Source organism: Raoultibacter phocaeensis, from assembly GCF_901411515.1.
GTDB lineage: Bacteria > Actinomycetota > Coriobacteriia > Coriobacteriales > Eggerthellaceae > Raoultibacter > Raoultibacter phocaeensis.
Map to the genome: position 1 here is coordinate 346,029 of NZ_CABDUX010000002.1, position 57,671 is coordinate 403,699.

At 55.8% G+C, this 57,671-nt stretch carries 45 protein-coding genes (2 of these 45 cut by a window edge); 29 read left to right on the forward strand and 16 right to left on the reverse strand.

Annotation, left to right across the window (positions count from 1 at the left end; genetic code table 11):
• Positions 1-1,219: the 3' portion of an MFS transporter gene (locus tag FJE54_RS09290; RefSeq protein ID WP_139652514.1), read on the forward strand. The gene continues 17 nt to the left of window position 1, outside the view; only the last 1,219 of its 1,236 coding nucleotides appear in the window; its start codon lies beyond the left edge, outside the window; it ends in the stop codon at positions 1,217-1,219.
• A 332-nt stretch (positions 1,220-1,551) separates the two neighbouring features.
• Here the strand turns inward: FJE54_RS09290 and FJE54_RS09295 are convergent, their stop codons facing one another.
• On the reverse strand, positions 1,552-1,887 hold the full coding sequence (locus FJE54_RS09295) for a 4Fe-4S dicluster domain-containing protein (RefSeq protein ID WP_139652515.1): 336 nt from the start codon (positions 1,885-1,887) through the stop codon (positions 1,552-1,554).
• 10 nt (positions 1,888-1,897) lie between these two features.
• Positions 1,898-4,186 carry a molybdopterin-containing oxidoreductase family protein gene (locus FJE54_RS09300; RefSeq protein ID WP_139652516.1) on the reverse strand — a complete coding sequence of 763 codons (2,289 nt, stop codon included), beginning with the start codon at positions 4,184-4,186 and terminating at the stop codon, positions 1,898-1,900.
• Positions 4,187-4,589: 403 nt separating this feature from the next.
• Here FJE54_RS09300 and FJE54_RS09305 point away from each other — a divergent pair, with 403 nt between their 5' ends.
• The 9 genes from FJE54_RS09305 (at position 4,590) to FJE54_RS09345 (ending at position 12,888) form a co-directional block, all read left to right on the forward strand.
• Positions 4,590-6,998, forward strand: a complete 2,409-nt coding sequence (locus tag FJE54_RS09305) for a molybdopterin-dependent oxidoreductase (protein ID WP_139652517.1) — start codon at positions 4,590-4,592, stop codon at positions 6,996-6,998.
• A complete protein-coding gene (locus tag FJE54_RS09310; protein ID WP_139652518.1) occupies positions 6,999-7,358 on the forward strand; it encodes a 4Fe-4S dicluster domain-containing protein in 360 nt (119 codons plus the stop codon).
• Positions 7,359-7,496: 138 nt separating this feature from the next.
• Positions 7,497-7,928, forward strand: a complete 432-nt coding sequence (locus FJE54_RS09315; protein WP_139652519.1) for an FKBP-type peptidyl-prolyl cis-trans isomerase — start codon at positions 7,497-7,499, stop codon at positions 7,926-7,928.
• Positions 7,929-7,968: 40 nt separating this feature from the next.
• Positions 7,969-8,565, forward strand: a complete 597-nt coding sequence (locus FJE54_RS09320) for a GTP-binding protein (protein WP_139652520.1) — start codon at positions 7,969-7,971, stop codon at positions 8,563-8,565.
• Positions 8,562-9,017 (forward strand): hypothetical protein, encoded by a 456-nt coding sequence (locus tag FJE54_RS09325; RefSeq protein ID WP_139652521.1) that lies wholly within the window; start codon positions 8,562-8,564, stop codon positions 9,015-9,017. The genes FJE54_RS09320 and FJE54_RS09325 overlap by 4 nt, the downstream gene beginning before the upstream one ends.
• A 123-nt stretch (positions 9,018-9,140) precedes the next feature.
• Positions 9,141-10,118, forward strand: coding sequence for a uroporphyrinogen decarboxylase family protein (locus FJE54_RS09330; protein ID WP_139652522.1), 978 nt, complete (start codon positions 9,141-9,143; stop codon positions 10,116-10,118).
• Between the two features lie 38 nt (positions 10,119-10,156).
• The gene (locus FJE54_RS09335; protein ID WP_139652523.1) at positions 10,157-11,125 is read left to right on the forward strand and encodes a uroporphyrinogen decarboxylase family protein; all 969 of its coding nucleotides are present in this window, start codon (positions 10,157-10,159) and stop codon (positions 11,123-11,125) included.
• Positions 11,126-11,190: 65 nt separating this feature from the next.
• A complete protein-coding gene (locus FJE54_RS09340; RefSeq protein ID WP_139652524.1) occupies positions 11,191-11,829 on the forward strand; it encodes a corrinoid protein in 639 nt (212 codons plus the stop codon).
• Between the two features lie 51 nt (positions 11,830-11,880).
• A complete protein-coding gene (locus FJE54_RS09345; protein ID WP_139652525.1) occupies positions 11,881-12,888 on the forward strand; it encodes a uroporphyrinogen decarboxylase family protein in 1,008 nt (335 codons plus the stop codon).
• Between the two features lie 47 nt (positions 12,889-12,935).
• On the opposite strand, the gene FJE54_RS09350 is transcribed toward FJE54_RS09345, so the two are convergent.
• The 7 genes from FJE54_RS09350 to FJE54_RS09380 all read right to left on the reverse strand — a co-directional run bounded on the left by FJE54_RS09350 (position 12,936) and on the right by FJE54_RS09380 (position 21,375).
• Positions 12,936-14,525: a PucR family transcriptional regulator gene (locus FJE54_RS09350; RefSeq protein WP_139652526.1), complete on the reverse strand. Its 1,590-nt coding sequence runs from the start codon at positions 14,523-14,525 to the stop codon at positions 12,936-12,938.
• Positions 14,526-14,700: 175 nt separating this feature from the next.
• Positions 14,701-16,338: an FAD-dependent oxidoreductase gene (locus tag FJE54_RS09355; protein WP_139652527.1), complete on the reverse strand. Its 1,638-nt coding sequence runs from the start codon at positions 16,336-16,338 to the stop codon at positions 14,701-14,703.
• 171 nt (positions 16,339-16,509) lie between these two features.
• Positions 16,510-17,712, reverse strand: a complete 1,203-nt coding sequence (locus tag FJE54_RS09360) for a PucR family transcriptional regulator (protein WP_139652528.1) — start codon at positions 17,710-17,712, stop codon at positions 16,510-16,512.
• 208 nt (positions 17,713-17,920) lie between these two features.
• Positions 17,921-18,220 carry a hypothetical protein gene (locus FJE54_RS09365; RefSeq protein WP_139652529.1) on the reverse strand — a complete coding sequence of 100 codons (300 nt, stop codon included), beginning with the start codon at positions 18,218-18,220 and terminating at the stop codon, positions 17,921-17,923.
• A 130-nt stretch (positions 18,221-18,350) separates the two neighbouring features.
• Positions 18,351-18,593 (reverse strand): hypothetical protein, encoded by a 243-nt coding sequence (locus FJE54_RS09370; protein ID WP_139652530.1) that lies wholly within the window; start codon positions 18,591-18,593, stop codon positions 18,351-18,353.
• Positions 18,594-18,679: 86 nt separating this feature from the next.
• Positions 18,680-19,042 carry an oxidoreductase gene (locus FJE54_RS09375; RefSeq protein WP_139652531.1) on the reverse strand — a complete coding sequence of 121 codons (363 nt, stop codon included), beginning with the start codon at positions 19,040-19,042 and terminating at the stop codon, positions 18,680-18,682.
• Between the two features lie 20 nt (positions 19,043-19,062).
• Entirely contained in the window at positions 19,063-21,375 is a 2,313-nt protein-coding gene (locus FJE54_RS09380; RefSeq protein WP_139652532.1) for a molybdopterin-dependent oxidoreductase, read from the reverse strand.
• Between the two features lie 388 nt (positions 21,376-21,763).
• On the opposite strand from FJE54_RS09380, the gene FJE54_RS09385 reads away from it, so the two are divergent.
• Together FJE54_RS09385 and FJE54_RS09390 are read left to right on the forward strand one after the other, a co-directional pair.
• Positions 21,764-22,318 carry a TetR-like C-terminal domain-containing protein gene (locus tag FJE54_RS09385; RefSeq protein WP_139652533.1) on the forward strand — a complete coding sequence of 185 codons (555 nt, stop codon included), beginning with the start codon at positions 21,764-21,766 and terminating at the stop codon, positions 22,316-22,318.
• Between the two features lie 14 nt (positions 22,319-22,332).
• A complete protein-coding gene (locus FJE54_RS09390; protein WP_139652534.1) occupies positions 22,333-22,890 on the forward strand; it encodes a hypothetical protein in 558 nt (185 codons plus the stop codon).
• 877 nt (positions 22,891-23,767) lie between these two features.
• Here the strand turns inward: FJE54_RS09390 and FJE54_RS09400 are convergent.
• Entirely contained in the window at positions 23,768-25,495 is a 1,728-nt protein-coding gene (locus FJE54_RS09400; RefSeq protein WP_139652536.1) for a LuxR C-terminal-related transcriptional regulator, read from the reverse strand.
• 517 nt (positions 25,496-26,012) lie between these two features.
• On the opposite strand from FJE54_RS09400, the gene FJE54_RS09405 reads away from it, so the two are divergent.
• Together FJE54_RS09405 and FJE54_RS09410 are read left to right on the forward strand one after the other, a co-directional pair.
• Positions 26,013-27,299 carry an MFS transporter gene (locus FJE54_RS09405; protein ID WP_180326681.1) on the forward strand — a complete coding sequence of 429 codons (1,287 nt, stop codon included), beginning with the start codon at positions 26,013-26,015 and terminating at the stop codon, positions 27,297-27,299.
• An 86-nt stretch (positions 27,300-27,385) separates the two neighbouring features.
• A complete protein-coding gene (locus tag FJE54_RS09410) occupies positions 27,386-27,955 on the forward strand; it encodes a hypothetical protein (RefSeq protein WP_139652538.1) in 570 nt (189 codons plus the stop codon).
• A 209-nt stretch (positions 27,956-28,164) separates the two neighbouring features.
• Here the strand turns inward: FJE54_RS09410 and FJE54_RS09415 are convergent, their stop codons facing one another.
• Positions 28,165-29,568 carry an MFS transporter gene (locus FJE54_RS09415; protein WP_139652539.1) on the reverse strand — a complete coding sequence of 468 codons (1,404 nt, stop codon included), beginning with the start codon at positions 29,566-29,568 and terminating at the stop codon, positions 28,165-28,167.
• A gap of 1,012 nt (positions 29,569-30,580) precedes the next feature.
• A complete protein-coding gene (locus FJE54_RS09425; RefSeq protein WP_180326682.1) occupies positions 30,581-31,804 on the reverse strand; it encodes an MFS transporter in 1,224 nt (407 codons plus the stop codon).
• A 488-nt stretch (positions 31,805-32,292) separates the two neighbouring features.
• On the opposite strand from FJE54_RS09425, the gene FJE54_RS09430 reads away from it, so the two are divergent.
• From FJE54_RS09430 to FJE54_RS09440, 3 genes are all read left to right on the forward strand, one after another.
• Positions 32,293-34,686, forward strand: coding sequence for a molybdopterin-dependent oxidoreductase (locus FJE54_RS09430; RefSeq protein ID WP_139652541.1), 2,394 nt, complete (start codon positions 32,293-32,295; stop codon positions 34,684-34,686).
• 12 nt (positions 34,687-34,698) lie between these two features.
• Positions 34,699-35,046 (forward strand): 4Fe-4S dicluster domain-containing protein, encoded by a 348-nt coding sequence (locus tag FJE54_RS09435; RefSeq protein WP_139652542.1) that lies wholly within the window; start codon positions 34,699-34,701, stop codon positions 35,044-35,046.
• Between the two features lie 250 nt (positions 35,047-35,296).
• Complete coding sequence (locus FJE54_RS09440; RefSeq protein ID WP_180326683.1) at positions 35,297-36,568, forward strand: MFS transporter; 1,272 nt, start codon at positions 35,297-35,299, stop codon at positions 36,566-36,568.
• A gap of 502 nt (positions 36,569-37,070) precedes the next feature.
• On the opposite strand, the gene FJE54_RS16050 is transcribed toward FJE54_RS09440, so the two are convergent.
• Complete coding sequence (locus FJE54_RS16050; protein ID WP_180326684.1) at positions 37,071-38,015, reverse strand: PucR family transcriptional regulator; 945 nt, start codon at positions 38,013-38,015, stop codon at positions 37,071-37,073.
• A 288-nt stretch (positions 38,016-38,303) separates the two neighbouring features.
• On the opposite strand from FJE54_RS16050, the gene FJE54_RS16055 reads away from it, so the two are divergent.
• Positions 38,304-38,600, forward strand: a complete 297-nt coding sequence (locus FJE54_RS16055; protein WP_180326685.1) for a hypothetical protein — start codon at positions 38,304-38,306, stop codon at positions 38,598-38,600.
• A gap of 378 nt (positions 38,601-38,978) precedes the next feature.
• On the opposite strand, the gene FJE54_RS09450 is transcribed toward FJE54_RS16055, so the two are convergent.
• The 3 genes from FJE54_RS09450 to FJE54_RS09460 all read right to left on the reverse strand — a co-directional run bounded on the left by FJE54_RS09450 (position 38,979) and on the right by FJE54_RS09460 (position 42,050).
• A complete protein-coding gene (locus FJE54_RS09450; protein ID WP_139652545.1) occupies positions 38,979-39,341 on the reverse strand; it encodes a 4Fe-4S dicluster domain-containing protein in 363 nt (120 codons plus the stop codon).
• Positions 39,316-41,697: a molybdopterin-dependent oxidoreductase gene (locus tag FJE54_RS09455; protein WP_139652546.1), complete on the reverse strand. Its 2,382-nt coding sequence runs from the start codon at positions 41,695-41,697 to the stop codon at positions 39,316-39,318. Before FJE54_RS09455 ends, FJE54_RS09450 begins: the two co-directional genes overlap by 26 nt.
• 98 nt (positions 41,698-41,795) lie before the next feature.
• Positions 41,796-42,050, reverse strand: a complete 255-nt coding sequence (locus FJE54_RS09460) for a zinc-ribbon domain-containing protein (protein ID WP_139652547.1) — start codon at positions 42,048-42,050, stop codon at positions 41,796-41,798.
• A gap of 463 nt (positions 42,051-42,513) precedes the next feature.
• On the opposite strand from FJE54_RS09460, the gene FJE54_RS09465 reads away from it, so the two are divergent.
• The 11 genes from FJE54_RS09465 to FJE54_RS09515 form a co-directional block, all read left to right on the forward strand.
• Positions 42,514-43,737 carry an MFS transporter gene (locus FJE54_RS09465; protein WP_139652548.1) on the forward strand — a complete coding sequence of 408 codons (1,224 nt, stop codon included), beginning with the start codon at positions 42,514-42,516 and terminating at the stop codon, positions 43,735-43,737.
• A gap of 57 nt (positions 43,738-43,794) precedes the next feature.
• Positions 43,795-45,018 (forward strand): MFS transporter, encoded by a 1,224-nt coding sequence (locus FJE54_RS09470; RefSeq protein WP_139652549.1) that lies wholly within the window; start codon positions 43,795-43,797, stop codon positions 45,016-45,018.
• 88 nt (positions 45,019-45,106) lie between these two features.
• Positions 45,107-47,410, forward strand: coding sequence for a molybdopterin-dependent oxidoreductase (locus FJE54_RS09475; protein ID WP_255467335.1), 2,304 nt, complete (start codon positions 45,107-45,109; stop codon positions 47,408-47,410).
• Positions 47,403-47,738, forward strand: coding sequence for a 4Fe-4S dicluster domain-containing protein (locus FJE54_RS09480; RefSeq protein ID WP_139652550.1), 336 nt, complete (start codon positions 47,403-47,405; stop codon positions 47,736-47,738). Before FJE54_RS09475 ends, FJE54_RS09480 begins: the two co-directional genes overlap by 8 nt.
• Before the next feature lie 83 nt (positions 47,739-47,821).
• The gene (locus FJE54_RS09485) at positions 47,822-48,031 is read left to right on the forward strand and encodes a hypothetical protein (RefSeq protein ID WP_139652551.1); all 210 of its coding nucleotides are present in this window, start codon (positions 47,822-47,824) and stop codon (positions 48,029-48,031) included.
• 214 nt (positions 48,032-48,245) lie between these two features.
• Positions 48,246-50,549 carry a molybdopterin-dependent oxidoreductase gene (locus FJE54_RS09490; protein WP_139652552.1) on the forward strand — a complete coding sequence of 768 codons (2,304 nt, stop codon included), beginning with the start codon at positions 48,246-48,248 and terminating at the stop codon, positions 50,547-50,549.
• 11 nt (positions 50,550-50,560) lie between these two features.
• Positions 50,561-50,893, forward strand: coding sequence for an oxidoreductase (locus tag FJE54_RS09495; RefSeq protein ID WP_139652553.1), 333 nt, complete (start codon positions 50,561-50,563; stop codon positions 50,891-50,893).
• A 192-nt stretch (positions 50,894-51,085) separates the two neighbouring features.
• The gene (locus tag FJE54_RS09500) at positions 51,086-52,651 is read left to right on the forward strand and encodes a helix-turn-helix transcriptional regulator (protein WP_139652554.1); all 1,566 of its coding nucleotides are present in this window, start codon (positions 51,086-51,088) and stop codon (positions 52,649-52,651) included.
• Between the two features lie 42 nt (positions 52,652-52,693).
• The gene (locus FJE54_RS09505; protein ID WP_255467474.1) at positions 52,694-54,205 is read left to right on the forward strand and encodes a helix-turn-helix transcriptional regulator; all 1,512 of its coding nucleotides are present in this window, start codon (positions 52,694-52,696) and stop codon (positions 54,203-54,205) included.
• A 172-nt stretch (positions 54,206-54,377) separates the two neighbouring features.
• Entirely contained in the window at positions 54,378-56,963 is a 2,586-nt protein-coding gene (locus FJE54_RS09510) for a molybdopterin-dependent oxidoreductase (RefSeq protein WP_255467336.1), read from the forward strand.
• An 11-nt stretch (positions 56,964-56,974) separates the two neighbouring features.
• Positions 56,975-57,671 carry the 5' portion of a 4Fe-4S dicluster domain-containing protein gene (locus FJE54_RS09515; RefSeq protein ID WP_139652557.1) on the forward strand. 278 nt of this gene lie beyond the right edge of the window, so only the first 697 of its 975 coding nucleotides appear in the window; the start codon lies at positions 56,975-56,977; the stop codon falls past the right edge of the window.

The window sequence follows — 57,671 nt, forward strand, 5'->3', positions numbered from 1 at the left end:
GATATCTGCCGGTCAAATCGGCGTCTTCGCCGCGCTGATGTGCATGTATTTCATTGCACCGACGCATAGTGCCGTTAACGTGGCTTCGACCGGCCTTATGAGCACGTACGGAGTCGATGCAAACGCCATTTCCTATATGGTTTCCATCACGAATCTGCTCGAGATCCCCGCCGCGTTCGTCATCGGCCTCGTTGCAGGCCGTAAGCTGAGCTATCGGGTATGCGCTCTGCTTGCCACAGCGCTCGTATTCATCGGAGGTTTGCCGACGTTTCTGGGCGCTACGCTTCCGTGGGAGGGCATCCTCGTTACGCGTGCGATCCTCGGCCTTGGCCTTGGCTGCTTCATGCCCGTCGTGCTCGGCGTTATCACGCTCATGTTCCAAAGGGAATCCGTGCGCGCTACTATGATGAGCGTTGCCTCGGTCATCTTCAACATCGGCATGATCGTGACCACCAACGTAGCCGGTATCCTCGGTGCCATATCGTGGAACCTCGCGTGGGGCATCTACCTGTTCTCGCTCGTTCCGTTCGTGCTCTGCATCTTCCTGCTTACTCCCAAAAACGTTCCTGCGGTTCCCGAAACCGATGAGAAGGGCGAGAAGGTCAAGATCAAGCTTCCGGTTTCCGGGTGGCTCCTTCTCGTTCTGTTCCTCGGCGGCATCATTATGAGTCAGTCGCTCTTCAACCTCGGCGGCGCAACCATCGGTGCTGTGGTGGATAACCCGGCCGTTATCGGTACCATCTTCTCGCTGTTCTCCGTCGGAGCCATCGCTGCAGCGCTTCTGTTCGGTCCCGCTTATAAGTTTCTCAACGCAAGCGTGATCCCTGCGTTCTGGATCGTCGGTATCATCGGGTATGTCCTGTGGTACGTTGCCCATGTTACGGGCAATATCCCGCTGTTCTACGTCGCCATCATCCTTGCCGGTTTCGGCACAAACACGATGACCGTCGGCGTGCCTATGTTGCTCTCGACGTTCGTCGCTCCCGCCATCGTCGGTGCGGTCATGGGCTTCAGCTACGTGTTCCAAAACGGCGGCGGTTTCCTGGCTTCTCCGATCGATCAGCTGGTTTCCACCGTCGCCGGTGCCGATGCCATCATGAGCTCGGTGTGGATATTCAACATAGTCATCGGCGTCATCGTGCTCATCGGCTTGTTCTATGTGGCCAAGAAAGCCAAAGCCATGAGCGCTGAGAAGGCTGCTGAAACTACGGAGGCGTAAAGCAACCGCTCGATACGCGCGTTACAGGTGGCGGCCGGTTTTCCGGCCGCCTTTGCTATGGGCGGGGTTTGTCTCTCGCTCAGAAGGTCTGACGCTTAACCGGGATCGGAAGCGTTAACGGGCGCGGGTACGCGCCCATGCGAGACTGTCCGATCGTGCTTGTTCTACGGCAGGGTCAATTCCAGGTGCAAAACGGCTTGCAACTCGGGTGCGTTGGGATGGCTCCAGAAACGAGGAAGCCCCCAACTCGTTTTGAGCTGGAGGCTTCCTGTCGGTAACTCGCTCGCATCCAATACAGCAATGATGCATCGGATGGCCGTTGAGCAGGGGTCTTACGGTAAAAAGATCGCCGCTTTGCCACCGAGCTCGTCGAGTTTTTTCGAGAGCTCCTCAACCGGGCCCCATTCGATGACGTTTGCGAGGCAGTGCAGCGCGCAGGTGGGAGTGCCGCCCGCGTTCACGCGGTCTTCGCACATATCGCAATAGCTCGTCGGGAAGGGAAGGTAGTTCCATTCGAGCTTTCCCTCTTCCATTTCGAAGGGGCCGAACTCGACTACCTTGATACCCCATTTGTCCAGGGGAAAGCCGTGCTCGTTTTTGCACGCGAGCTCGCAGCTTTGGCAGCCGGTGCAGTACTGATAGTCAATCAGCAGTCCGTTTTTACTCATGGTCGCCTCCTTAGCTGAGCACGCGTTCTTCGTTCGGGGTCCTGTACACCTTTACCGGAACCTGCTTGTAGGGGGCTCCGAATCCCATCTTTCCGAGCACGCGGTGCGGGATGAGGCTGTTGACGTTAGATTTCCAGACGCCGTACAGATTCGGTTCCTCACCGTCTTGCTCCGGATACCACCAGCCATGCGCCGCAGCCACCACATCTTTGCGGACGACGGGTGTCACTTTGGCGATCTCATGCGCGCTGCCCCAGGGGTTCTCGATCGTCACCTCGTCACCGTCTTTGATGCCGAGCTCCTCGGCTGCTTCGGGATGTATTTCGAGATAGGGATCGGGCGTCAGTTGCCTGAGGCTCGGGATCTGCCTGTGCTCGGAGTGGAACGATGCGAAGTAGCGGGCACCTGTCGTGCACATAAAGGGGTATTCCTTTGCCAGATCGGGACGCGCTTCGGCACCGAGCTTCGGCGGGAAGTAATAGGGCAGTGGATCGTCGCCAAGAGATTGGTAGCCGGTCGACCACAGCTCGACGCGGCCGGTGGTCGTTTGGAAACCCGGTTGCCCGTCTGTGCGGATAAGCCCGCGCTCGTGCTTATGGTATCCACCGATATCGTTGGTTGCCACTACTTTCTCGGAAAGCTCTTCCCAGGTGGTATCCATCTTGCCTACATCATCGGTCAGGTATTCTTCGACCGTTTTAAACGGATACTCCTCACCGTAAGCCTTCTCGTAGAACGCGTTTCCGAAATGGATGAGCATTTCAAGGTCGGATTTGCATTCACCGACCTGCAGGCCCTTGTTGATGGCTCCGGCGATGCCCATTTGGCACCCTTGGTTGGTCATGACGATGCCGTCGTGCTCGGCCCAGGTAGCCAAGGGCAGCACCACATCGGCCAGCGCCATGACGGTTGGGGTCATGAACATCTCTTTGGCAACGGTGAACTCCATTTTCATGAGCGCATCGTGCCAGCGTTTGGGTTGCGCAGAACAGGTGGGGGAGAGCAGGTTTGTCGAATCGAGCCATGCCATCTTGAGCTCATAGGGACGACCTGTTTCAAGCGCTTCGAGCGTGATGTCGGGATGCGTTGTGTTCAGAAGCACTTTCACGATGGGATAGGTGTCCCATCCGATGCACTTGTTCTTGAGCTCGTCGCTCATGAAATCGGTGGCACCGGTCATCTCGAACTGCATTTGCACGCCGACAACCGTTCCCCCGGGCACGTCGAGGTTTCCGGTGATGGCGGCCATGGCGATGAGGCATTGCGTCACCTGACAGCCGTTGGGGTTCTGATCGACGGCTACGCCCATGAGCAGGCTCCAGTGATGCTCTCCGTCAAAGCCGAGCTTGCGAGCGCACACGCGAATCTCGTCGGCCGTGATGCCGCATGTTTCGGCGGCGAATTCGGGTGTGTACTCCTGCACGCGCTCGGCGAGCTCGTCGAATCCGTAGCACCACTTGTCGATGAAATCGTGATCGACCATATCCTCGTTGATGAGGACGTTCAGGATAGCGAGGCAGAGGGCGCCGTCAGTGCCGGGGATGATCTGCAGCACTTGATCGGCGCGGGTTGCAAGCCAGTTCACGCGGGGATCGACCATGATGAGCTTGCTGCCGCGCTTCATGATCTCGATGAGGGCATGCCCCCACAGGCCGTCTGGATTGGATTTCAGGGGCTCTTTACCCAGGCAGAATACATAGTCGGGGCGCGTCCATTCCGGATCGTCCCATACCTCGAGAGATCCGCCGTTGAAATCGAGCTCGATGTAGGCGCTGCCGAGCATCATGGTCATTGCGGTTTGGCGCGGGCCCATGCACGACCAACCCGACTGCGCATAGCAGTTGTTAGGTGTTCTGAGCACCTTCGAAGAAAGCGTGAACCCGTAGCGCACAGCCTCGCGGCCCGTTCCCATGTACACGCAGATCGATTCTGATCCGTACTTCGCGCGAATCTCCTCGGTTTTAGATACGATGAGCTCGGTTGCCTCGTCCCAGCTGATCCGCTCCCATGTGTCGAGCCCCCGGTCTTCGCGGGCGCGCTTCATGGGATAGAGGATGCGGTCGGGATGGTACACCGCCTCTTTAAGCGCAAGGCACCGGGGGCACAGACGTCCCTGCGTGAGCTGATGATCGGGATCGCCCTCTACTTTGACGAGTTCGCCGTCTTTGACGAACAGTCGGATGCCGCACCCGACCGCGTGACATCCCGGCGGCGACCAGGCGCAGGTGCGGATGATCTTCGTGCCGTCATCTTGCACCTGCTCTTTCGGCGCGGGATTGTCTTTGAAATGAAAAGCCATTCTGCACTCCTATCTTTGGGTATGCGCACGCATCCTTCGGGCGCACGCATTGGTGTGAAAAGAGAGGTCGTCTGATTGCTTGGCAGCAAAATCCTAGAGCCAAACAAGTAAGTTTCCCAGAGTCTGAAACGAGTGCAGAGGGACTCGGCTTCCTTGCTCGGCATGCGGTTTGGCACCTTAAAAACTTACTTTTTATCGCCTATCTTGTGAGCAGCGCACACGCCGCAGGCCAAACGCCGGGTCGAGGCGGCTATCGTGCCATGCTATGCCGCGCGAGTGCGTACGGGGGTAATGCACGGCAGGAGTTTCAAGCGGTGCGATGGAAGCAGTCTGGTTGCTTGGCAGCCGCAGGACATGCGGTGCAACGATTGCAGGCACGTGAGGGCGACGAGAGGAGAAAGGTATGGTTAAACGCATCGAAATGGAGGTGGAGCAGGGCGGTACGAACGAGGTGCGCCCTGACTTCTTCCGCGAGCCGCCGGTCAAATACACCGGTGGCGACCTGCCATGGCAGTGGGAGGAAGACAACATGATTGCCACGCGCACCGGCGCGTGGGCGGCTCCTGGTTGCCACGATGGTTGCGGTGTCATCGTATACACCGATAAGGAAACGGGAAAGTTCATCAAGGTCGAAGGCGATGAGGATAGCCCCTACTATCAGGGTCGTCTCTGCGCCCGCTGCATCGCACTCAAAGAGGCGGTGTATCATCCCGACCGCGTGCTCTACCCCATGAAGCGCGATCCGAAGGATCGCGGCAAGGCGGATGCGTGGGAGCGCATCTCATGGGATGAGGCATACGCGTTGATCAAAGAAAAGTTCGATGCGATCAAGGCGGAATCGGGCGGAAAAGCCGTGGTGTTCCATCTGGGGACGGGTCGCGGAACGGCTCCCTACATGACGCGTTTGCAGTATGCGTTCGGTTCGGTTCAGTATGCTTACATGTTGTCGGGCAACAGCTGTTACGTACCGCGCGTGGCTGCATGCAACGTGCTCATGGGCACGTATTGCGTTCCCGACTGTTCACAGAACCACTTCGATCGTTACGAACACGAGGGGTGGGTGCCGCCGAAGAACATCTTCGTGTGGGGCAACAACCCGCTCGTATCGAATGCTGACGGCAACCTCGGTCACTGGGTGGTCGACTGCATGAAGCGCGGAAGCAAGCTCGTGGTTATCGATCCGAAGCTGACATGGCTCGCCGCCAAGGCCGATCTGTGGTTGCAGATCCGCTGCGGCACCGATTCGGCGCTGGCGCTCGCCATGGGCAAGTACATCGTTGAGAACGATCTGTACGATCACGAGTTTGTGGAATCTTGGTGCTATGGGTTCGAAGAGTACTATGAGGCTACGCGCGAATGGACGCTCGAGCGTGCGGCTGAAGTGACGTGGATACCCGAGGAGAAAATCGCCCGAGCGGCTCAGATGATGGCAGAAAAGCCCACCTCGGTGCAATGGGGCCTTGCGCTCGATATGACTATGGAGTGCTTGGCGGGATCAGCCGCCGTTGTCGATCTGTGGTCCATTACAGGGCAGATCGACATTCCCGGTGGCATGGTGACGGTGCATCAGCCCTTCAACATCCAAACGTGGAATCCGCCTGATCCTGCAGAATGCCTGACCATCGAAGAGCAGAAGACGCGCATCGGCGGCGATGATTTCCCAGCTCTCAAGTATTCGGGCGTGGTGCTGACGCAAGCGGATATGACCGTCGATCAGATGCTGACGAACCGCCCGTACAAGATCCGTGCGAACTGGATCCAGTCGACCAATCCGCTTTCGTGCACGGCGCAGGAGCCCGATACGCGCATGGAGCAAGCATATAAAAACGCCGAGTTCAACGTGATGGTCGATCCCTTCATGACGCCGACGGCGCAGGCATGCTGCGATGTGTTTTTGCCCGTATGCATGTATCCCGAGCGCAATGGCATTCGTTCGATCTACTACCACGTGCAAACGACGAACAAGGCTTGCCAGGCGCTCGGCGAGAGCAAGTCCGACATGGAGATCTGCTGGGAGCTCGGCCGTCAATGGAACGACACGTTGTGGCCTGGCGAGACGCTCGAGGAGTTCTTCACCTTCACGATGAAGGAAACGGGTATGTCGTTCGAGGAAGCCCGCGCGGAAAACTGGATCTACCCCGAATACCATTACGAGAAATTCCGCACCGGCGAGCAGCGCCCGGACGGCAACCTCGGCTTCAACACGCCGACCGGCCGTATCGAGCTGTATTCGACGTTATTCGGACAGTGGGGCCAGAAGCCGGTGCCGCACTATGCCGAGCCTCCGTACAGCCCGAACCAGGTTCCTGAGCGGTTCGACAAAGAAGAGTACCTCGAGAAGTACCCGCTCATCATGACGACGGGTGCACGCCAGTGGGCGTCGTTCCACTCTGAACACCGCCAAATCCCGCATTTGCGTGCGCTCCATCCTAACCCCGAGTTCGAAATCGCACCCGAAACAGCTGAGAAGTACGGCATCAAGCAAGGCGATTGGTGTTGGATCGAAAACCATCTTGGACGCGTGCAGCTCAAAGCAAACGTGCAGCCCGTTTTAGACCCGTCGACCATCTCGCTCGACCATGCCTGGTGGTTCCCCGAGCGTAACCCCGAAGATGAGGGCACGGGATGTTACGACACGTACGTGTCCAACGCCAACGTCATCATCGAGGCGGGATGCGGCGAGAGCGGATTCGGAAACAACTGTAAGTCGCACATGTGCCGCGTTTACCGGTGCGAACCCGAAGAGATCATCGGCGACACCGACATGGATGAGATCGTCGAGCGCTTTGCGATGAACGAGGAGTTGGTGTAAATGGCAAACGAAAAAGCCTACGGCTTGCTGATCAATTACGAATACTGCACAGGCTGTCATTCCTGCGAAGTCTCCTGTCAGATGGAGCATGACCTGCCGGTTGATCGCTGGGGTATCAAGATCCAGAAGATCGGGCCGTGGCAGATCGGCGAGGACTGCTATCAGTACGATTTCGTGCCGGTTCCTACCGACCAGTGCAACCTTTGTGCAGAGCGGACCGCTCGGGGCAAGAAGCCGCTGTGCGTCAAGCACTGCCAAAGCCTCGTCATGCAGTACGGTCCGGTTGACGAACTCGTAGCGAACTTCGACGGCAAGAGCAAGTACGCCCTCTTCGTTCCGAAAGCGGGAACGGTAGCCTAGAACAAAGGCGCCGCTGCAAGATTGTCTGCACAAGCATGCTGCCCGCACGGCGGGAAGCCGCGTCGCGCGTCGCGTCGATACGGCTTCCCGCGCTTTGCCCGAAACCAGGGTGCAAGATGGCAAACCGAAGGAGTGACAATGGTTCGTTACGGTGAAACAGCAGTCGTCCGATACAGAGGCACGCTTGCCGACGGATCGGTGTTCGACAGTACCGAGGGTATCGACCCTTTAGAATTCGTGGTCGGATCGGGATCGGTTATCCATGGTTTCGACGAGGCCGTTGCATCCATGGAGGTGGGCGAAACGAAGTGCGTAACCGTATCCGCCCGTGAGGCGTACGGCGAATACTGCGACGAGCATATCGAGCGCAGCCCCATGTACGCGATTCCCAATGCCAAGGACATACAGGTAGGAAAACTCTTTTACTTCGTGACCGAGGAAGGCATGCGTTTTCCGGCAACCGTACGAGAGATCAACGAAGGCATTGCTACAATTGATTTCAATCATCCCCTCGCCGGCAAGGACCTCATCTTCGAAATCGAATTGGTTGCGATAAAAAGCGCCGAGTGAAGCGGTCCGAGTGCAGGCAAACGGTGAGGCGGGGACGATCATGAAGGTTCTTATTGTGGGAGGTTTTCTCGGATCGGGGAAAACCACGCTTCTTCTGCACCTTATCGAGCACGAGAAGGTGAGGTCGAATAAAGAAGTCCCCGTTGCGGTACTTGAAAACGAGATAGGCTCTATCGGCATCGACGACCGTGTGATAGGGGGAAAGGGATACGCGGTGACCACGATGCTTTCAGGGTGCGCCTGTTGTACGCTTGCGGGCGATCTCGTGCGGGCGGTTAGCGGAATTCGGGCTGATATCGATCCTGATCTGCTCGTGATCGAGGCGACGGGTCTTGCCGTACCCTGCGACATGAAACGAAATCTCGAGGCACAGCTCGGCGTTGCAGCGCGCATCTGCACCGTCGTCGATGCGTCGCGCTGGCGAAGGATGCTTGTGCCGCTGCAGACGCTGCTCTCCCAGCAACTCAACGATGCCGATCTGATCTGTATCAACAAGATTGACCTCGTTGATACGGAAGAGATTCACTTCATCGAAAGCTCCGTGCGAACATTTAACGAAACCGCTTGCACTCTGACTCTGAGCGTAACAGAGCATGTAAGCGATGACGCGCTTGAGAGAATCGTAGGCGAACGATGAACGATTCGCATGATACATCCGATACGCACATCGGCAAACTGCGCGAGAATAGCCATACTGGCGCTCACGGGCGCAATCTCGAGTTTACGCAAGGCACCGCATCACTAGAGGGTCACACCCATGCAATGGCTTCGGTGGTTTCGCTGAGGGTTTCACTGCATCCGGATACGAGCACCGAGTTCGACGCTCTCGTTTCTTCGCTCGAAGCGCTTGCTCGCGATATCGAGTGCGAGGGGGGCGTGGTCGGGCATATCAAAGCGCTTGCATCATGCGAAGCGGGTTCGGTGCGCATTTCGATCGTCGATGCGTGCCGTCCTGCACTTGTGCGAGGTCCCGCCCCTGCGGCTCTCAATGACGAGGCGTGCTTGGATATAGCTGTGATCGCGCTCGCCATCGACCTTGATCTTCTGATTGGCTTGGTCTGCGAAGCGATGAAATGCACGCTTGGATAAACGCACGCGCATTCCCCGTTCAAAACTTACTTTTTCTTACATACGCTAAACGAATCACTGCTCGTCGGCTTTCGTGTGCATGGTTGGACGCGAATCGGTCGGTTGTATGGTAGGAGTATCGATATGCTGGCAAAAGACAACCTTCTTGCATTCTATCGGCACAAGACGATAGAGATCATGCCGTTGACGGGTGAGGGGGAGGCGCTCGTCTATCCGGTTAACGGATTCGAAGAACGCCCCCCGCATGATCGGGGTGGCATCGACTGGTTCGGATGCGCGTGGGAATACATGGAAGCGGCGGGAGCTCCTGCCCCTGATTGCTCGACCCATGTGCTTGAGGATATCTGCGATTGGCGCGACGTGGTGAAGTTTCCCGATCTTGACGCGTGGGACTGGGAGGCGGCTGTAGAGCGAGACGGCGTCGATGCGCTCGACCGCGACGGGGCTATCGTGGATGTCGTAGTACTGATAGGGCTTTGGGAGCGGCTCCACGTTCTCATGGGATTCGAAGAGGCTCTGTGCGCCTTGATCGAGGAGCCGGAAGCAGTGGGGTCGTTCTTCGATGCGATGGTCGAGCACAAAATCAAGCTCATCGACAAGATCGCCGAGCATTACCGCCCGGATGTCATCACCTTCCACGATGATTGGGGTACGCAAACCGGTCCGTTTTTCTCGCCCGATACTTGGCGCGAACTCATAAAGCCCCGTCAGAAGCGCATCGTCGATGCGGCGCATGCCCGGGGCATAACGTTCATCCAGCATTCATGCGGAAAATACGACGAGATCATCCCCGATTTTCCCGAAATAGGCATCGATGTGCTGCAATGCATGGATATCAACGATATCGGATCTGCGCTCGAAAAGACCGGCGACGCGATGTCGTATCTGGTAAGCGTTCACTCGCAGGATTTCTGTGCAGCCGATGCGGCGGGTATCCTCACGCCGGAAACCGTTCGGGAAACCGTACGCGCCGAGTTCATGAATTGGGGAAGTACGGGACGGTACGCACCTTTCATATTTCCTCCAGCTACCTGGTACGAAGAAATCGTACTTGAAGACTATCGGGTCTGCAGAGAAAGACTCGCGGGCACCTACGCGTAATCGATGAAAGACGAACCGGGATATGGCAAGGGGGAGCGATGCTGACGAAAAAAGAAAACTATTTACTTGCGGCGCGGGGAAAGAAGCCCGAGTGGGTCCCGAGCTTTGTGGAAGACGCAAACGTATTCATGCCTCCCATCTGGGATATCGATCCTGAAACCGGTACTGATTTCTGCAACGTCAAATGGGTGGTCGACGAATACGGCCAGATGCCCGATCCTTCCTGGAGAGCCATGGAGGATATTTCCGAGTGGCGCGATGTTGTTCGGTTTCCGGATTTAGCGCAGCTCGACTGGGAAAAGCTTGCTGCAGAGTTTCATGGAGAAGGCTACGACTCCGACAAAGTCGATATTGCCATGGCCAACACATCGGGCATCTTCCTCATTCCCGTCAACATGCTCGGATGGGTCGACGGACTGTGCGCGATATACGAAGATCCCGAAGAGCTCGAGGCACTCACCTCCGCGCTGACGGATTACCTCTGTGAGCTCATCGGCTATTTCGGAGCCTACCTACAGCCCGACATCATCTTCTCGGGCGATGACATCGCAGCGGCTGATGGCCCTCTCGTATCGAGAGAAACGTGGAATGACCTGTTCAAACCTTATTTCAAAAAAATAGCCGACGCCATCCATGCCCAAGGAGCTCTCGCCGAGTTCCACTGTTGCGGCAACAACGGCTATCTTATCGAAGAGATCCTTGATATCGGCTATGACATTTGCCAACTCCCCGTTCCCAACGACGACCTCGTTGCCGACAAAATGCGGTTCGGCAAACGATTGGTCATTACCGGGGGATGGGAGCGGCATGGAAGCGCCGGGCTTCCCAATGCGAGCGAGGAGTGCGTGCGTGCATCCGTGCGCAAGGCAATCGATACTTTCGGTGCAGAAGGCGGCCTTATCTTCTGGGACGGCGGCATCATCGGAGACAGCGAGGATTCCCGAAACAAGATGGAGTGGCTCACTGACGAGCTTCACGCGTACGGACGCGAGGTGTATCGAGCGTAGGTAAAACGAGTCGACATCGATACGCTCCGGCTTGTCGAAAACACAGATAGCAAGGAGGAAGCGATATGGGTAGATACGAAGACATTTCAAGTGCGGTTCAGCGCGGTAAGAAGAAGGAAGTAAAGCCGCTTGTCCAGCAGGCTATCGATGAGGGGTGTGATCCCGTTGAGATTCTGAACGAAGCCCTCATTCCTGCCATGTCTCTGATCGGAGACAAATTCAGTGCTGGGGAGGTGTTCGTTCCCGAGATGCTCGTGGCCGCACGCGCAATGGCGGCTGGGACCGATGTTTTGAAGCCGTATTTAGCGGAAGCTGGATCAGAGCCTATCGGCAAGGCGGTTATCGGTACAGTGCAGGGCGACATGCATGATATCGGCAAGAACCTTGTGCGTATGATGATCGAATCGAAGGGATTCGAAGTGGTCGATCTCGGTGTGGACGTTGCTCCCGAGCAGTTCGTCGCGTACGTGAAGGAGCATCCCGAGTGCCAGATCGTGTGCCTTTCTGCGTTGCTTACCACCACAATGCCGATGATAGGCGAGACGATCAAAGCTCTTTCCGCGGCGGGCGTACGCGATGGGGTCAAGGTCATGATAGGGGGCGCACCGGTGACGCAGGCTTTTGCCGATGAAGTCGGGGCCGATGCGTACACCGCCGATGCCGGTTCCGCCGCGGTGAAAGCGGCAGAGCTCGTTGCTGCTTAGACGACGATAAAACATGTGGGTATAGGTGCGGCTGCAGCGTAAGGGGTGCATATGAACATGCAGGTATGGATCGAGGAAACGATTGCGGCGGATCGCAAGAAGGCGCTTCCGGTTCTCTCGTTTCCCGCCGTTCAGATGATGGGGATAACGGTACGCGACCTCATCGGCTCGTCTGACTACCAAGCAAAGGCTATGAAGCTTGTTGCCGATCGCGTCGATACTGCTGCAAGCGTGTCGTTCATGGACCTTTCCGTTGAAGCGGAGGCGTTCGGGAGTTCGGTGCGCGTCACCGATGACGAAGTTCCTACGGTGGTTGGGAGCCTCATCGACGAAGACAGCGACCCCCAGGGGATTTTCGTCCCATCGGTGGGCGCGGGCAGGACGGGCTTGTATCTCGAGGCGATCGAGAAAGTGGTTCCGCTTGTGGAGGACCGCCCGGTTCTAGCGGGCATCATAGGGCCGTTTTCCCTCGCCGGTCGCCTTATGGATATCTCGGAGATCATGGTGCTCTGCTACGAGGAGCCCGAACTCGTTCATGCCGTACTCGATTCGTGCGCCCGGTTCCTGAAAGAATACGCAAATGCGTACAAGCAGGTCGGCGCCGACGGCGTTGTTATGGCAGAACCGCTTGCCGGTCTGCTTTCGCCGAGTCTCGTCGACGAGTTCTCTACGCGCTTTGTACGTAGCATCGTCGATGCTGTGCAGGATGAAAGCTTTGCAGTGGTGTATCACAACTGCGGAGGCGGGGTGGTGAAGGCGATCGATGCCGTTCTTGCTACCGGTGCGATGGGCTTTCATTTCGGCAACGCGATCGATATGGCCGAGATCGTGCCCCTTGTTCCTTCCGATCGGCTGGTAATGGGCAATGTCGATCCTGCCGGGGAGCTGCGAAACGGAACGCCTGAAAGCGTACGGTCGAAGACTTTGGCCGTAATGGAGGCATGCTGCTCCTATCCGAACTTCGTCATATCGACGGGGTGCGACATTCCCCCGATGGCTCCGTGGGAAAACATCGAAGCGTTCTTCTCGGCTGTCGAGGAGTTTTATACGGTCCGTTAGCATTGTGCCGATGCGCGCGGAAGGGCTTGCCGCCGCACCCGGTGCGCTTATCGGTCTTGCAGATTTTCGAGGCCGTAGAGTTCGATGAGCTTAAAAGAGATGAGCAGGAGCAAACGGGTGTCGGGATCTTCGAGATCCATATTAAGCAGCCGTTTGATCTTCTCGAGACGATATACGAAGCTGTTGCGTTGCAGTGAGAGCGATTTGCTCGCCATGTTCGAATTGCAGTTCGCCTTGAGGTACGCATCGAGCGATCGGTACAGCTCGGGGTCCGTTCGAGCCAGCAAGACGAGCTCTTTCGGGCAAAAGCGCTCGGGGTTCATCTCGTTTAAGATGTAGCTCATGCCGATTTCGAGCGTATTGTCTTCGAAGCGCACGATGCAGCTCTGTTGTCCGCGACATCCTTTGTTGAGCGCTGCGAGCGCTTGACGGTAACTTCCCGGAAGGCTTTTCATACCGGGGTACAGCGAGCTTGCTCCGATCATGAGCCCATATTCGCAGCCGAATTGCTCGACCGTGTCGAAAAGCGAACTCTCAGCGGTGTCCGATCGGGTGCAGTTGACTACAACGATGATCCGGTTGTCGAGGATAAAAGCCACGCAGTCGAAGCGTTCCTGGATGCTGTTGCATACCGACGCGAGCGGCTTCATGAGAATACCGTCTTCGACGCGCATGTTCGGCACGAAGTCGATGCAGAGACACAGAAACTCGTCGGTTTCGCGGCTCCAGTCGAAAGCTATGGCGCATTGGATGAGATTGGAGTCGGATACGTATTTGCCCTGGATGAACGATCTGATAGTTGCGCGGACGTCGACGTATCGCTCGTTGCTGTCGAGCATTCCATACGAAGAGTACAGGTTTTTGATTGCGGCGGCTAAAACCAGCAAAGGTGCGCAATCGTACAGCCCGACTTCCTGGAAGTTGGAATGAACCGAGAGGATGAGTGCGTATCCGGGAGATACTTTAATGGTCGATCTGAGTACGGAGCAATGAAATGCATGCATTGTCGCAAACGTGGGTTCGAGGGAGGAGAAATCCATGCCGCCCTGTTCGTCTATGAGGCCGTCGAACACCATGTTCTTCGGGAGGTACTTGCCTTCTTCAATCTGATCGGTTTGGTCGCGAAGCAACTGTCCGGTTCGAAACACCCTATGCACGAGAACCCGGCTGAATTGATCGGTGATGCAGATGTCGTTTTTGAATATTCCCAAGCTCGCATTGGCAAGATCGGAAACGCCGCCGCCTCCGTTGACGATATCGTTGAGATTGCGCTCCCACGAGTCGTAGCGCTGAAATACCTTCTGGACAGCATTGAAAACGTGCGTTCTGCTTTGATTCGGGTCAATCCATGCGATATCGCAGTTGGGAATCGCATCGATGTAGCTTGGCGGCGTTCCGACGCAGACGAAGGAAAGCGAGAGATTGGGGTTTCTGCTGAGGTAGCGCTGAACGCGGTCCTTGGCTTCTTCGAGATGCTTGTCGATGGACACGTACAGGATATTGCCGTAATAGTGGTATTCGTTGAGACTGAACAGAACCGGATAGTCGATACTCGGCTTGTTGGGGTCGGATGACAGTATCTTGCCGATAACGATGTCGTTGAGTTCGTGAGCTATGGTGTGCACGTTGAGCTTCAAAGCCTACCCCCAAATAATGTGGATTGCGCGTACTGCCATTTTAATATATGAGGGTGATCGATGCTTGCGCGCAGGCTTGCTTTTGGCGAAGGCGCAGGGTTGCGAAGCGCTGATTCGCTCCAAAAAAAGAGCCGTCGGTTCGCATCGACGGCTCTTGTGTTTTTCAGCGTGTTACTTAACCCAGCATGCTCTTCGCGGCGTAGCGGCCGAAGGTGACGGCGCGTCCGCAGCTTGCGGCGCCGAGCCACAGCGGGTAATCGTTGCCGAAGAAGTTGCCCGACACGTTGCCTGCGGCGTACAGGCCCTCGATCGGCTGCTCTTCAAGGTCAAGCACCTGAAGCTTCTGGTTCACATGGAGCCCTCCGAGGATCGTGAGTACGCCCGGTACGCGCTTGATGGCGTAGAAGGGAGCCTTTTCGACTTTGCTGATCTTGAGATAATCGGGGTTCTTGCCGAAATCCTCGTCTTCGCCTTTGTCGACGAGTGCGTTGTAGCGCTCGACCGTTTTGAGGAAGTCGTCTTTCGGCACATCCATCATCTGGGCGAGCTCTTCGAGAGAATCAGCTTTCATGATGGCACCGCGCTCAAGCGCATCGTCCCATTCTGCTTGGTTGTCACCTGAGACGGTCCAGCGCATGAAATCGCCGCCGAAATCGTTCCAATGCTGGTTGTAATCGGCATCGGTGATCTGGAAGCGTGTGCTTTCGGGCTGCAGGATGCACTGGTTCACGAGATAGGGATAGTCGGTGTCCTCGTTCTGGAAGCGAACGCCGAGCTTGTTGACCGCGAGCCACGGGGTTCCCGAGAGGGGAGCGTCGCCTTCGGGCAGCGGGCTCGGATCGAAATGGATCATCGGCGCGTGGGCCGGCTTGTCGATCGAGGCACCCGCCCACATGGCCATCTTGTGGCCGCCGCCGGTATTGGAGGCGGGGAAGTACGTGTTCGGAAGATCGACGCAGAACGGCGCGTACGCTTTCACCATCTCGGGATCGTTGCCGTAGTCGCCCGTAGCGAGCAGCACGCCTTTGTTCGCGTTGAACTTGACGTAGCCTTTGGGGTCGCCCTTCGTGCGGTTGCCGATGACGCCTGTAACCTTGTCGCCCTCTTTCACGAGTTGCACGCCTTCGGTGTTGTAATACACCTGGGCTCCGCCTTCGACGGCCTTGTTGAGGATTGCTTCGAGCATCGCGTTTTGCTGGCCTACCCACGCATGCGCGAACGGCGGCTCGCCCATCATGCCGGCGAACTCGACGATGCCGTCGGTTTCCTCCATGAGCCAGTCGACCGTCTCGCCGCTGTTCTCCATGAATATCTTGAGCACGCGTTCGTCCGCTTTGCCCCCGTTGAGCTTAGCGTAGTTCGCCTGCACCTCGGCGACGTCGTACTCGATGCCGATCGACGCCTGGTACTTCGAGTTGAGCGCGCCGGTACTCCAGCCGTGGCTGATGAACACGGATTCGTTTTGCAGGATGGCTACGGTTGCGCCTGCTTCGACGGCCGTGAGTGCTGCGGTGATGCCTGCTGTGCCAGCGCCGACGATGACGACATCGGCTTCCACAGTCTCGACAATGTCGGCATCCGCGATGGGCTCGGGCGCGTTTTCGACCGTCCATGTTTTCACCAGCTCGCCGGAGGCGTCGGTGGCTCCTGCCTGTTGCTCGCCAGACGCCGGGGCGGGGTTTTCGCCCTGCGCGCTCGGGGCGCATCCGCCGAGTAGCCCCATGGCGGCGAAACTGGCCACGCCGATGCCTGTACCCTGTAAAAAGCTGCGGCGAGAGATCGATGCGCGTTCGTTGGTTTCCTTGTTCTTCATGATGAGTCCTCCCTTGTTCCCTCGGCCGAACGGTTCGGCCGGTGCATGGGAAGACCTTACGATGCTTTCGTGTGGAGAACTAGTGGAGCACCCACCGATTTTGTTTGTATGATCCTACAAAACAAGCGTTTGACCAGGATTGCAACCGATGGCTCCCTGGCACCTTCGTCGTCATGCGCCCCTCTGCTCGCTGTTCAAGAGATCGTAGAGCTTCACGGTGATGAAGTAGTTCGCCCGCACCGCCTGCTCGGAGAAATCGGAATCGAGCAGTTCGGCTATCTTGTCCATGCGGTAGCGCAGCGTGTTCACGTGGATGAACAGAAGCTTCGAAACGTCAGTCCAGCGAAACGAATGGTCGAGCATGAGTCTGAGCGTGTTCATGAGCGGAGTGCCTTGGGCTGCCTCGAAATCAACGACGGGCTTCAGTGCTTGCCTGCAGTGCTCTTTGAGCGTTTCGCGGTCGGTGTCGAGCAGGATGGCGAAGATCCCGAGGTGCGAATAGCGGATGATATCGTCGTCTTTGCCGAGAAGCCAGCCGAGTTCGAGGGCGTCCTTCGCCTCGCGCAGGCTTTTCCCGAGGTCGTGAAACGGGTAGCTGCGCCCGATGCCGATTGAGGTGACGATGCCGTTGTAGCGATCGTGTACGGCCTTGTGGTAGGCGAGGTCGTAGAAGTGGCGATGGGGCAGTTTGCGGCCCTCGTCATCGACGGCGTAGTCACTCGGGAAAATGTGGAGGAATCCTTCGTCGATACCGATATCGATTACGTCAGCAGCGTGTTGTTCGCGCAGGTATTGCCGAACCGACTCCGAGGTTGCCGCCCAATCGTAGCGCTGGCTGCTTCCACCGATGCGCGTGATCGTGACGAAGTAGGAGCCGCTTTCGTCGACGGGAAGCTTGCGGGCGGCGAGGTAGTCCGAAAGGCCGCGCGCTCCGTCTTCGAAGAGCTTGGCTGAAGCATCGTCTTTCATACTGCGGATCATGCGTTGCGACGAAAGGTAGCCTGCGAGGTGGTACGTGAGCGGCGCGCTTACCTCTTCGAGAATCGAAACGATGGTATCGAGCCTCGCCGTTTCGATGGGCGCGAGCACGATGCGCGCTTCTTTGCGACCGAGCGGGATGAAGTACGCAAGTTGCTTGCGGTCTGCGTCGTACGAATACGGTGCCTCGCCCGCGGCCTGCGGGGGCGTGCGGATTGCCTCGTCTGCGGAGCTGCTTTCGTCGGCTGCAGCGGGATAGAGCAGCTCACCGTCGGGGCCGATGATGAGCACCGTGCATCGGCACGCCTGCTCAAGATAGGCTCCGGCATAGCCGAAGCCCTCTTCGGCCAACCGCTCCATGAATCGAAACGACGAATCGTGCACCCCTTGCGGCATGGTTTCTCCCTCGACTTGCTTTGTTTTGCACGCTTCGCTAAGGGTAGCAGAATGACGGACGCGTGTGGTTGATGAGGGCGATTTGAAACCGAGCTATTGATTCGTCGGCGAACGGAGCCTATCCGACGGGGCGCGCCGGCCAAGTCGATTGCTGTGGCCGAATGAGGAATCTGCTTCGTGCGGCATTGTTTTTGCAGTATCGGGGTTTTCATGATTGGCGGTACGCGTTTTCGTGCACAAGCAGTGCGCAATGGCGAATCCCCTTCATCGTTGCGCACAATGACGCGATTTCTCGTGTTCCGCCGGGATTGATCACCGAATAGTCGATGAACCCCTTTTCGGCCATATCCATTAACATCGTGTTGCTCTCGAGGTCGTGCAGAAGCATGTTCGTCGGTTCCCAACCGTAGTCGTCCTGTCTCATCGCGAGATTGAAGAGAACGTTTTCTTGCTTATCGGTGAGTCTGGGTGTTTCGACATCGGACTGGATATTCTCTTCGTTTGGCATTTTTTCTCCTTCGTTGCGCATCAGGGAGGCGGGTGCGCGGATGTTCCTAACGGGCAGATTCAAAAGGGAACGGATGGCCAACGAAGACCCGTCTGGCCATCCGTTCGAACCCTCAAGAACTGCGGACGACTCAGCCCTTGCCAGGCAAAGTGTCGTCTTTCTCGTTACCGGTAGGCTTTACCGAGGTATAGCCGCCCCATACGCGGGCAAGGTACTTGCCCTTAACCCAGAAGATATTCAAAAACAGCTTATCGGCTTGGGTAAGCTCGAATTCGGCTTCGGCTTCCTCCGGAGTTTTTCCTGCCGCTATACGTTCGTTGAGTAGCTTGGCCGCTTCGGCGGATTCAAGCGCCATGAATTCAGTATGGTTCATTTCCAACCTCCTATCTATCATATCTAAAGATTGCAGCCACCCGCTTGCTCGGCCGATGGCCGCAATCTGCTATCTAGCTCAAAATTCTAAAGTTGGAACAAAACCATCGGACGGTCAAACTCCGCCATCTTGGCTTGCATTGCTTCCAACGTGCCGTAATACATGGAGGCGGACTCGTCGACCTGCACGGCAACTGGACGCTGCCCTGCCTTATCGCCGCCAGTGCCCCAATGCTCGGAAAAGATCGAAGTGGGGCAGGGGATGTAAAACCATTCCCAATCCTCGCCGTTGCTTCCGTTGCCGCCCTTCTTGAAGGGGCCGACCTCAACCTCTTTGATGCCAAATTGCTCGACGGGGAGGCCGAGCTCTTCCTTGCAGGCAATCTCGGCAGCGTGGTTTCCGGAATAGTACGTATAGTCAACGAGCAAAGCGTACTTTTGATCAGCCATATCAGTCACTTCCTCTCACCTTAGTTCGCATCGAGGCCACGGACGTGCTTCATATTGCACATGATGCCCTTGTAGGGCGCGCCGAATCCAAGTTTGCCTACGGCGAAATGCGGCATGAGGCTGTTGAAGTTAGACTTCCAGACGCCGAACAAATTGGGCTCTTCACCCTCTTGCTCGGGGAACCACCAGCCGTGAGCGCAGTTGATGATGCCGGGCTTTATGATCGGAGTCACTTCCACTTTGAAGCGGGCTTCGCCGTACATGTTGTACACCTCGCACCAATCGCCGTCGGTGAGGTCGTATTCCTCGGCGGTTTCGGGATTGATCTGCACCCAAGGCCATGGATCGATCTGGCGCAACGACGGGGTGTGGCGGTTCTCGGAATGAAATGAGCTGTATCGGCGCGAACCGGATGTGGCAAACAGCGGGTATTGGTTGGCGAACTCAGGTTTGCTGATCTGGCTGAAATTCGGCTCCTCATAGTAGGGCAAGGGATCCTCACCCCAAGATTCGTACAGGATCGAATATGCTTCGACCTGTCCGGTGATGGTGTTGAAGCCAGGTTCGCCGTCGAATCGAAGCAGTCCTTTCGCCCATTTTTCGTACTCGAAGCCATGGGCGCCAGGTTGGTAGATGCCGGCTTCGCGGAAGCTTTCCCATGTGTAGCCGAGCTCGCGTAGCTGATCGTCGTAGAAAGCCTCGACGCCTTTCTGCAGTGCTTCGGGATCATACGCATTGCCGTTCTCTGGCTTATACCACGGCCACCACTCAGGGTTCAGAAGATGACCGAACATCAGGTCAATTTCAATGTCGCTATGGGCTTCTCCGACGGTTAGGGCCTTGTTTATCGGAGCCATGAACACGGTATTGCGTCCATAGTGGGGAAGTACGACGCCGTCGGCTTCTGCCCATGTCGCAACAGGCAAGAAGTAATCTCCTACAGCCATGCACGTTGGCGTCATAACGATGTCGAGGAACACGGTGCACTCAAGCTTCTGGAGAGCTTTGTGCCAGCGCTTCGGCTGCGCCGAGCAGGTTGGCGCAAGGAAGTTGGTATGCGAGAACCAACCAAAGCGTAGAGGATACGGCTGATCGGTTTCCATGGTGTCCAGCGTGGCATCGGGTTGCGTGGTGGTCATGCCCGTGGAAAGCCCTGGCCATTCGGCAGCGCCGATCCGTTTTGCCCAGACTTCTTCGGTAAGTGCACCGCGTTGTTCCATGCGCCATTTGCCGAAAAGCGCCGTCGGAGGTCCGAGGGTTAGCCCACCAGGACGATCCAGGGAACCGGATAAGGCAGCGAGGATAATCATGATTTGAGAGACTTGGACGCCGTTTTTGTTTTGGTCGAATGCGAGACCCCACGCCCAACCTATGGGGCGTTCAGTGCCTATTATATGCGCCACGCGCTTGATGTCCTCGGCATCGACATCGCATATTTCGGCTACCTTTTCGACAGGATATTCCGCAGCACGAGCCTTCAGCTCATCTAAACCGAAAATCCAATTCTCAGCAAATTCGCGATCGTACTCGCCATTTTCGAACATCAGGTTCATGATACCCAAGCCGATGGCCGCATCCGTTTGGGGACGAAGCTGCAAAACGATGTTTCCTTTACGTGAACCGATCCATGTTACGCGGGGATCGATTGAGATGATATGGGAACCCCGTTTCATCAAGTCAACGACTGCGTGGCCAAATAGACCATCGCCGTTGGAAGGAAGTGGCTCTTTGCCCCATAAGACGATGTATTTCGGAACCTCGTAGCGCGGGTCGTCGTAACCGCCAGGCAGATGGCCCGCATAGTCCATTTCGGGGTAGCCGGCGCCCAGCACATAGTCAGCGACCGAGCAGCGCGGCCCGTAACAAGACCAACCAGACTGCGTATAGCAGTAATTAGGGGACGTCAGGCCCGAAAAGCAGAAGCCAAAGGAATACAGACATGCCTGACGGCCGGTACCGCCGAACTCGATTACTGATTCAGGTCCGTACTCCGTCTGCACCCTCCGGATCTCCGCCGTAATTTCATTCAGGGCCTGCTCCCAGGAAATCCTTTCCCATTTGTCCTTGCCACGGTTTTCGACTGAGCGCTTCATGGGGTAGATGATGCGATCCGGCGAATAGGTATACTCGCGCAAGGCGAGGTTCATTGCGTTGACTCGTCCCGTCGTAATCGGGTTATCGTCATCTCCCTCAACGCGAACGAGTTCGCCGTCTTTGGTGACGACTTTGACGCCGTATCCAACCGGATGGGAACCTGGAGGACTCCAGGTGTTAGAGCGGGTTGCAACTGTACCGTCTTCGCGTTCGACGCGCCATTGTTTGTCGTAGGCCATTGCGTACTCCTTCCTCCTCAAGTGTGTTCGTCTTAGCTCAAGCAACCGTAGATCTGTGCACGGGACCTACGCCTGCAGCGAGCATCGCAATGCTGCTTCTACTGGTTGCCGCCGTGTTAGAAGCTTGCCGACTGCTCGTTGCGCCGCCAATTCTATAATCGGGATGCCCTAAACCAAGCTTCGAAAGGGGGTGATTTTCGACAGATCACCCTCGCTCGAAAGCGGTGATTACTCCTTAAAAATAGTATTTCACCAGGCGTTATTTCTAGATTTGCATATGTTTTCAATTTCTGTGGCTTGAGGTATCATGCTCAACCAAGTAATTCGTGGGGGATTACTACTGTCTTTTCTTTCGGATCCCGAAGCCTTTCTAGCAGAAAGAAAGATAATGAACGATTCGATTCGGTATGACTTTTTCCTTGCATTGTGGAAACTGCTTGACACGCAGGACATCGATGAGATTTCCGTGAGCTCGATACTCAGCTTGTCGCAAGCAAGCCGCTCGTCTTTCTATCGGAGATTCGAGGACAAGTACGATCTGGTACTTACTTTGATTCAAGAAATAACAAGCGAAAGCGGCTTCTTTGACCCTGGTGTTCCGTTGTCGCCGGAAAGCGTCTTTCTGTTCCTCGCAATCATTGAAAAAGACAAGCATCGTTTCAGGCATGCTTTTTCGTCGTTTGAAAAACCGTCACCGTATGCAAGGCTCATGACGCTCTGCTCGGATAAAGCTCTACGCTACCTTGAGTTGAGAGGACTCGATAACAAGAGCGATTTGGCTGAGATTCAGTGTAGGGTGTATGCGTACGAGGTAATGGGTTTGCTTTTGGCCTGGATAAAGGAAGAGCATCAAGGATCTGCACAAAGCATCTATAAGGACTACCGATCGAATCTCTCGATCTTTGTTAAGAATATCTATTTGAATACTTTGCTCAAACGCTGAGGAGCCGATTATTTATGGATTTGATACAGAGCAGTATTTGGAGCGCTTGCAGCGACTATCTGTCTGTCAGAACGATTGAGGAGATTCGCACAAGTGAGATCATTTCGAAAGCGGCGGTAGGCCGATCAACGTTCTATCGAAAATTTCGTGATAAGTACGAAGTTGTAAACTTTGGTTTCAAGGCGATTTACGATACGTGTTTTTTCTCGCGTTCGACCCGGTTTGCCTTTACCGAACTATCGTTTCTGCGCTTATTGATCGAGTTGAGCAAAAGGAGAACCGTCGTCCTGAACGCGGTTGCTTCCAATACGCAAAGCAATCTTCGGAGGTTTACGGTTACCTACTTTCGCGGAGTGGTCGTGCATGACCTTTCCCGAGCTGGGATATGCAAAAAAGTGCTCGAGAGTCATGAGACGGTATTGGAAATATATCTCGTCGGGATCGTTGACTACTTGTTTGATTGGATAGCCTTGCCTACTTCGGCTATCGATAACACGGCCGCTGCTGTAGTGAGTCTTATGCCCATCGACTTTTTCGTCAGGGAAAACGAGATTTTATCTAAAGCGGTATGAGAAAAATCACTCCATATGGGCGATGAGGTGAGTGCGTTTTAACCCCGTTTGCGCAGAAAAGGGGATTTCGAATTGGTCTACGATAGCGTGGTCCGTTTTACCGAAGGAGTAAGACGACGATTTCCTCGCGACTGCTCGTATCTAATCCTGTTTTTGCTCGAATAGAAACGAAAGGATGTTGGTATGCGGCCAGGTTTTCGTTGTCAGCTCGAAGGGATCTATATACGTAATCAAGGAAAGGAATCTCTATGTGTTTTAGACCAGCAGAAGCATCTGTAGGCGGGAATTCTGTAAACAAATGCCCCGAATGCGGCAAAGCACTTCAGTCGATGGGCGGTCTTACTTTAAAATCCTGCCCGTTCTGCAAATGCGATTTCAGCCCTTATCTTGCAGGGGAAAAGCCACTGTCGGGAGATGATGCCAAGACTCCCCCTTCTAATGCGCCCGCAGCCCCGAAGGCTCCAGGAGCTCCTGCGGCCCCAAAGCCCCCCGCTGCTTAGGCTCGTTCTGCGGCTCATCGTTTTTCGAGATGCGCCGCAGACGGCTATTCCCTGAAACATACACGTTATGGCGGGCGCGATCGCCGGGTTTAGTAGGCGGCGTTATGGCCGGCAAATCGTTTTATCTCGGACTTGAATGCGAGGAGCTGGATTGAAATGGTAAAGTTCAATGGCTTGGGAGAAGTGACCCATGAAGAGCTCGCTGGTTTCACGCTGGTAGATTTGAAATGCCATGCATGCAGCGGATATGGTAACTGCGGGTACCGCATGTATCGCCTGTCCGAGGGAAAACCCGTGATCATCTGTCAATACAGAAAAGATAAGCTGATTCGCGAAAGAGAATCCTCCGATAAGTTGCCGAGATGATGGAACCCTGTTTACAAAAAGCCGATGTCATGGATAGCTTGCTCGGACAACTCACCTGAAGAATCAATGAGCTTCTGAAGATCTTGTCGGCTGTGTATATGCAGCTTACGATAAATGTGCGCGATGTGGGTCTTCGCGGTGTTTTTAGAAATATAGAGTTCTTCGGTAATGCGGCTTGTGGGATATCCCTTTGCGAGAAGAAACAAGACCTCCGTTTCGCGCCCGGATAGCATGCTCGAGTTAGCGATCTCCTCGCAACGGAGGCGGAAGCGTCCCATGGGGCGGGCGCCTTCACCGTCTTCCCCTTCGGCATTGAAGATTGAGCTCTGGTTTAGTGCAACGCCGCTATCGCCTGACTGGCTTGATTTCTCCCTTTTTCCACCCGAGAGACGGTCGGTTGCGGGTGCGCTCCCGCGATCGCCAGTCTTCGCTGATTCGTTTTTTTCAGCTTCCGCGTTGATAATGTTTTGAAGCTGCTGATTGAGCTGGGCAACCGTATTGGTGCTATGCGGCTCTTGACGGGAGATGACCGCTCTTTTGATGTCGTGGGGTCGCGGTAGAAGCACCTCGACGAGCATCAAGCACATAAGTATTGCAGCTAACTCCGTTGATTCTCCGTAAGGCGAACCAGCGCTTATGAATGCGATCGGCTCTGCGAGAGTGCTGCTCGCAATAGATCCAAGAGCTACTCCGAAATTAACAACGCTGAAGATGAGAATCGGGGATATGCGAAAGTTTTGAGCGGTGTAGCCGCTAAAAACCCAAGAAACGGCAAGCAAGAGCATGCAGCCGATCGTTGCCGGTATAAGAAACCAAGAGACTGCATCATCGCTGAAAAGCAATGAGGGAGCGCAGATCGCAGATCCAATAATTGCTATTCTGAGGAAATGGTCCCAGAACGAGCCCGAAGCCGACAAAAGCAACGTAAAAAGAATCAGTATAGCGATAAGACCAGCCAGTATCACTGCGAACACGGGATCGGCGATGCTTCCAGTTAAGAACCGCGCTATCACGGGATCGATAAACAAGCCCAGTGAAACTCCGAGAAAGATAGCTGGCACCGCAAGGCGGGACGAGAAAAACAAAGCATTGACCGGCAACGGGTTGAACAGAGGGATGGAGCGTCGAATTGCGTAACTTATCGGCGTACAGCTCCATAAGAAAGGAAGTCCGAGAATCGGCATAGATCCCAGCAGTGCGAGCCTCGATAAGCCCGGGAGGGCAAACAGGGCAATAAGAATGATAAAGGCGAGAAAGATAGAGAGAAAGGTGCATGAAAGAATCGATTGGAAGTTTTGCCGAGAATAGGCGACTCCCCAAAACACCAGAAGAAAAGCCGAGCCTATTCCTATCGTTGCATGAATAAACGAGCAGCCGATAAACGAGACGCTGAGCACTTCGAATGCCATTGCGGCCAAGGATCCCAGCGAAGTGACGATGGAGGCGCCGACAAGGACAATGCGCGATGAGTAGAGCCGGAGGAGTTTTTGATCGGTAGAGGCCATGAAGGCCAGCATGATCGCTTGGAAGAATTGGGCGACTACCGCAAAAACCCAATTATAGGAGGGGAAACTTTCGGACGTCTCGCTCGGGAATATCATAGTGGGGAATTCTGGGGTTATTATGGCGAGCCACCATGATACGTAGATGGCCAATCCTACGGATAGCCTAATGACGTGTCCGTCCTTGATAATCGGCTCGTCGTTTATTCTTATTTTTGTGAAAATAGAGGTATTCATGAACAAAGCGCCCCCTTGCAATGCTTATCGTTGCAGAACCGATTGCGCTACGCCGGATCCCCCCGCACTGTTCAGCGAGGCTTTAAGCATGCGATCAGGAAACACGATCTGCCAGGAGAATGTAGAGGGTTATACCCTCGACGGCCATCAGCATTCCTAAAGAGACGGTGAGGATAAGCTTTCTGGATAAACCCTTTGAGCAAAGCCATTCGTATAACCCCATCATGATCCCTCCGACGCGCTTGCACCGATAAGAGTTTAGCCGTTCCGCACTCCGCGAGAATCTGTTAGGAACAAAAACGTGTTTCTGTTTCAAAATAGCCGTCAAATAGCACTTGGGGCACCGTAAACCATACTATAGAACAATCCCTGTTTAGCGCGTCGGACGAAGGGGTTGCCTGCTTCTTATGCCGCCGTGGGCCCGTCATCTTCCGATCGTAATCGCCGACGCGAATCTTGGGGTATGCCCTTTGCCGCCGTAGGGCGCATATTCGCAAACAATTTGGAAGGGGAACCCATGGCAACCGATACTAAGTTCAATTACGGTTGGGTAAGTTTCATCGGCGTGTTTATCTGCATCTTCTGCACGTTCGGTATCGCGAGCGGCACTCATTCAATCTACAATCCGGAAAACATGGCCCGGCTCGGTGTGAGTACAACGGAGTATATGGCTCCCATCGGCACGTTCAGCATCATGACGGCCATCGGATGTCTTCTCGACGGTTTTCTAGAAAGGAAGATTACTGCAAGAGGCATTCTTCTTTTGGCGGTTATTGGCGATACCCTAGGCTTTATTCTTCTTGCAAATTCCGTTGACATGACCCTCGTCTGGGTCGCCTATCTCCTTTTGGGTCTCTGCAACGGCTTTGCGTTCATCACGGTATTCTCGGCGATCACCGATGCTTGGTTCGCTAAGAACAAAGCTCTCATGGCCGGCATCATAGGCTTTGGCGCCAATATCTCGACTACGCTTTGGACGAACCTTACTCGATTCGTCATTGATTCGTACGGTTGGCAGGCCAGCTACTATGTGTTTGCAGTGACCATGCTGGTGCTCGGCGGTATCGGCGTCCTTCTCGTTCGAAGTAAGCCGAGGACTATCGAGCAGATGATCTGGTACGTGCCTGGCATCTCGCTTGACGAGACCAACGATGAGAAAAAGCGAATTCCTCTCAAGACGGTGCTGCTCGAAGGGTTCAAAAATAAAAAAGTCATCATTGCTCTCGTCTGCACGTTCTTCATCGGTTTCATTTTCAACCCGATTTCGCAGTCGTTCACAAACGTTATGGCTGCTAACGGCTTCGACAGCGTAACCATCGCTTCGATGCTCGGTATCTACTATCTCTGCATCGCCGTCTACAAGATCATCGCCGGTATCATCACCGACAATCTCGGTATCCGCGTGACGCTCATGTCCATTTTTGGTTTCGCTATAGTCGGCCTGATCATCATGCTCAACGCTCCAGCGGGCAATAACACCGTGGGCTATATCGCGGCCATCATTCTCGGTTTTGCGGCCACCGCCACCACCTACGCCACGGCCTGTATGATGATGGCGGCTGTACCACGCCATGATTACTACGTGGGAATGCTGAGCTTCACCACGTTTTTGGTGTCGGTCTGCAACGCCATCGCCATTATCGCCATGGCCTTCATCTACGACACCTTCGGCAGCTATGTTCCTGCTGTTTACATAATGCTCGGCATGAGCGTAATCTGCCTCATCCTTGGATGGTTCTTCTCCGCAGGCATCAAGCCGCTCAACAAAGCTGCTCAAGAGCGCGTCGAAGTGGCAAAGGCCTAAAACCTGAAGTGTCTGAGTTTTGGTAATCGTTGACAACGTGCCCTGGCCTCCTTACGGCGGCCAGGGTTTTCGATACGGGAGGCGCCATGAAGATAGCCGATTGCGACTGCACGAAGGCGGATTACGTAGCTTGGTACAAATACAGGGTGTCTTTCGAGGAGAAAGCGGTAAGGCTCTTGGTGTTTGCGATACTTGTTGGAGCTTTTGTCAGCCTCTTTGGAAGCATGTCGAACGACTTTGCGCTCTTGGCTGCGAGCGTCCTCATCGTAGCCTCAGGGGCCGGGATCTGGTGCGTCTATAGCAGGATCCGGCTAGATGGAGAGATACGCCGCTATGCGCAGGAAAGAGAAGGCGGAAAGATCGTCGTCAGATTCGCCAAAAACGGTATACAGGTGAGTGAAAATCAAAAGCGCTTTTTCTATCCGTTCGACAGGATCCGAAAGGCGAGGGAGCTTCCTTGGTATCTCTTTCTCTGGTTGGATGAAGGGGCGTATCCACTCATGATAGACAAGGAAAAGATTAGGACCGTCGCAGACGATACGGAGCCGTATTACATAGCGAAAAAGCTGCGGGAGCTTTCACCGGATTACAAATACGTTCGCGGCAATGATCTAACCTATACGGGAAAATACAGCAAGCTGATCAAGCATCGCTAGAATCAACGCGAAGAGCGCGTTGTGCTCACCGAGATCAGCATGGATCTCTGTTGTATGTAAGAAACGTACGTAGGGGTTGCCCGGTTCCAAAGGAGGAACGCGGAATCGGGCCTATTTCGCTTCAAAATGCAAAGCCACTCCGCACGTAAACGGCGGAGTGGCTATGTTGTTGTTTAAACTCCTCCCGAGTGCTCAACGCTGGCGAGCGATTAGTCTTCGGGTGATACATCGATGCCTAAATCCCGTGCCGCGATTTCGTCGATCGAAAGGTGCATGTTTTCGTTTTTGATGATGAACAACGTCACGAGTATGCCGCAAGCTGCAGGCAGGCAGAAGAACAGCATCGTTTGAGCGTATGTGCCGTTCATCGCAAGGACGGCGCCGCAGACGATAGGAGCGATCGCTCCGCCGAAGCGGCCGAATGCGCTCGTCATGCCAGAAGCGCCGTTTCTGAACTCCGTGGGATAGGTCTCGTCTACCATGGAGTTAACGTCCGTCGTGGCGTAATTGACAGCGAAGCCCAAAAAGATCATGGAGAATATTACGAGTGGGAACGGGCTTTCGACGAAAGCACAAGCTATGCAGGCGAGAATGACGCAGGTAAAGCCAATGAATAAATTCTTCCGACGTCCGAGAATATCGTTGAGGGCTCCCACACTGACGTTCGCGCATACTGCCGCTACATTTTGAATGAGGGCTAGCGTGTAAGCCCCTTCGAGAGAATAGCCCTTTTCCAGAAGCAAGGAGGGCAGCCATGCGTTCACGCCATACACCGTAAACGTTGCGCATAAGTGGCAAAGCCATAGCCCAATAGTCGTTCTGATATAGGGCTTCGAGAACATCTTCAGAGCGTTTGCGCCCTGGGCTTTGATGGGAACATGCAATAGTTCGGGATCGAATACGTACTCGTCTTTACCTTTTGTAGCGATTTTCTGACACCATGTGAGCTCTTTGCAGGCTTCCTCCAACCGTCCCCTCATCGCAAGCCACTGGGGGCTTTCGTGCATAAAGAAATGCAGAAAGACGCCGAAGATAAACGGAATGAATCCCAGCAGATAACAAAATCTCCACCCGAATGCGGGGATCACGAGCATGGACACGACAGCCGCAGATGCCCAGCCTGCAACCATGTAGGCCATTACGACCGCAATAAAGGTGCCGCGCTTTTTTGAAGGCGCGAACTCTACAATGTAAGTCTGGCATGTGGGAATGCACATCCCGGTACCGAAACCCGCCACTACGCGGAATAGAGCGAACAGCTCGTAGTTCGGTGCGAAGTAAATGGCTCCTGTGAAGATCGAGTACCAGAGAATGCCGATGGTAAGGTTTTTCCTCCTTCCGATTTTATCGCCGATGGATCCTCCGACTATGCCGCCGATAACCATGCCTATCAATCCCCATGACGCAAGACTGCCCTGGACAACGGAATCGAGGCTCCATTCAGCGGAGATTTGATGCATCGTGTACGAGACGATCATGTAATCGTAGCCTTCGAAAAATATAGCGAAACCTACCGCTATGCATACCAAGATCGGCAAACGACTGACGCCCCATGAATCCATCACTTCTGAAACCGTGAATTTTTTGCCATCCCCAAACTTTTGTCTTTCCATGCTAACCCCTCAGATCTACATTGGAAATTGTATGTTTGCCTTACGGCGGCAGAAGGCATAAACCCGTACCATAGGATGCTGGATTGTTCGGCGTGGGCTACGGCGGCAAAAGCCCCTGATCTTCAGCATGCTTTCGGGTTTTCAGCATCATATACTGCTCTGTTCCATGGTGCTTCCATGCTGCGCATGTTGAAACAAAAACGAGCTTTTATCTCATTGCGGGAAAACGAGTGCTTGCTCATCTGGAGCGAAATCTCTGTCAGAAGAAAATCGGTTGGGAGCCTGGTTTATGATGTATGGGAGTACAGATATGATACTGGCTTTGCGTTGCATCTGGGAATCGAACTTGGTGATGGGTGCCAAGGTGTTCGATCGCTAACGCGAAAGGGACCCAGTATGCGCTGGGTCCCTTTCGCTCTGCTTACTTTTCATTCGCCTTATTGACCGGGCGCTTTTGGAGCACCAGGAGCGCCAGGTGCCTTGGGCGCACCAGGTGCTCCTGGTGCTTTGGGGGCTCCAGGCGCACCGGGTACGCCGGGCGCTCCCGGGGCGGCCGTTGCAGGGAGAGGTTTTCCGCAGGAGGCGCACTCGCTCGCCGAAGAATCGTTGTCCGCTCCGCACTCGGCGCATTTCTTGTTCGTGTCAATAGTTGGTGGTCTGAAGCACATGGGATTCTCTTTTCTGCTTGCTGGTATTTGATGAGGCCTGAGAATGCGAAACATATTGGGTAAGGCCGAATTCGAATCGCATTCCGATAGAAGAAGTATAGGATTTTGGAAAAATGCTTTCCTATGGAGATTGCTCCAAAAGACTTTGAGATTTTTTGGAAACTCCTCCGATTCCCAGCTGCGCGATCTTCCTTGAGGCGATTGCGCCGGGGTTTCGCACAGCCAGAAGGCGGTTGCTTTTCGATCGCGTTCGAAAAAACCCGCCCTGTTGCCAAGGCGGGTTCGAAAAGCATCGTGCCGGTTTTCGATCTCATGCCGATAGGATAAAGAGCATTCCCAACCGTCTACTTGTTTGCGGATTCTACGGCGTATTTCCCGCAGCGCATCATGAAGACGATGGCGCAGATCACGCCGATGATGCCGACGGCGGCCAACGGAGCAGCCGTCATCGCCCAGCTGCCCGTAGCGTCGACGATGGCGCCAGCCGATGTTGCAGCTGGAATGCCGCCGAAATTCGACCCGATGGGAAGCGCTGCCATGACGAGTGCGACGCCCGCGGGGGTTTTCGCAGCCCATTGCGCGTTTTGGAACAGGCAAGGGGGAACGATGTTCGTAGCAAGACCGACTGCGGCGGCGATAACGATCATAACGGCCGCTCCCGTGAACGTGAACATGATGGTGCCGACAGCGGCGCAGACGATCATCGCGACAACGAGTACCGCAGGGTGATTTTTGACCTTGCTGAGAATGACGCCCATGATAAGCGATCCGATGATGCCCGTGATCGTTGTGATAGACGATACGGAATTGGCCGTTGCCATGTCCATACCGACGAGCGGCGTTTGGAGGAAGGTCGGGCTCATGGCGGACCACACGGAGAAAATGTAGGCGAAGCAGGCGAACACGATCACCAGGAGCCACGAATTAAGCGAGGTCAATCCAGCCCATGGCTTCACGTCGCCTCCAGACACCATAGCCATTTCCTCAGCATGGTCGATTCGGATGAAGAAGATGGTTACGAGAAGAGCGATAGCGTTTACGACGACGCATACCCACCAAACACCCTGCCAGCTGCCGGTTGTCTGAATGAGAAACGCGAATGAGTTGAGCATGATGAGGGAGCCGACCGCCGTCCAGCATGCCCAAATCGAGTTCGGAAGACCGCGTTTAGAAGGATCTTTGAACAAAAGGGCGATGAGCGTCGGGCCTGCGGTTGCTAAAAAGCCGTTGCCTAAGCCTCCGATGAAGCGCGAGGCGATGAACACTTCGACATTCGGAGCTAAAACGCCCATGAGAGAATCGACGAGCATGCAGATGAGCGCCGCGATGAGCATACCCTTCGGGCCGATCTTCGTCTGAATCATGCCCGTAGCAAACGCGATAATCGTGCCAGCGACAGAGCAGGCCGACATGAACCAACCAGCTTCGCCGAGGCCGCATTGGAAGTATTCCATGAGCAGCGGCATAGCGGGTGGAACCTTGAAGAATCCGATGGCGAACACTCCGCCCATGATGAATATCAGGATGAAGTTAAGCCAAGCGTTCCCCGTCTTGCTGTTTTCTGACATCGTACCCCCTTCGTTTGTTGGATGTTCCCCTTGCGCTAGAGGTGTCTCTATCCCTCTGCCGCATCGTTGATGCTGAGTTGCCATTGGGCGTTCGCTCAATGATGCGGCAGAGGAAATGAACACACATGCGAGAGCGCAAGCAGTCAACGGATCGACTTCCGAAGAGTATAGAAAACGAAGATTCAAGGTTTCTATGGGATTTGCTCCAAAAAAAAGAGCAGTCTTTTGGAGATTCCTCCGTATCGCCGACCACAAACGGCTCCCTACAATGAACTCGTTTAGGCGAACGGATCCATTTATCCGATTTACGGTTTTTCGTGGGTGGGAACGGCACCGTATATTCCGTTAGCGGCTTATTTCGCCGCATGCAAACAGGCTTGCGTCGCTCAATACGCATGCAGGCAAACCAAGAGATTCGCTTCGAATCTGCCAGATAAGGCGGTTCAGGCGCTGAAAGATCTCAGGAGACGAGTAAGAGAGGAAAAGGTATGGAGTACAACAACGAGTACAACATGGACCTGTACCCGAAGCAGCTGCACTGGAAGGAGGGGGACCTCACGGCAACCCGCACGACCATGTGGTCGGGCCCGGGCTGCCACGAGGGGTGCCAGATCATCTTCTACACCGACGAGGACGGCAAGCTCGTCAAGACGGAGGGCGACCCGAACAGCCCGTTCAACCAGGGCAGGCTCTGCATGCGCTGCCTCGAGCTCCCCGAGCTCGTGAACCACAAGGACCGCCTCAAGTACCCTATGAAGCGCGCGGGGAAGCGCGGCGAGGACAAGTGGGAGCGGGTGAGCTGGGACGAGGCCTACGGCATCATCGAGGAGAAGGTGCGGCAGTTCCAGGAGGAGTCCGGCCCCGAGTCCATCATCTCGATGATCGGCACCGGCAGAAACGTCTCCCAGGTCATCGCCCATAACCAGTACGCCAACTTCGGCGGCCCCGACCTCACGCTGTGCTTCCTCTCGGGCGACTCGTGCATGCTGCCGCGCACGGCGCTGTGCTACGTGGTCATGGGCAACCAGTGGGTGGCCGACATGTCGCAGTTCCGTCCCGACCGCTACGAGAACGACCCGGAGTGGAAGGTTCCCGAGTGCGTCGTGCTCTGGGGAACGAACCCGGTCGTGTGCAACTCCGACGCCTTCCTCGGCCACTGGATCGTCGAGGCCATGAAGCGCGGCAGCGAGCTCATCACCATCGACCCGCAGCTCACGTGGATGGCGGCGAAGTCCAAGTACTGGCTGCGCCTGCGCCCCGGCACCGACGCGGCGCTCGCGCTCGGCATGATGAACGTGATCATCGGCGAGGACCTCGTCGACCGCGACTTCATCGACAAGTGGACCTACGGCTACGAGGCGCTCGCCGAGCGCGTGAAAGAGTACCCGCCCTCGAAGGTCGCCGAGATCTGCTGGATCGAGGAAGAGCTCATCGTGGAAGCCGCCCGCTTCTACGCAAACGCCCATCCCTCGACCATCCAGTGGGGCCTCGCGGTCGACATGTCCAAGATCGGCACTCCGACGGCTCATGCCATCGCTTGTCTTGCGGGCATCACGGGCAACATCGACAACCCGGGCGGCAACATCCTCATCGACCAGGCGTGCGGTCTCGAGTTCGGGTATAATTCGGGAATAGAGTACCTAAAAGAAGGCATGGTTGAGAAGCGCCTGGGCAACTCCAAATACAACCTCAAGAAGTACGGCTTTACTGCCTCGTCTCAGTCCGACGCCATCCTCGAAGCCATCGAGACCGGCCTCGACGAGAAGGGCGACCCGCGCCCGGTGCGGATGCTCTGGATCCAATCCTCGAACCCCATCACCAACATGGGGCAGGATGCTCCGCGCATCTATCGGGCTATGGACAAGGTCGACTTCATCTGCGTGGTCGATCTGTTCAAAACTCCCTACATTGTTGCCTGCGCGGACCTCGTGCTGCCTTGTGCCATGTCCAACGAGCGCGACTGCATCCGCGTGTGGTTCGATCCGGTACGATCGCTCACCAAGTGCTCGAGCTACTACGAAGCCAAGGAAGACGAGCAGATCATGATCGATCTGGGCCACAGGCTTGCACCGGAAAGCTGGCCCGAGTGGGTCAAGGAGCCGCGCGACTACATGAATTGGCGTCTCGAAGTGGGCAACTGCGGCTTCACCATGGAAGAGCTTGAAGAGCAAGGCGGCATGATCTACAACGACTTCCGCTACTACAAGTACGAGAAAGGTCTCCTGCGCCCCGACGGCCAGCCCGGCTTCATGACGCCGACGGGCCGCTACGAGTTCTACATCAGCCTGTTCGACTCCTGGGGCGTCGACCCGCTGCCCTTCTACGAGGAACCGCCGACGAGCCCCGTCGCCACCCCCGAGCTCGCCGAGGAGTACCCGCTCGTGCTCACCACGGGCAAGCGCTCCTTCGAGTTCTTCCACTCCGAGTGGCGCCAGGCCGACACGACCTCGCGCGAGCTGCACCCCGTGCCCTACTTCGACATCCACCCCGACACCGCGGCCGAGTACGGCGTGGCCGAGGGCCAGTGGACCTGGATCGAGAACCAGATGGGCAAGTGCCGCCAGGTCGCGCGCTTCAACGACACGCTCGACCCGCGCGTGATCTCCACCGAGCACGGCTGGTGGTTCCCCGAGCAGGAGGCGGCCGAGCCGAGCCTGTTCGGCGTGTTCGACTGCAACCCGAACAACCTCATCCCGATGTGCGAGAACGGGCCCTCGGGCTACGGCGCGCCCATCAAGTGCGGCATGGCGAAGGTCTACCCCGCGACGCCCGAGAACATGGCACGCGAGGACCAGCCGACCTACCAGGTCACGGCTACCAACGGATACACGCACGGCCCGTCGCACAAGTCCGACGAGCCGAGCTTCTACGACTACCGGTAAGGGGGAGAAGAGATGGCTGACAAGGGACAATACGGCCTCATGGTCGACTACGAGTACTGCTCGGGCTGCCACGCCTGCGAGGTGGCCTGCAAGAAGGAGCACGACATGCCCAAGGGCGACTTCGGGATCAAGGTCCTGCAGGACGGGCCCAGGCTCTCGAGCGACGGGGTGTGGGAGTACGACCACATCCCCGTGCCCACCCACCTGTGCGACCTGTGCGAGGCGCGCGTGTCGGCGGGCAAGCTCCCGACCTGCGTGCACCACTGCCAGGCGGGCGTGATGGTCTACGGGACCCTCGCCGAGCTCGCCGCCAAGGCGGCGTCGGCCGCCAAGGACAAGGTGGTCATCTTCGCGAAGTAGCGTAACCGGGGTCCGGGTTTCGTTGACGAGACCCGGACCGCTTGCGGCCACAGCGGCATGCGTGGTGCTGTGGCCGCAAGCGGCGGGCGGACGTCTTGTTCGCGCCGCCTAACCTGCGATATCAAGATCGGCTGGTCGGTGAAACGACCGGCTAGCGGCATATCGGACGAAAACGGGGGACCGTTGGCGTCCGGCCCGGCACGCAAGGGGCTTGCCGGGTACATGCACCATGTATATAAGGGGGTTAACCATGGAAGAAAAACTCTATCCTTGGCGATGGGCTATCCTCGTAGGCATGACGATTCTTCTCATCAGCCTACAATTCTCGTTCATCGTTCCCGGCGGCGCAGCGATACTCGTTATGCAGGAGTACCAATGCGAGCCGATGATGTTTTCCATGATCATGTCCATTCCGTACTTCTCGGGGGTACTCTTCTGCATGGCCGGAGGCGTCCTTGCCGACCGCCTCGGCCTCGGCAAGGTGTTTGCCGTTGCTTTCGTCATCTCGCTTCTGGGGGCACTTGCCCGTTGCTTCACCATGGACTACTGGACCTTGTTCGTCTCGAGCTTCTTTATGGGAATGGGAGTCGCAGCGCTCAACGCGAACTCCGCGAAACTCTTGCGCCTATGGTTTCCCGGTACGGCTAACTCGTTTGCCATGGGGGTCTACACCGCCGGCATGTCCGGCGGTGCCGCCTTGGCTATCTGGTTCGGCTCCCGCGTGGCTGCCATCCAGGATGCGTGGTGGTTCAGCTTCGGGCTCATGGTCGTCGGCGTCATTGCATGGTTCGCGGTGTATCGCAAGCATCCCGGCGGGGAATTTCGATCGGAGGAGCCCGTCGGCGATTATCTGCGTGTCGTGGTGAAAAACTGGCACGTTTGGGCTGTGGCCATCGTCGCGTTTTTGGTGTTCGGCATGACGAACGTCAACGGCTCGTACATGGTCGCCGCAGTCACCACGCTTATGGGCGATCCGAGTTTGACCGCCGTTGCGGGTGACATGTCTACGCTAAACACCGTCATAGCCTGCATAGCCTCGATGGCGCTGCCTGTGGTGTTCGCGAAACTGTTCAAAAACATGCGAGCGCCGTTCATCATATGCCTTGTGGGTACTGCCGTATGTTTCGCGCTCGTGTTCTTCCTTCCGTACGGACCGATCACCTGGGTGCTGTTCTGCATCCAGCCTATCCTTATGGCATCGGTCATGCCGTTTACGAAGATGCTTCCGACGCTGCTTCCCAGCGTTAAGCCTGAGCACTACGGCGTGGTCGGCGGCATTCAGGCAACGCTCCAGAACTTCGGCATGTTCCTGATCGCCTCCTACATCATTTCGCCGATTGCCATAGCGGCTACCGGAGCGGTTGACGGTGTTCCGTACTATCAGGGAGTATACGTCGCGACGGCGGTGCTGTGCCTCATAGCCGCGTTGTCGCTCTTCCTGTTCCCGAACGTGCGCAGCTCCGTTGGCAGGAAGATAGCCGACGAGACGGCAGCCGCAAAGGCGAAGAAAGCCGAGCGCTAGTTTTGCGTACATGTGCGCTGCGGACAGTGGTAAGCGGTCGGTAGCGCGGGACCTCGAGGCCTCTGCTGCGATCGGCGGAGGCCTCTTTTGGAGGCTGGATATGGGAAGTTGCCATTACTGCATGAATTGCGGGCGATGCCGCGGCGAGAAACCACGTGCATTTTACGTACGGCGGTGCCCTGCGTGCGGGACTATGAACGATATGGGAACGAAGCTCTGCAATTCGTGCGGCGGCTCTCTGCTTCTCGAGCCGGGTACGACGAGTTTCGTCGGTAGCGAAAAACCGGGGGATTCCCACGATGAGACGTGAACGTACGCAGAGCGGCATATTTGCTTAGGCACGGATTGTTGCAAAGACGATGGAGCCGTTGCAGGTGAAAGCGCCTATGCTTTAAGGCGGCATATTGATCAGAATAGCTTGCGATGCTCTATCGTCCGTATACGGAATTGCCCTGCCTGAAAAGAGGTCTGGATTTCTCGATGACTTAGGGCATGGAAACGCTTAGCTTTCCGCATCAGCGAATATCTTCTCGATCGATTCATGGCTGACGGTGAGGAAAAAGACTTTGAAGTCGAGCATCATGCGATCGCGCGCTGTACGCCATGAAAGATCGAAATCGAACCGCTTCTGTATCTTCTCGATGTGGTAAAGAACGGTGTTGCGATGCATGTGCAGTCGCTGAGCCACGGCGGTTGCATTGCGGCCATAGTAGAGGTAAAACCAGAACAGCGCAAGGCAGTTGGTTCCGTTTTGCTGGTCGTCTTCGTATATCTTTTTCAGGATGGTGTGGCTGAAGCAAAACCGCATGAACCGTTCGTCTTTATCGCTCGGGTCGACAAGATAGTACATGAGCGCATCGCCGAACAGGTAGATCCCCTTGGGCATCTCCTGATCGGAGGCGAACTGCTCGCTTGCGATGGTTTGCTTGAGGCCAAGCGCGATTTTCGTTTGCTGGAAAGCGAGGTCGAGGTTCGTGATGTCGGTGAACACCTCCGATACGCCGCTTACGATGCCGAGCGGTTCGTACATGCGTTCACGGAGTTCCTGGATGGTTTTGACGTGCGAGAGCAAGCTGTCGCTTGGGGGAGTGTGACATAAGGCGAGCGTCATGTTCTGATGCGGAAAGCAGAACACGTTTCCCTGGTTTAGGCCGCTTGCAGCCCGAATGGCAAGCGCTGCGCGATCGGGCTCCGTGTCGCCGTCGACCTCAAGTGCGATGAGCTTGTACTCAGTTGAACTATCGAGGCCTATCAGCTCCATTTGGTTGCGTACGTACTCGTCGGTTACGGAAGCATGCTCGAGCATTTTGGTGAAGAAGAAGTAATGGGGCATGTCAAGACGCATGCGCGCTCGCCAAAGGTTTTCACAGAGGGGCATGATGCGTTTTTCCAAGATGGAAAAAAGGTCCACGAGTCCATCGGTAAGCGGCATTTCGTTGCATGACATGGATAGCGATCCGAAATACGTATGGCTTACGTGCAGCGGGCGAGAGAGACGGGCATAGGGTGTGATGTCTGAGGGTGGCTTTATGTACGATGACTTCTCGGGTAACCGCTGCCGTTTCTCTTCGATCATTTGAGGCGTCAAGCAACCGGTTCCTATTATGCGCCGGTGAAGATCGTCGGGTGGTGCAATCAGGGTTGTTCGGGCAATGATGTTGAAGCTGCTATCGGATATGAACATGAAGTTCTTGATGACCGTTGTGCTGGCATCGAGCATTTCGGTTAAGGTGCCGTGGCGGGCGACGATGCGATCCAGCTCGTTTTGCCAGATGAGCAGTTGGGTGAAATACGATTGCATTTTGAAGATGAAATAAGCGAACCGACTCGTTTGCCGGATGACGACCATGCGATCGCACTGCAATTCGGGAACGTTTTTGCCTTCTGCTCGCATCAGTTCCTCGTTGCAAGCATCGGCTGCTTCGTTTTTGCTCGCGAGCACGAGTGCGAAAGCGGTGGGTTTTTCGCGCAGGAGCGCCTCGACTTCATCTTCGCTGCATACAAACAGAAGGTGGGCATCTGCAATGCTTGAGGGGGCTGCGCAATCCACGCTTTCTCGAGATACTGCGGCGAACCACTGGAAGGTTCTGCGTGGCAGCGTATTCGGCTGATAGAGGATTTCGGATTGGGAAAGGAAATCCATGAGCATATTCATGGTAACCGAAGGGAGATTCGCTCCCGTTGCAGGCGAAAAGTCTATATCACGTTCGTTGTGATCTGTCACAGGAACCCCCGCTCTGTGTGCCGATCTGGGAAAAGGTTTTTGTTCAGTATACCATTGCGAACGTCTGTCGCATCTTTCAAGCAGAGGGGATTTACGTATTCCAGGATATCTATAAAGCGGAAGGCCGGCTTGTTGAAGCTACAAGCCGGCCTAACACGCGGTGCAACGTATACGTTTTTCGGGCTGCTACTCCTTTTCGCCGGGAGCGAACAGCACGCATTTCTTGATGTACGTCATCTTCTTAGCGAGATCTTCAACATCGCCGTATTCCATGACCTTCGCCTGGCAGTTATGCACGCAAGCGGGAATCTTGCCGATGTTCAGGCGGTCTTGGCAGACGTCGCACAGGTCGGTGGGTACGGGGAGGTAGAAATAATCCCAGGTACCGTCAGGTTGCTTTGCTGGACCGTATTCCATGATCTTGATGCCAAACTCGCCGTGAGCGAGCTCGTGTTCCTTTTTGCATGCGACTTCGCAGGCGTGGCAGCCGGTGCAGAAATCGTATTGGATGATGAGGCCCTGATTAGAAGTCGAGATGGCAGCGCTCATAGTCCCAACCTCCTTTCTCGATGACTTGCTCGGTGGGAAGAACTTCGCTGTTCGCTTCGGTGCACGGGTATATCTTGCAGAGCAGGCCGTTGTAGGGAGCTCCATATCCGGACTGACCGATGTTGCTTTGCGTGGTCAGGTTGTTGATGTTGGAATCGAACACGCCAAACAGACGCTCGCGATCGCCCTCGGGGAACCACCAACCGTGCTCGGCCATAACGTATTCGGGGTTGAGGCCCGGTGTGATCTTGACGCGCTGTCGGCACCGCCCGCGTTGGTTCTCGATCCACACCCAGTCGCCGTCCTGGACGCCTTGCTGCTCGGCCAGTTCGGGCGCTATCTCGACAAGTGGGTCGGGATGGAACTCGCGCATGGTTTCGAGGTTACGGTGCTCCGAGTGGAAGAACTCCCACGAACGGCGGCCTGTCATGAGGATGAGAGGATATTGCTCGGCCAAATCAGGAGTTGATTCAGGGCTTTCGCGAGGCTCTTCGTAGTACGGCGCGAGCGGAAGGCCAAACTGCTGGAACAGAAGCGGCGTAAACTCGAAGCGGCCCGTGTAGGTGTTGAAGCCGGGCTTGCCGTCATAGCGGACCTCGCCGGTTTCATATTTCTTATAATGCCACTCGGGCCACACGATGACCTTCTTCGTGAGCTCTTCGAAGGTGAGATCGGTGTTCGATTCGGAAAGGATCTGGTTCATCCAGCCGATATCGGTGTCGGGAATGGGGCTGTCGGGATTTAGGCGGTTGCACAGCTCGGCCACCAGTTCCTCGTCTGTTTTGCACTCGTAGTAGCGATCGGATGCTTTGCGGATGACGCGCAGGGGCCACCACCATGCACGCAAAGAGTTGCGTTCCGGGCCCATGGCGATGGGCAGCACTAGCTCGCAGTACGCCATAGCGGAGGGAGTCAGCACATAGTTTATGTCGACGTTGAACTCGGAGTGGTTCACCATGGCGTCGTAGATGCGCGGTGCCTCGGTGGCCATGTTGCTGATGGGGTTGGTCGAATAAAGCACGAACATTTTCAAAGGAAAATTTTCGCCGACGTCGTTGAGCTTGCCGTCGGATTCGAGCGTCTCTAAAACCACGTCCTCCTGCGCCATGTTTCCTACATCGCCTTGCGCATGCATGGGATAGCGGTTGTTGCCGAGGATCATTTTGCGCTGGTCCTCGGGAACGAAGCGCCAGTTGCTCCCTGTGGAAAGGGCAAGATTGAATGCGTGGTCGACCATAAGCAGGTTGCCGCCGGGAACGTCGATGTTGCCCGTCATGCCGACGATACCCATGATGGTCTGTCCTGCGGGTGTGGCTGCTACTTGCTGGTCGAGCTTCAGCCCCCATTGAAGGGAGCAAGGCTTCGCCGACCCGATGAACCGGGCGGAGCTGCGGATGGTTTCGGCATCGAGGCGGCAGATCCGCGCCGCGTCCTCGACGCTCATGGTGCGGCAGCCCTCGATGAAGGCATCGTAGCCGTAGCTCCATAGATCGATGAATTCGTGATCGATGAGATCCTCTTCGTCGATCACGTTGGCGATGGCCATGGCAAGTGCCGCATCGGTCGCGGGACGCAGGGGAAGCCAGTACTTCGCTTTCGCTGCAAGCCACGTAAGGCGAGGATCGACGACGACAAGCTCGCTTCCGCGCTTCATGGCTTCGATGATCCAGTGACCCAAGAAGCCGTCGGGGTTCGATACGAGCGGGCTGTTGCCCCATACGAGAATGCATTCGGGAACAACGTAGTCGGGGGAATCGAAGCGCTCGGGAAGCGCTTGCGACATGTCCGAGATGATGAAGCAGCCGGCCATGAGCGCCATAACCGAAGCGCGCGGCCCGTAGCACGAGCTGCCCGACAGGAAGCCGCCGGTGTCGGAGGGGCTGTTGAAGCCAACGTAGCACAGGGCCGTGGAATGGAAGAACGTCGTGTTGCGCCCCGTGCCCTGCTGCACGACGATCGAGCCTGAGCCGTATTCCTTTTGGAAATAGCGAACCTTCTCTTCGATGAGATCGAACGCTTCGTCCCAGCTGATGCGCTCCCACGTGTCTTTGCCTCGGTCTTCGAAAGCGCGTTTCATGGGGTACTTTAGGCGATCCTGCGAATACATGGCCTCGACGATGTCAAGGCAGCGCATACACAGGGCTCCTCTGCTGTAGCCGTTGGCGGGGTCGCCTTCGACTTTCGCAAGCTTTCCATCCTTGTCAACGTAGGCGAGGATGCCGCATCCGTCGTGGCACCCCGGTGCCGTCCATTGCGTCGTGCGGTAGACCGTGTAATTTCCCTCCTCCCAATGGTCGAGGTCGCTGCGATAGATTTCGGGGTTGTACTGGTTTCCCTCTAAAAACTTCTTAACCATCGTCTCACTTCCTTCCGTTTGAACTCGTGTACCTGTATCGTAAAAAGCCTCGCTCGCGCGCCATCCCCTTGCTGGTGCCACGATCGGCGCTGCGGCGCTTAGCTGTTTTTCGGCGCTTCGGGAGCCTGGGGAGCACCTGGTGCGGCGGGGGCGCCGGGAGCCTGGGGTGCTCCTGGGGCGGCAGGAGCACCGGGAACTCCGGGAGCGCCGGGAGCGCCGATATTCGGGACGGGCATGGCGCTTGCGGGAAGCTCGGCTCCGCAGTCGGGACAGACCGTGTCGTTGGGTTGGCAGGTCTTCCCGCATGCGGGGCATTTCTTGTCGGCGGATATGGCAGCAGGTCTAAAACACATACGTATTCCTTTCGCGAGATTTGAAAAGGGGATCGTGGATCGGTGGCCAATGGGTTTGGCCCGACTCCTTGCTGCATCGTATCAACCGGTTTCGGGTCTGTCCCTCGTCTGGCAGTTTGCACGTGGAAAAGGTGCCTCATACTACCTGTATGAATTGGTTGGATGGGGGGAATGCATACTGTTCGATAATGGTTCGACAACGAAGATTTTGAGAAGGTAAGCCGTAGCGGCGGGGCCTGAGGAAATGCGGCGGGTCCAGAGCGCATATATGGCTGCTGAACTGCATGTATAAAACAGTGGGTCAAATCGATTACGCGATGGTGTACTGGCAGAAAAGCGGCGAAGCGGTACTTTGGTGCGGGGTCGGCACCGGGTTTTCTCGTCGACGTACAACGTTTCGAAGAGCAGTTTCAGGTATTCCGGCGGGTCGAACGATTGGCGGCAATCTACAAGGGGGTAGACGATGGAATATGCTCGCAAGCACGATGAATCGCAGTGGGGGAAAGGCAGGAAATCGAAAGTCGGCGCCAAGGCGGCGTTATTGCTAAGCGGCGATGACGGTATGGTGCAGACAGCGCTTATATCACCGTTGCTGGCAAGCATTGCGATCGCGTACCCTGATGCAACCGAGCTTTTGCTCGATCAAGCCATGTCGGTGACTGCGATGACGATGCTTCCCGCCATGCTGTGCTCGAGCGTTCTGGCCCGTTATTTCAATAAGAAGCGGCTAATCATGTTCGGCACAGTGCTTTTCATGCTTGCGGGGCTTTCAGCTATGCTGGCTCCCGACATGGGGGTTCTAATTCTTACGCGGGCGATTCTCGGTATCGGTGCCGGCATCGCATTCCCGCTTGTTCCTTCATCGATAGCCTACCTGTTCGGCGAGCATGAGAAAAACCAGATGCTCGGATGGATGAACGCATGCGGTTCGTTTCTCTCTTTCACGTTGAGCATGGCTGCGGGGTGGGTTGCCCTTGTCGATTGGAAACTGGCATTCTTGTTCTATTTGATCTTCATTCCGATTCTCGTTCTGCAGTATCTGTTCCTCCCGAACTTCAAACCGGAAAAACGCGAAGCATCCGAGCATGGACTTGCCAAAGAACCCTTGAACTGGAAGATGTGGTTTGTGGGCATCAGTATGCTCTTGTTCATGGTGCTCGCCATGGTTGCAACCTTCAAGTTGTCGCTTTTCGTCGAACTCAACGGGTTGGGGACTTCGGCTGACAGCGGTATGGGCATTTCGTTCATGACGTGCGCATCGTTTCTTATCAGCCTCTTTTTCGCACCGTATCTCGAAAAGCTCAAGCGGTTCGCTCCTGCGCTCTCGTTGTGCTTTGCCGCTGCTGCTTTTTTCACGCTTTCCGCCGCCCAGAGCGTTTGGATGGTGTTTGCGGGCATGGTGTTGCTCGGATTATGCATGGGTACCATCAACCCCTTCTTCATGTCCGCCATGTCGATCGTTGCACCCGATACGCGCAAGACGCTTGGGATGACCATGATGTGCATCTTCCAACTTGGGGGTCAGATATTCACGCCGTATTACATGATGCTGGTCGGTTCTCTGGGCTTCGCCGATGAACGCGCTTTGTTCGGTTTCACGGCTGGTGTGTTTTTTGTTGTTGCCATCGCCGTTGCCGCGTTCGCACTTCTCGTGATGGGTAAGGAAAGGAGGCAACCTGCAGAGTAGTTCGTTGCATTGCGGCGAAAGCCGTCTGTCTCGTACGTATCGTTTAAGGAGGGTTTTATGTCAAGTATAGCGAAGGCCTTGAATATGAAAGAGGCCTGGGGTGTCTATGCTCTCTACATCATGGTTGCGGGCGCTGGGGCCGTTACGCCCGCGTTGGCGGCGTTCGGCGCGGCGTTTCCCGATGCCGATCCGGTGACGATCAGCTTGATCCAGAGCTTGCCGTCGCTGACCACTATCATCGGCACGTTGTTCATCGGAGCCGTCGCTGGCAAGAAGATTCCGTTCAAGGTGGCGGGCATCGTGGCTTTGCTCGTGTACTTCGTGTTCGGCTGCCTGCCTGCCGTTTGGAACGATTCGCTCACGTCGATCCTCATTGCGCGCGCCTTGGTTGGGTTCGGCATGGGTATGGTTTCTCCCCTCGGCGCCGCGATTTTCCTCCGTCTCGTCGACAAGAAGGAAGACCGCTCCAAATACCTCGGTCGCGGCGGAGCCGTGCAGCAAGCGGGGTGCGTCGTCCTCACGCTTCTTGGGGGATTCCTCTGTGCCATCGATTGGCGACTGACGTTTTGGGCGTACGGTCTCGCTCTGGTTGCCCTTCTTATCTTCGTCATCTGCTTCAAGGAGCCGCCAACGCTTGCGGAGGAAGCCGCTGCCGAAGGTAAGACCGAGGAGAAGTCGCGCATCCCTTCGACGGCGTGGTTCTTCATCGTCGTGTTTTTGCTTGCCCAGGTGGTGTGCAGTCCGACCATGATGAATTTCTCCACGCTCATGGCTACGAATATTCCCGGCGAAGATCCGACAACGGTTGCAGGTATCGCTGGCACGCTGCTTTCGGTCTTCGTGCTCGCAGGCGTTGTTTCGTCGGTGCTCATGGATAAGCTCGTAGGACTCTTCGGCAAGTTCACTGGTGCTGCCGCGTTGGTCATCACCCTTGTCGGCAATATCATCATCGCCAATGCCAACTCGGTCGTGTTGTTCACGATCGGTATCCTCATCTTCGGCTTCGGCTGGTGCCTCGTCATTCCCGTGATCAACCTCGAATGCGGCAATGTGACCAACAAAGCGGGCCTCGCGATGGTCGCCTCGCTCGTCATGGTTGCCATGAACCTCGGTAACTTCGCCGCATCCTACTACATGGGAGCTGTGTTCTCGATCGTCGGCAACAACCCGTCGATGTGTCTGCTTGTCGACTCCGCAGCGTTTGCGGTGCTTGCGATCGTGTGGGCAGTATTCAACATGCGCAACAAAGCATGGAGCAAAGACGCTTCAATAGAGAAGTAAGCCATATTGCGCAGGATTTGGACGAACTTGCAAGAAAGATAAGCGGGCGGCACGGCTGCGTGCCGCCCGTGAAGAGAAGGGAGAAACCGTGGCATTTGGAACGTTTACAACGCCGATTTCGTGGCAAGAGGGGGAGTATACCGTTACGCGCACCAACTCTTGGTCGCCGCCGGGCGATCATCCGACTGGTGCCGGCATGCTTCTGTACGTGAAGGACGGCATTCTCGAGAAAGTCGAGGGCGATCCCGAGCAGTCTATCACAAAAGGTGCCATGCCCATCCGCATGCTGTCTCTTCCCGAATACGTGTACAGCCCGTACCGTATACTCCACCCCCTGAAGCGTGCCCGCGAAGAGCGCGGCAACGATGCTGCATGGGAGCAGGTGTCGTGGGATGAGGCGTACGACCTTATTGTCGAGAATGTGCGTCGCTGCACGGAACAGTACGGCTCGAACTCGATCGCGACGTTCGTGGGCACCGGTCGCGAGGCGGGAAACTGGGGTCCCACCATGTCGTGCCGTGTGTTCAACAGCCCCAACATAGTCTACATGCAATCTGGATGGTCGTGCTACGGACCGCGCATGGCCTGCACGTCGTACGTGCTCGGTGCGCCGTACCCCGAGCTCGATTACGCCTCCCAGTATCCGACGAGCTACGACGATCCCCGTTGGAAGTGCCCCGAGGTCATCCTTATCTGGGGCAAAGAGCCGTTGAAGTCGAACCCCGACGGATTCTGGGGCCATTCGATCGTCGACATGTATGCCATGGGGACCAAGTTTATCGTCGTAGATCCGCGCTTGACGTGGGAAGCGGCTCGCGCCGACATCTGGCTTCAAGTGCGTCCGGGCACTGATGCTGCTCTCGGTATGGCATTTTGCAACGTCATCATCTCGGAAGACCTGTACGATCACGACTTCGTGGAAAAGTGGTGCTTCGGGTTCGAGCAGTTCGCTGAACGCGTGCAAACCATGAGCCCCGCCCAGGCAGCGAAGATCTGCGAAGTACCCGAGGAGAAGATCGTCGAAGCAGCCCGCATGTACGCGAAAGCCGATCCCGCCGCTCTGCAGTGGGGGCTTGCCGTTGACCAGAAGCCAAACGGCATCCAGATGGGTTTCTGCTGTCTAGCCATGATGGCTATCACGGGCAACATCGACAATCCAGGCGGCAACATCATGGGCGCCATCGACATCGGCGGTTTGGGTTCGGGCTATACCGATCTCGATCCGCAAAGCAAAGTCAACGAGATGATCGGCGTCGACGAGTACCCTGCCATGGTCCGCACTCAACAGTTCACGCATCCCGATACCGTGCTCGACGAGTTGGAAAAAGAGGACACGATCTTCCATATGGGGTTCTTCACGAGCGCCAACGCGATAGCAAATCCCTGCAACTTGCCCGAGCGCTGGGAGAAGGCCCTGAACAAGCTCGAGTTCAACGTTGTCATGGACATCGTCATGACGCCGACTGCCGAGGCGCTGTGCGATGTGTTCTTGCCCGTGAACACGTACGCCGAGCGCGACATGTATGTAGCGACCCATTACGGCGCATGCGGTACGTGGATCGGTGCCATCAAGAAGGCGATCACCGTCGGCGAGGCGAAGTCCGATATTACCATTATGCGGGAGCTTGGCACGCGACTGCGCCCCGAGCTGTGGGAGCAGTACGAAACCGATATCGAGTACATCGACGACCAGAAGCTCTGTACACTCAGCACGCCCGACGGACGGCCCCTCACTATGCAGGATCTGTTCGATCATGGGTGCTATCACGTGGACTACGAGTACAAGAAGTACGAAAAAGGCCTGCTCCGCCCCGACGGCCAGCCGGGCTTTATGACTCCCACGGGTCGTATCGAGCTGTACTCGACTATGCTCGAAGCGTGGGGCGACGATCCTCTGCCGTACTACGAAGAGCCTCCGACATCCCCTGTTTCAACACCCGATTACGCGAAGGAATACCCCTTGGTGCTTTCGACAGGTGCACGCACGTGGTCGTACTTCCATTCCGAGCAGCGCCACGTGCCCCTTCTGCGCGAGGTTGAACCGTGGCCGCTTGTCGATATCAACCCTAAGGATGCCGCGAAATACGGTTTGAACGACGGCGATTGGGTGTGGTTGGAAAACGACAACGGGCGCTGCAAGATGAAGCTCTCGGTTGAGCCGGGCCAAAAGGAAGGTGCTCTCGCATCCCAACACGGTTGGTGGTATCCGGAGCGCGAAGCCTCGGCACCGTCGCTGTTCGACGTGTACGAAGTTAACGTAAACAATCTGGTTCCATACAAGACTATCGGGAAGCTCGGATGGGGCGCTCCGTTCAAGTGCCTCATGTGCAAGGTGTACAAGGCAGATCCCCCCGCCGACATCGATAGGATCGAGGAGGTCTACCATGGCTAAAAAGGGCTTGATGATCGATTATCTGCTGTGCACGGGCTGCCATTCGTGCGAAGTGTCGTGCAAGCTCGAAAAGAAGCTTTCCACGGGTGCGTACGGCATCAAGCTCGCCGAAGACGCACCGTGGCAGATCGACGAAGACACATGGGAATACAAATGGCTACCTGTGCCGACCCAGCTCTGCGACCTGTGCGAGGATCGAACGGCCGAGGGCAAAGAACCGAGCTGTGTTGTGCACTGCTGCTCGCATTGCATGCATTACGGCGATCTCGATGAACTTGCGAAAAAGATGGACGAGCTCGACCGCAAGGCGGTGCTCTATACGATTTAGCCTGGTTTTCGAATCGGGAACCGTGCGGCGGCCTTCGCCCGAAGCGTACGCGAAGGCCGCCGCCAGAAGAGAAAGGAACTGCTATGACAAAAGACGAATTCCTTGCGCTCTCGGAAGAAGCCCAGATCGCATGGTTGACCGAACAGACCGATGCTGGGCGCGAGGTGGCCGACATCTGCGAGGAAATGGGCTGTACGCGAGCCGATCTCCAAGGGTTCGGCTATACGTGGGCTTTGGGGCAATGGCGCTATCTTTCGATGAAAGACCGCGCATCGGTTGTTGCCCAAAACTGATCGTACGGGAAAAGCGCTGCGGGCGACACGGGTTGTCCGCAGCGTGAAAGCACACGTTGTTTAGGTAGCGCTGTGTACAAGCAGGTGCGATCGCTGCTGTGAGAGTAAAGGAGGATACCGATGCATGGAGGTGTTGTAATGCTCAAGCCCCCCGTGCGTGCTGATGCGCCGCTCTTCGTCTGACAATTCTTACGACGAGGAAAGGAGCATCGCAATGGACGATGTGCGGGAAACGGGCCGTGGGGTCACTGAAGATTGGATATGCGGAAAAGACGGTTCGTCTGCTTCGGTCGCGGCAACGGGGAAGGATCTGCCGTGGCGCTGGCAGGAAGGCGAACTTACCGTTACGAGAACGTGTGCCTGGTCGGCACCCGGCTGCCATCTGGGATGCGGGGTGAAGGTGTATACCGACGATGATGGCCGATTCGTCAAGCTCGAAGGCGACGAGGAGAATCCCTTCAACCAGGGTAGGTTATGTGTGCGGTGCCTTTCGTTCGATCAGGTCATCGATCACCCTGATCGCCTTAGATATCCCATGAAGCGCGCTCGTGAAAACCGGGGGGTTGATGCTTGGGAGCGTATTACATGGGAAGAAGCATACGATCTCATCTGCACGAAATTCGCCGAAATCAAAGAGCGATTCGGTCCCGAAGCCGTCATTTTCGCCTCGGGTACGGGCCGCGACATTGCCAACGGCATGTATCGTATGTGCTATTCGTTTGGCAGTCCGAACATCGCCTACCTGCAAACGGGCGTCGCATGTTACGGTCCCCGTATTTCAGCGACGTCGATCATGATGGGGAACTACTGCGTTCCCGATTGTTCGATGTATTTTGCTGATCGTTATAAAAACCCTGATTGGGATGTACCTGGCGTCCTTTTCATCTGGGGAAACAATCCCCTCATATCAAACGCTGACGGCAACTTCGGCCATTGGATGATCGATTGTATGAAACGGGGAAGCAAGCTCGTGGTCGTCGATCCGCGCCTGACGTGGCTCGCGGCGAAGGCCGATCTTTTCTTGAGGCTGCGACCTGGCACCGATGCTGCGCTTGCACTCGCAATCATCAATATCATTATCGAAGAGCAAGCCTACGATCACGAGTTTGTTGAGAATTGGACGTACGGGTTCGAAGACCTTGCAGCTGCAGCAGCGGAATATCCCGTGGCGAAAGCATCCGAGATCACCTGGGTACCCGAAGCGAAGATCCGCGAAGCTGCCCGGATGGCAACCGACATAAAACCGATGACCATCCAGTGGGGGCTTGCGCTTGATCAGACGCGCGAGGCGATTCCCGGTTCAATGGCGCTTGTCGCGCTTTGGGCCCTCACGGGTTCGATCGATGTGCCAGGCGGCATGGTGACTACCCATCAGCCGTTCGGTGCCGAAATTTGGCAGCCGCCTGCGGCGGAAACGTTTTTAGACGAGGCAGTGGTGCGAAAGCGCATCGGCTATGACGAGTATCCGCTCTACAAGTACAGCGGATGCGTGGTTTCACAGCCCGACATTACGCTCGACGCGTGCATTACCGGCGAGCCGTATCCGATCAAAGCCGCGTGGCTTCAAAGCACGAATCCGCTTTCCTGCTGTTCGCAGCAGCCTGAATCCAAGGTGCTCAAAGCGTTGACCAATCTTGAGTTCAACGTCGTGGTCGACATCTTCATGACACCAACTGCCATGGCCTGCGCCGAGGTTGTGCTTCCCGTAGCGACATTTGCCGAAAAAACGGGTATGCGAAGCATCTGGTATTATCTTCAGCCCATCAACGCCGCTGTCGATTCAAGCGATATCGACGTCAAATCCGATCTTCAGATCAATTTCGAACTCGGTAAACGTTGGAATCCTGAAAAGTGGCCATGGGATAGCCTCGAGGAGTTCTTTTCCGAACAGATGGGTTCGTCGGGTATCTCCTACGACGATCTTCGGGAGATCAACTGGATGTACCCCCGCTTCGAGTATCGCAAGTACCGCACAGGAAAACAGCGAAGCGATGGGCAGCCGGGATTCAATACGCCAACGGGTCGCGTCGAATTCAAGTCGACGCTGCTCGATGGTTGGGGTTTTGAGTCGGTTCCGAGCTATCATGAGACCGACTACGGTCCATTGTCCACACCAGAGCTCATGAAGGAGTATCCCCTTATTCTGACGACGGGCGCACGACATTGGTCGTACTTTCATTCAGAGGGGCGGCAGATCCCCCGACTGCGCGCGCTCAGACCCGATCCGATCGTCGAGATCCATCCTGATACGGCTGAACGATATGGAATACATGAAGGCGATTGGGTAAACGTTGAGAACATGCTTGGCAGCATTCGGATGAAAGCGGAGCTAACCATTGCGGTACCGCCTTCCGTGGTTAACGTCGATCATGCGTGGTGGTTTCCTGAAAGCGACCCCGAAGACCTGTACCTTACATTTGCATCTAACGCGAATCAGCTGGTCCCAACTGACTTCGGCAGTACCGGTTTCGGCGCTAACTGCAAATCGCTTATCTGCAAAATATCGAGAGAGTCTTAAGGGAGGTTCGCATGTCTCGTAAGGGAATACTTATCAACTACGAATACTGCACCGGCTGCCATTCGTGCGAGGTTGCGTGCCGTGTCGAGCATGGTTTTGCCGACGGCCAGGGCGGAATTGCTGTTACCCAGGTGGGACCGTGGGAGTACGCGCCCGACGTGTATCAATATGCTTACATGCCGGTTATCACTGATCAATGCGATCAGTGTCACGATCGGATAGAGGCGAGCAAAGATCCAATGTGCGTTCACCATTGCCAAGCTTTTGCGATGAGGTACGGTGATATCGATGGATTGCCGCAGGAGGTAGTCGAAGGCTCAAAATCTGTTCTGTATTACCTATAATATACACATAGGGTAATGGCCGCTTGCGTGCGTCCCGCCGTCTGCAAAGCTGCGGGACGCACAGAGAGCATGGCATTGAATCCGCCGTTCAGATATCATGGCCGATTGGGTGGCGGGTGCAGCAGCGAGGCGTGAGGCCGATATGCGGTTCAAAACGCATGCGACTATGTTGAAATCAGGGGGTGGCTTCAATTGCTGGAGCAAACAACGAAGAATGTCGTAGATACTATTTCCGACGGGAAGAAGCAGGCCGAAGAAGACTTGGCCGATGGCAGTCTCGCGTTGCTTCCTTTGTGTGACGTAGCCGGATACGCCTGCTTTGTTACGTGGGCGTTTGCTGTTGGATGGGATCGCGGTATAGCGCCGCTTTGGGAAGGGGGATCAGTCGGATATCTTGCACTGCGGTGCGCATTGTTCGGAGGCGTTGCGCTTGCTACGTGCGTGTTCCTATTCTCAGGCGGTACTGCGCTTGCCGGGATCCGGGGCAAAATCCGGGAGGCTTTTGCCCCGGCTCTTTGCATGGGCCTTGCAGCTACGTTCTTTGTACCTCTGCCGCCTGCGGTTGTGATCATGCTTTGGCTTATTGCTGGAGTCGGCCAGGCAGCTACGTTTTTTCTCTGGGGGTTGCGATTCAGGCTGCTGTCCCGCAAACAGCAGCTCTACACCGTTTGCGGGGCATTTGCCATAGGCGGACTGATGCTTTCGCTCTTTCCTTTCGTATCCCAATCGGTAGTTGCTCCTACAGTTGCGCTGCTTCCCGTGGCTTCATACGTCTTCTTGCGATTTGCATACCGCCAATATGCAGGAAGGGCCGATGAGGCTGTTGAATGGAAGGTCTCTCACGCGCTTTCAGGGGGCTTAAGCAAGCTGAAGGCTCAGATACCGTTCGAGGAAGATCGTCGATTCATCATCCTCAAAGGGCTTTTCACGCTTCTGTATTCCGTTTCGCTCGGATTTGTTGCCTGCGCCGCTTTAGCGGGATGGCTTTATCCAGAAAACGGGGTAGTCATCGGGTTCGCTAACGTTGCCGCTGCGTTGATCATGGTGGTGGTGCTGCGCGAGCGCGAACGAGACGTTTGCAATGTGCTTCCGAAACTGTTCTTGCCGGTTACCTGTTTTTGCTATCTGCTTCTCGGCATCCTGTGGCCGACGGAGGGAGTTCTTGCCTGTGCGGCCGTGCTGTTCGTTTTGTTCGGCTGTTACGAGATACTGAATGCCCATACAGCGTACGCGTATTCGTCCTACGATGCCGTCCGCTGTTTATGGGAACTCACGTCGTCTAAAGCGGGTAATTCGGTCGGATTTTTCTTTGGATGGGTATTGGGGGCTGCGAGCTTGTTTTTCTTCGAAGTGAACACGACGACGTTGCTCGTGTTGTGCTTCTTCATCGTATCGATTGCCGTTGTAGTTGATACCGCTCTGTTCAAGGAAATGAAGCTCGAGTTCAGGGAGGTGATTATCGACAACGAGCCTTTGCTGGAGGTTCTCGACCCCAAGGCCATCGAATCAGTGATTCAGGGAAGGGGGAGGTGGAGCCGCACGTGTGACGAACTCGCCGAACAGTACAGGTTGTCGCCGAGGCAGAAGGAGATATTCCTTTTCCTTGCGAAAGGGCGGAATGTGCAATTCATTCGTGACGAGCTCGTTTTGTCGACGCCGACAGTCAAGAGTCATATTTACAACATTTACCAGAAGATGGGTGTCCATTCTCACCAGGAGCTTATCAACCTCGTAGAAGACAGCATCAAAGGGCTCTAGCATGAGCGTTGAGCACTTTGGAGATCAAAGGAGGGAGCCGTGATGGCGTCAAGCGACGCAGGCACCTCTTCGTCATCCGGCGATTCGTTCTTTGCAACGTTCAATCTCAGGAGTTTAGGTATAGCTTTAGCCATGGCCTGGTTCACCGCAATGCTGTTTTCGCCCGCTGCCGTCTCTCCATATTACCTCGAAGCGGGTCTCGACGGATGGGTGCAGCTGCTCCGACTCGTTTTTCTCGTTGCGGCTTGCGCTATATGCGGTGCGGCACGCGCGCGCCCTCGTTACGTCTTTAGTAGGGTGATGCGCCGTGGTATCGTTGCGGGATGTCTGATTCTTTCCGTGCTGCCCTTAGTGGGCGTTGTCGTTTCCGATGCATGTATCGTATGGCCTGGCTATCGCGCACTCGATGTTTTGTTTTGGATGTGTGGCGGCGTTTCCGGCTCGGTCATGATGCTCGTGTGGGGCTTTGGAATGGTTGCGAAACAGACCTACGGACAAGGTATCGTCAACGTTGCCGCTGGAACCGCTTTTTCTGGGGTGCTGTTCGTGCTGCTCTCGTTTTTGCAGTATCCGGTGGCCGCGGTTCTTCTTTCGTGCATCCCGTTTGCGTTGTTTGCTCTGTGGATTGCGTGTTCGGGCGGTAACCCTACGGAGCGCGCAAGCAATGAAGGACGGGGTGGGGATGAGCAGTCGAGCGTAAAGACGAGCATATATGCTGCACTCGGCAAAGGCTCGACGGCGTTCGTGCTCTCGTCGGGGCTTCTTCTCGGATTTGCCGGTTCTGTTGGCACCTGCTTTTCCCTTGCGGGGTATGCTTCTCTTTACTTCGGAGCAGCAGCGGCCGGATCGGGTATCGTTATGCTTGTTCTTGCGCGTACGGGCCATTTGAGGGTCGGGATGCGAACGTTCGCTCTATTTTTCCCCTTTGCGAGCGTTTGCTTGTTCGGTTTTTCCCTCGCAACTGAAGCAATGACGGCAGTGCTGCTTTTTGCGGTATTCTTTGCAGAAGGAGCATGCACTGTCTTGAATACGGCGTACCGCACCGAGGAAAACCCATCGGGCGCAGCGGTTCCGAGCCAGGTGAACCCCGCAGATGCGCTTGCTAAGTTTTCCAGTGAATCAAGATTCGCGCATACGATTGGCATCGCGTGCGGATGGGCGGGTGGCATAATTGTCCAATTCGCTTTTGACGGTCAAGCGGTTCCATATGGATATTTTCTTGCGGCAATCGTGGTATCGGGGATAGCATCGCGAGCCTTAAGCTGCGAACATGCAGATGTTGTCGCCAATGACGAGAATTCGTTCACCTCGCTCGCAAAGGTGTGGGACGAAGGGTGCAACCGTCTTGCTCAAACCCACGGGCTTACCATGCGGGAGCAAGACGTGTTCTTGATGCTCTCACGCGGGCGGGATCGGCAGTACATCCATGATGCGCTGCAGATTTCGCCGAATACGGTACGCACCCATGCTTACAACCTGTATCGAAAACTTGGCGTGCATAATCAGCAGCAGCTTATCGATCTTGTCGAATCGGAACTATCGAGTTCAAAATAAGAATATGTAACGCCTGATCAAATAACTCATACTGCAATCTGATACTTTTCTGCGATGCTTGGAATCCCCGATTGATACCGTTCGCATCTTCATGCCTTTCCATTTTGCGTTGGACAATTTTCCTGTGTTTGCTTTGCGTTTACGAACCGCATACGGCCTAAGGGGGACCTACGTGAAAAACACCGCAACGTATTACAAGACGCTTGGACTCGGTAGCTTCGGCATGAGCGCATTATCAGCCGAGATCGACGTCAAAGATGGAAGGATCGTGCGAACGCGCGGCATGCGCTTCGACCGTTCATACACCGCCGAGTACCTCAAGCCCTGGACGCTTGAAGTAAAAGGAAAGAAGCTCGAAGGTTTGCTCAAGAACGACATCCCGCCTTTTGCGCTCGTGTACAAGAAACGCGCGTATTCGGACAACCGCATCCTATACCCGCTGAAGCGCGTAGATTGGGATCCTGAGGGCGAGCGCAATCCGCAAAATCGCGGGAAGTCGAAGTTTGAACGCATCAGTTGGGACGAGGCAACCGACATTATTGCAAAAGAGCTGAGGCGCATTGAGGACAAGTACGGCTTATACGCCGTGTTCTGCCAGGGCGACGGGCACGGCGAGACCAAAACCGTCCATGCGACGCATGGCTGCCAAATGCGGCTCATGTCGATTCTCGGCGGTTTCACCTTCCAGGCGCGCAATCCCGATAGCTGGGAGGGATGGTACTGGGGTGCGAAGCACGTGTGGGGGTGCGATCCTGTTGGGGAGGGCGATATCGGAAACCTCTTGCTCGACATTGCCGAGAATTCGAAGTACCTGCTGCATTGGGGATGCGACGAGGAAACGACGCCGTGGGGCTGGTGCGGCCAGCTTCCGTCGAGGTGGGCTTTTTGGCTCACCGACGTGGGTGTCAAGCAGATATACGTCTGTCCCGACGTGAATTACGGAGCTGCCGTGCACGCTGACAAGTGGATCCCCGTCAACCCGAATACCGACGTGGCGCTTCATATGGCCATTGCATACACGTGGATAGAGAATGGCTGGTACGACCAGGAATACCTCGACACGCACGCGGTCGGCTTCGACTGGGTCAAGTATTACGTCATGGGCGGTGAAGATGGTGTGCCGAAGACGCCTGCATGGGCAGCCCCTATCTGCGGCGTTCCTTCGCGGCAGATCAAAGCGCTTGCTAAAGCGTGGTATAAGCAAGCTACCTCGATCTCTCATGTCAATGGCGGATCGCTCATTCGCTCGCAGTTCTCTGCTGAGCCGGGGCGTATGGAGGTCGTGCTCATGGGCATGCAGGGGCTCGGCAAGCCCGGACGCAATGTGATCAAGCTGATCGAATGGGGTTTATACGGCCTACCGTCCCAATGCCCGAATCCGCGCAGCGATCTGTATATGATGCCCGCTGCGGCGTACCGCTCGCTCGACTACAACAATCCCGAGGTGTGGGATATTCGACAATCGTTCATCCCGAAGACCATGGTACCGAAAGCCATCCTCGGCGACTACACCGTCGAGAACCCGCTTACGTGGTACGGCACGGGTATTGCAGGATGGCCGAAGGAGGATCAATTCGTCAAATATCAGTACCCGAGCAAGACCGCAAATACGCGCATTCATATGATCTGGTCTGATACGCCATGCTGGTCAACGTGCTGGAACGGCGGGAACACACTCGCGAAGGCCGTACAGTCTGAAGAGATTGAATTCGTGCTCATCCAGCATCCGTGGATGGAAAACGATTGCATCTACGCCGACATCCTGCTTCCCGTCAACACGAAATTCGAAGAGCGCGACATCGCGGTTGATTCGTCCAACGGCTACACCAACGTCATGATGATCGAACCACGATGCATCGAGCCGCGAGGCGAATCGAAATCCGACTATGAGGCGGTCGCCGAGGTAGCCAAGAAGATGGGCGTGTACGACGAGTTCACCAGCGGGAAAACCGAAGAGGAGTGGATTCGGGAGGGCTTCGAGAACTCCGGGTGCCAGGAACGTGTGAGTTGGGAGGAATTCAAGGAAAAGGGCTACTATGCCGCTCCGACCTCCGAAGGTTGGGAGAACAACCCCCGCGGCTTCGCGCCGTTTTGCGAAGATCCCGAGGCAAATCCGCTCGGAACGCCTTCGGGCAAGCTCGAATTCTACTCGACAGCGCTCGCTCATCATTTTCCCGACGACGATTCGCGCCCACCCTTCCCGAAGTTCATCGCATCCGACGACCGGTTGTCCGAATCGCTCCTTACCGAGCGGGGCGAGACGTATCCGTACCTCATCGTATCGAATCATCCACGCTGGCGCGTGCATGCGAACATGGACGATATCACCTGGTTTCGCGAGATTGAAACGTGCAAGGTGAAAGGGCCCGACGGGTATTTGTACGAACCCGTGTGGATCAATCCGGTCGACGCCGAGGCTCACGGCATCGTCGCGGGTGACGTTGTGAAGATTTTCAACGACCGCGGCTGGGTGCTCGGTGGCGCGTACGTGACCGAACGTATCAAGCCCGGCGTCATCTACCAGGATCATGGGGCGCGGCTCGACCCCATCAAGGTGGGTGAAGCTGATCGCGGGGGAGCGAACAATCTTATAGCGCCGTCCGAGGTAGCAATGAAGAACACGAATGCAGAAGTAACGAGTGGTTATCTGGTCGATTTCGAGAAAGTCGACGTGTTCGAGCTTGCCGAGTCCTATCCCGAAGCGTTCGGCCGCGCCTTCAACGAGACGGGCGTGAAGATCGATAACTGGCTCGTCTAGAAAGGGACATCATGAAGGTTTTTGTTTTCGACTCGTCCAAGTGCAACGGCTGTTACGGATGTCAGCTTGCCTGCAAAGACGAACATTGGAACAACGAGTGGCCGCCCTACGCGGTACCTCAGCCCGATACCGGCCACTTTTGGTGCAAGATGACGCAAGTCGATCATGGGCAGGTGCCTAAAGTGCGCGTAGAATACACGCCTCTTTTCTGCAACCATTGCGACAACGCACCCTGCATCGATGCAGCGCCCGATGCGGTGTACAAGCGCGAAGACGGCCTCGTTATCGTTGATCCGATCAAGGCGAAAGGGAACAGGGCTTTAGCCGACGCGTGCCCTTACGGTGCCATCTACTACAACGACGAGCTCGACGTCCCGCAGAAATGTACCGGGTGTGCCCATCTCGTCGACGAGGGCGAGCTTCCTCACTGTGTGGATGTGTGCGCGACGGGTGCTCTGCGCTTTGGAGACGAGTCCGAGTTTGCTCAGGAGATACCCCTTGCCGAAGTGCTGGCGGATCGAGAGCATGGTCCGCGCGTGTACTACCTTAACAGGCCTCATCTGTTCATCGGGGGTGAGGTGTGGGACCCTGCGATCGACGAGATCATCGAGGGCGCGCGCGTGACGCTGTCCGGAGATGCGGATGCTGTGGTCGAATCCGACGAGTTCGGGGATTTTTGGTTCAGACGTATCGGTGGGGGATCGTATA

Excerpts from the sequence above, each read along its gene's own strand:
- FJE54_RS09495 (WP_139652553.1), top strand. The coding sequence starts at position 50,561 with ATGTCTCGTAAGGGAATACTTATCAACTACGAATACTGCACCGGCTGC.
- FJE54_RS09415 (WP_139652539.1), bottom strand. The coding sequence starts at position 29,568 with ATGGAAAGACAAAAGTTTGGGGATGGCAAAAAATTCACGGTTTCAGAA.
- FJE54_RS09320 (WP_139652520.1), top strand. The coding sequence starts at position 7,969 with ATGAAGGTTCTTATTGTGGGAGGTTTTCTCGGATCGGGGAAAACCACG.
- FJE54_RS09360 (WP_139652528.1), bottom strand. The coding sequence starts at position 17,712 with ATGCCGCAAGGGGTGCACGATTCGTCGTTTCGATTCATGGAGCGGTTG.
- FJE54_RS09345 (WP_139652525.1), top strand. The coding sequence starts at position 11,881 with ATGAACATGCAGGTATGGATCGAGGAAACGATTGCGGCGGATCGCAAG.
- FJE54_RS09410 (WP_139652538.1), top strand. The coding sequence starts at position 27,386 with ATGAAGATAGCCGATTGCGACTGCACGAAGGCGGATTACGTAGCTTGG.
- FJE54_RS09375 (WP_139652531.1), bottom strand. The coding sequence starts at position 19,042 with ATGGCTGATCAAAAGTACGCTTTGCTCGTTGACTATACGTACTATTCC.
- FJE54_RS09450 (WP_139652545.1), bottom strand. The coding sequence starts at position 39,341 with ATGAGCGCTGCCATCTCGACTTCTAATCAGGGCCTCATCATCCAATAC.
- FJE54_RS09340 (WP_139652524.1), top strand. The coding sequence starts at position 11,191 with ATGGGTAGATACGAAGACATTTCAAGTGCGGTTCAGCGCGGTAAGAAG.
- FJE54_RS09440 (WP_180326683.1), top strand. The coding sequence starts at position 35,297 with ATGGAAGAAAAACTCTATCCTTGGCGATGGGCTATCCTCGTAGGCATG.
- FJE54_RS09295 (WP_139652515.1), bottom strand. The coding sequence starts at position 1,887 with ATGAGTAAAAACGGACTGCTGATTGACTATCAGTACTGCACCGGCTGC.
- FJE54_RS09305 (WP_139652517.1), top strand. The coding sequence starts at position 4,590 with ATGGTTAAACGCATCGAAATGGAGGTGGAGCAGGGCGGTACGAACGAG.
- FJE54_RS09385 (WP_139652533.1), top strand. The coding sequence starts at position 21,764 with ATGAACGATTCGATTCGGTATGACTTTTTCCTTGCATTGTGGAAACTG.
- FJE54_RS09485 (WP_139652551.1), top strand. The coding sequence starts at position 47,822 with ATGACAAAAGACGAATTCCTTGCGCTCTCGGAAGAAGCCCAGATCGCA.
- FJE54_RS09330 (WP_139652522.1), top strand. The coding sequence starts at position 9,141 with ATGCTGGCAAAAGACAACCTTCTTGCATTCTATCGGCACAAGACGATA.
- FJE54_RS09430 (WP_139652541.1), top strand. The coding sequence starts at position 32,293 with ATGGAGTACAACAACGAGTACAACATGGACCTGTACCCGAAGCAGCTG.
- FJE54_RS09400 (WP_139652536.1), bottom strand. The coding sequence starts at position 25,495 with ATGAATACCTCTATTTTCACAAAAATAAGAATAAACGACGAGCCGATT.
- FJE54_RS09425 (WP_180326682.1), bottom strand. The coding sequence starts at position 31,804 with ATGTCAGAAAACAGCAAGACGGGGAACGCTTGGCTTAACTTCATCCTG.
- FJE54_RS09370 (WP_139652530.1), bottom strand. The coding sequence starts at position 18,593 with ATGAACCATACTGAATTCATGGCGCTTGAATCCGCCGAAGCGGCCAAG.
- FJE54_RS09470 (WP_139652549.1), top strand. The coding sequence starts at position 43,795 with ATGTCAAGTATAGCGAAGGCCTTGAATATGAAAGAGGCCTGGGGTGTC.
- FJE54_RS09480 (WP_139652550.1), top strand. The coding sequence starts at position 47,403 with ATGGCTAAAAAGGGCTTGATGATCGATTATCTGCTGTGCACGGGCTGC.
- FJE54_RS09405 (WP_180326681.1), top strand. The coding sequence starts at position 26,013 with ATGGCAACCGATACTAAGTTCAATTACGGTTGGGTAAGTTTCATCGGC.
- FJE54_RS09310 (WP_139652518.1), top strand. The coding sequence starts at position 6,999 with ATGGCAAACGAAAAAGCCTACGGCTTGCTGATCAATTACGAATACTGC.
- FJE54_RS09335 (WP_139652523.1), top strand. The coding sequence starts at position 10,157 with ATGCTGACGAAAAAAGAAAACTATTTACTTGCGGCGCGGGGAAAGAAG.
- FJE54_RS09355 (WP_139652527.1), bottom strand. The coding sequence starts at position 16,338 with ATGAAGAACAAGGAAACCAACGAACGCGCATCGATCTCTCGCCGCAGC.
- FJE54_RS09435 (WP_139652542.1), top strand. The coding sequence starts at position 34,699 with ATGGCTGACAAGGGACAATACGGCCTCATGGTCGACTACGAGTACTGC.
- FJE54_RS09390 (WP_139652534.1), top strand. The coding sequence starts at position 22,333 with ATGGATTTGATACAGAGCAGTATTTGGAGCGCTTGCAGCGACTATCTG.
- FJE54_RS09490 (WP_139652552.1), top strand. The coding sequence starts at position 48,246 with ATGGACGATGTGCGGGAAACGGGCCGTGGGGTCACTGAAGATTGGATA.
- FJE54_RS09325 (WP_139652521.1), top strand. The coding sequence starts at position 8,562 with ATGAACGATTCGCATGATACATCCGATACGCACATCGGCAAACTGCGC.
- FJE54_RS09455 (WP_139652546.1), bottom strand. The coding sequence starts at position 41,697 with ATGGTTAAGAAGTTTTTAGAGGGAAACCAGTACAACCCCGAAATCTAT.
- FJE54_RS09300 (WP_139652516.1), bottom strand. The coding sequence starts at position 4,186 with ATGGCTTTTCATTTCAAAGACAATCCCGCGCCGAAAGAGCAGGTGCAA.
- FJE54_RS09380 (WP_139652532.1), bottom strand. The coding sequence starts at position 21,375 with ATGGCCTACGACAAACAATGGCGCGTCGAACGCGAAGACGGTACAGTT.
- FJE54_RS09315 (WP_139652519.1), top strand. The coding sequence starts at position 7,497 with ATGGTTCGTTACGGTGAAACAGCAGTCGTCCGATACAGAGGCACGCTT.
- FJE54_RS09460 (WP_139652547.1), bottom strand. The coding sequence starts at position 42,050 with ATGTGTTTTAGACCTGCTGCCATATCCGCCGACAAGAAATGCCCCGCA.
- FJE54_RS09365 (WP_139652529.1), bottom strand. The coding sequence starts at position 18,220 with ATGCCAAACGAAGAGAATATCCAGTCCGATGTCGAAACACCCAGACTC.
- FJE54_RS16050 (WP_180326684.1), bottom strand. The coding sequence starts at position 38,015 with ATGTCATGCAACGAAATGCCGCTTACCGATGGACTCGTGGACCTTTTT.
- FJE54_RS09505 (WP_255467474.1), top strand. The coding sequence starts at position 52,694 with ATGGCGTCAAGCGACGCAGGCACCTCTTCGTCATCCGGCGATTCGTTC.
- FJE54_RS09465 (WP_139652548.1), top strand. The coding sequence starts at position 42,514 with ATGGAATATGCTCGCAAGCACGATGAATCGCAGTGGGGGAAAGGCAGG.